56 protein-coding genes and 2 pseudogenes (2 of these 58 running past the window's edge) are annotated in these 55,952 nt (G+C 59.2%); 33 read left to right on the top strand and 25 right to left on the bottom strand.

Translation table 11 applies throughout. The annotated features are described in order from the left end of the window. Positions 1-179 carry the 3' portion of a DUF6602 domain-containing protein gene (locus tag ACZ89E_RS03555; RefSeq protein WP_476254842.1) on the top strand. The gene continues 526 nt to the left of window position 1, outside the view, so 179 of the gene's 705 nt are visible here — the last part of the coding sequence; its start codon lies beyond the left edge, outside the window; the stop codon is at positions 177-179. Positions 180-316: 137 nt separating this feature from the next. Here the strand turns inward: ACZ89E_RS03555 and ACZ89E_RS03550 are convergent, their stop codons facing one another. From ACZ89E_RS03550 to ACZ89E_RS03540, 3 genes are all read right to left on the bottom strand, one after another. Next, positions 317-535, bottom strand: coding sequence for a hypothetical protein (locus ACZ89E_RS03550; protein ID WP_476254841.1), 219 nt, complete (start codon positions 533-535; stop codon positions 317-319). A gap of 129 nt (positions 536-664) precedes the next feature. After that, a complete protein-coding gene (locus ACZ89E_RS03545; protein ID WP_476254840.1) occupies positions 665-1,060 on the bottom strand; it encodes a cupin domain-containing protein in 396 nt (131 codons plus the stop codon). Between the two features lie 74 nt (positions 1,061-1,134). Continuing rightward, positions 1,135-1,878: an SDR family oxidoreductase gene (locus tag ACZ89E_RS03540; RefSeq protein ID WP_476254839.1), complete on the bottom strand. Its 744-nt coding sequence runs from the start codon at positions 1,876-1,878 to the stop codon at positions 1,135-1,137. Between the two features lie 234 nt (positions 1,879-2,112). Between ACZ89E_RS03540 and ACZ89E_RS03535 the strand changes: the two genes are divergently transcribed. Beyond that, positions 2,113-2,754, top strand: a complete 642-nt coding sequence (locus ACZ89E_RS03535; RefSeq protein ID WP_476254838.1) for a TetR family transcriptional regulator C-terminal domain-containing protein — start codon at positions 2,113-2,115, stop codon at positions 2,752-2,754. A 591-nt stretch (positions 2,755-3,345) separates the two neighbouring features. Here ACZ89E_RS03535 and ACZ89E_RS03530 read toward each other — a convergent pair. The 4 genes from ACZ89E_RS03530 to ACZ89E_RS03515 all read right to left on the bottom strand — a co-directional run bounded on the left by ACZ89E_RS03530 (position 3,346) and on the right by ACZ89E_RS03515 (position 6,167). After that, positions 3,346-4,365 (bottom strand): lysozyme inhibitor LprI family protein, encoded by a 1,020-nt coding sequence (locus tag ACZ89E_RS03530; RefSeq protein ID WP_476254837.1) that lies wholly within the window; start codon positions 4,363-4,365, stop codon positions 3,346-3,348. An 82-nt stretch (positions 4,366-4,447) separates the two neighbouring features. Continuing rightward, positions 4,448-5,083: a flagellar biosynthesis protein gene (locus tag ACZ89E_RS03525; protein WP_149659885.1), complete on the bottom strand. Its 636-nt coding sequence runs from the start codon at positions 5,081-5,083 to the stop codon at positions 4,448-4,450. A gap of 129 nt (positions 5,084-5,212) precedes the next feature. Next, positions 5,213-5,746, bottom strand: a complete 534-nt coding sequence (locus ACZ89E_RS03520; protein WP_476254836.1) for a cysteine hydrolase family protein — start codon at positions 5,744-5,746, stop codon at positions 5,213-5,215. A gap of 274 nt (positions 5,747-6,020) precedes the next feature. After that, a complete protein-coding gene (locus ACZ89E_RS03515) occupies positions 6,021-6,167 on the bottom strand; it encodes a hypothetical protein (protein WP_476254835.1) in 147 nt (48 codons plus the stop codon). Positions 6,168-6,695: 528 nt separating this feature from the next. Between ACZ89E_RS03515 and ACZ89E_RS03510 the strand changes: the two are divergent. Continuing rightward, positions 6,696-9,224 (top strand): annotated as a pseudogene (locus ACZ89E_RS03510) (beta strand repeat-containing protein); the annotation flags it as partial. Positions 9,225-9,271: 47 nt separating this feature from the next. Here the strand turns inward: ACZ89E_RS03510 and ggt are convergent. Then, positions 9,272-10,999, bottom strand: a complete 1,728-nt coding sequence (ggt, locus tag ACZ89E_RS03505) for a gamma-glutamyltransferase (RefSeq protein ID WP_149659888.1) — start codon at positions 10,997-10,999, stop codon at positions 9,272-9,274. A 149-nt stretch (positions 11,000-11,148) separates the two neighbouring features. On the opposite strand from ggt, the gene ACZ89E_RS03500 reads away from it, so the two are divergent. Then, a complete protein-coding gene (locus ACZ89E_RS03500) occupies positions 11,149-11,664 on the top strand; it encodes a methylated-DNA--[protein]-cysteine S-methyltransferase (protein WP_149659889.1) in 516 nt (171 codons plus the stop codon). A gap of 166 nt (positions 11,665-11,830) precedes the next feature. Here the strand turns inward: ACZ89E_RS03500 and ACZ89E_RS03495 are convergent, their stop codons facing one another. The 6 genes and pseudogenes from ACZ89E_RS03495 to ACZ89E_RS03470 form a co-directional block, all read right to left on the bottom strand. After that, positions 11,831-12,424, bottom strand: coding sequence for an NUDIX domain-containing protein (locus tag ACZ89E_RS03495; protein ID WP_463257870.1), 594 nt, complete (start codon positions 12,422-12,424; stop codon positions 11,831-11,833). Between the two features lie 142 nt (positions 12,425-12,566). Next, positions 12,567-13,568: pseudogene (locus ACZ89E_RS03490) on the bottom strand (chitinase); the annotation flags it as partial. Between the two features lie 42 nt (positions 13,569-13,610). Continuing rightward, positions 13,611-14,246 carry a lytic polysaccharide monooxygenase auxiliary activity family 9 protein gene (locus ACZ89E_RS03485; protein WP_149659892.1) on the bottom strand — a complete coding sequence of 212 codons (636 nt, stop codon included), beginning with the start codon at positions 14,244-14,246 and terminating at the stop codon, positions 13,611-13,613. Between the two features lie 222 nt (positions 14,247-14,468). Then, complete coding sequence (locus ACZ89E_RS03480) at positions 14,469-14,906, bottom strand: hemerythrin domain-containing protein (RefSeq protein WP_149659893.1); 438 nt, start codon at positions 14,904-14,906, stop codon at positions 14,469-14,471. Positions 14,907-15,026: 120 nt separating this feature from the next. Next, positions 15,027-15,779 (bottom strand): matrixin family metalloprotease, encoded by a 753-nt coding sequence (locus tag ACZ89E_RS03475; protein ID WP_476254834.1) that lies wholly within the window; start codon positions 15,777-15,779, stop codon positions 15,027-15,029. 1 nt (position 15,780) lies between these two features. Next, positions 15,781-17,376: a hypothetical protein gene (locus ACZ89E_RS03470; protein ID WP_476254833.1), complete on the bottom strand. Its 1,596-nt coding sequence runs from the start codon at positions 17,374-17,376 to the stop codon at positions 15,781-15,783. A 244-nt stretch (positions 17,377-17,620) separates the two neighbouring features. Between ACZ89E_RS03470 and ACZ89E_RS03465 the strand changes: the two genes are divergently transcribed. Further along, positions 17,621-18,049 (top strand): GNAT family N-acetyltransferase, encoded by a 429-nt coding sequence (locus tag ACZ89E_RS03465; protein WP_476254832.1) that lies wholly within the window; start codon positions 17,621-17,623, stop codon positions 18,047-18,049. 105 nt (positions 18,050-18,154) lie between these two features. Here the strand turns inward: ACZ89E_RS03465 and ACZ89E_RS03460 are convergent, their stop codons facing one another. Beyond that, entirely contained in the window at positions 18,155-18,505 is a 351-nt protein-coding gene (locus ACZ89E_RS03460) for a hypothetical protein (protein WP_149659895.1), read from the bottom strand. A 149-nt stretch (positions 18,506-18,654) separates the two neighbouring features. Here ACZ89E_RS03460 and ACZ89E_RS03455 point away from each other — a divergent pair, with 149 nt between their 5' ends. The 9 genes from ACZ89E_RS03455 to ACZ89E_RS03415 all read left to right on the top strand — a co-directional run bounded on the left by ACZ89E_RS03455 (position 18,655) and on the right by ACZ89E_RS03415 (position 23,650). Then, a complete protein-coding gene (locus ACZ89E_RS03455) occupies positions 18,655-18,900 on the top strand; it encodes a hypothetical protein (protein ID WP_054053620.1) in 246 nt (81 codons plus the stop codon). 21 nt (positions 18,901-18,921) lie between these two features. Continuing rightward, entirely contained in the window at positions 18,922-19,251 is a 330-nt protein-coding gene (locus ACZ89E_RS03450; RefSeq protein ID WP_476254831.1) for a DUF6388 family protein, read from the top strand. 35 nt (positions 19,252-19,286) lie between these two features. Beyond that, positions 19,287-19,991, top strand: coding sequence for a YoaK family protein (locus tag ACZ89E_RS03445; protein WP_476254830.1), 705 nt, complete (start codon positions 19,287-19,289; stop codon positions 19,989-19,991). Between the two features lie 188 nt (positions 19,992-20,179). After that, on the top strand, positions 20,180-20,572 hold the full coding sequence (tusD, locus tag ACZ89E_RS03440; protein WP_149659899.1) for a sulfurtransferase complex subunit TusD: 393 nt from the start codon (positions 20,180-20,182) through the stop codon (positions 20,570-20,572). A gap of 1 nt (position 20,573) precedes the next feature. After that, positions 20,574-20,936, top strand: coding sequence for a sulfurtransferase complex subunit TusC (tusC, locus tag ACZ89E_RS03435; protein ID WP_149659900.1), 363 nt, complete (start codon positions 20,574-20,576; stop codon positions 20,934-20,936). After that, on the top strand, positions 20,936-21,229 hold the full coding sequence (tusB, locus tag ACZ89E_RS03430; RefSeq protein ID WP_476254829.1) for a sulfurtransferase complex subunit TusB: 294 nt from the start codon (positions 20,936-20,938) through the stop codon (positions 21,227-21,229). Before tusC ends, tusB begins: the two co-directional genes overlap by 1 nt. Continuing rightward, the gene (locus ACZ89E_RS03425) at positions 21,226-21,561 is read left to right on the top strand and encodes a TusE/DsrC/DsvC family sulfur relay protein (RefSeq protein WP_149659902.1); all 336 of its coding nucleotides are present in this window, start codon (positions 21,226-21,228) and stop codon (positions 21,559-21,561) included. Before tusB ends, ACZ89E_RS03425 begins: the two co-directional genes overlap by 4 nt. Further along, positions 21,558-22,559 carry a glycosyl transferase family protein gene (locus ACZ89E_RS03420; protein ID WP_476254828.1) on the top strand — a complete coding sequence of 334 codons (1,002 nt, stop codon included), beginning with the start codon at positions 21,558-21,560 and terminating at the stop codon, positions 22,557-22,559. Before ACZ89E_RS03425 ends, ACZ89E_RS03420 begins: the two co-directional genes overlap by 4 nt. A gap of 89 nt (positions 22,560-22,648) precedes the next feature. Then, positions 22,649-23,650, top strand: coding sequence for a glutathione S-transferase family protein (locus tag ACZ89E_RS03415; RefSeq protein ID WP_476254827.1), 1,002 nt, complete (start codon positions 22,649-22,651; stop codon positions 23,648-23,650). A 128-nt stretch (positions 23,651-23,778) separates the two neighbouring features. Here ACZ89E_RS03415 and cysG read toward each other — a convergent pair whose 3' ends face one another. From cysG to ACZ89E_RS03380, 7 genes are all read right to left on the bottom strand, one after another. After that, a complete protein-coding gene (gene cysG, locus ACZ89E_RS03410; protein WP_149659905.1) occupies positions 23,779-25,173 on the bottom strand; it encodes a siroheme synthase CysG in 1,395 nt (464 codons plus the stop codon). Next, on the bottom strand, positions 25,174-26,454 hold the full coding sequence (gene serS / locus ACZ89E_RS03405; RefSeq protein WP_476254826.1) for a serine--tRNA ligase: 1,281 nt from the start codon (positions 26,452-26,454) through the stop codon (positions 25,174-25,176). 16 nt (positions 26,455-26,470) lie between these two features. Next, complete coding sequence (gene crcB / locus ACZ89E_RS03400) at positions 26,471-26,845, bottom strand: fluoride efflux transporter CrcB (RefSeq protein WP_149659907.1); 375 nt, start codon at positions 26,843-26,845, stop codon at positions 26,471-26,473. Then, positions 26,845-28,167 carry a replication-associated recombination protein A gene (locus tag ACZ89E_RS03395; protein WP_463260634.1) on the bottom strand — a complete coding sequence of 441 codons (1,323 nt, stop codon included), beginning with the start codon at positions 28,165-28,167 and terminating at the stop codon, positions 26,845-26,847. The genes crcB and ACZ89E_RS03395 overlap by 1 nt, the downstream gene beginning before the upstream one ends. 215 nt (positions 28,168-28,382) lie before the next feature. Continuing rightward, positions 28,383-29,006 (bottom strand): outer membrane lipoprotein periplasmic chaperone LolA, encoded by a 624-nt coding sequence (gene lolA / locus ACZ89E_RS03390; protein ID WP_149659908.1) that lies wholly within the window; start codon positions 29,004-29,006, stop codon positions 28,383-28,385. 64 nt (positions 29,007-29,070) lie between these two features. Next, the gene (locus ACZ89E_RS03385; protein ID WP_133838662.1) at positions 29,071-31,479 is read right to left on the bottom strand and encodes a DNA translocase FtsK; all 2,409 of its coding nucleotides are present in this window, start codon (positions 31,477-31,479) and stop codon (positions 29,071-29,073) included. Next, complete coding sequence (locus ACZ89E_RS03380; protein ID WP_178129163.1) at positions 31,476-31,688, bottom strand: hypothetical protein; 213 nt, start codon at positions 31,686-31,688, stop codon at positions 31,476-31,478. Before ACZ89E_RS03380 ends, ACZ89E_RS03385 begins: the two co-directional genes overlap by 4 nt. A gap of 99 nt (positions 31,689-31,787) precedes the next feature. Here ACZ89E_RS03380 and trxB point away from each other — a divergent pair, with 99 nt between their 5' ends. The 4 genes from trxB (at position 31,788) to infA (ending at position 34,587) form a co-directional block, all read left to right on the top strand. Then, positions 31,788-32,747, top strand: coding sequence for a thioredoxin-disulfide reductase (trxB, locus tag ACZ89E_RS03375; RefSeq protein ID WP_476254825.1), 960 nt, complete (start codon positions 31,788-31,790; stop codon positions 32,745-32,747). Between the two features lie 64 nt (positions 32,748-32,811). Continuing rightward, a complete protein-coding gene (gene aat, locus ACZ89E_RS03370; RefSeq protein WP_149659911.1) occupies positions 32,812-33,492 on the top strand; it encodes a leucyl/phenylalanyl-tRNA--protein transferase in 681 nt (226 codons plus the stop codon). A gap of 57 nt (positions 33,493-33,549) precedes the next feature. Continuing rightward, positions 33,550-34,257: an arginyltransferase gene (locus tag ACZ89E_RS03365; RefSeq protein WP_463257902.1), complete on the top strand. Its 708-nt coding sequence runs from the start codon at positions 33,550-33,552 to the stop codon at positions 34,255-34,257. 111 nt (positions 34,258-34,368) lie between these two features. Beyond that, on the top strand, positions 34,369-34,587 hold the full coding sequence (gene infA, locus ACZ89E_RS03360; protein WP_002553999.1) for a translation initiation factor IF-1: 219 nt from the start codon (positions 34,369-34,371) through the stop codon (positions 34,585-34,587). A 246-nt stretch (positions 34,588-34,833) separates the two neighbouring features. Here the strand turns inward: infA and clpA are convergent, their stop codons facing one another. Together clpA and clpS are read right to left on the bottom strand one after the other, a co-directional pair. Next, the gene (gene clpA / locus ACZ89E_RS03355; RefSeq protein ID WP_123508924.1) at positions 34,834-37,104 is read right to left on the bottom strand and encodes an ATP-dependent Clp protease ATP-binding subunit ClpA; all 2,271 of its coding nucleotides are present in this window, start codon (positions 37,102-37,104) and stop codon (positions 34,834-34,836) included. Between the two features lie 30 nt (positions 37,105-37,134). Beyond that, the gene (gene clpS, locus ACZ89E_RS03350; protein WP_020799529.1) at positions 37,135-37,518 is read right to left on the bottom strand and encodes an ATP-dependent Clp protease adapter ClpS; all 384 of its coding nucleotides are present in this window, start codon (positions 37,516-37,518) and stop codon (positions 37,135-37,137) included. 225 nt (positions 37,519-37,743) lie between these two features. Between clpS and cspD the strand changes: the two genes are divergently transcribed. Next, the gene (gene cspD, locus ACZ89E_RS03345; protein ID WP_149659913.1) at positions 37,744-38,034 is read left to right on the top strand and encodes a cold shock domain-containing protein CspD; all 291 of its coding nucleotides are present in this window, start codon (positions 37,744-37,746) and stop codon (positions 38,032-38,034) included. Between the two features lie 81 nt (positions 38,035-38,115). Here cspD and icd read toward each other — a convergent pair whose 3' ends face one another. Next, complete coding sequence (gene icd / locus ACZ89E_RS03340) at positions 38,116-39,372, bottom strand: NADP-dependent isocitrate dehydrogenase (RefSeq protein WP_010458895.1); 1,257 nt, start codon at positions 39,370-39,372, stop codon at positions 38,116-38,118. A gap of 493 nt (positions 39,373-39,865) precedes the next feature. On the opposite strand from icd, the gene ACZ89E_RS03335 reads away from it, so the two are divergent. The 14 genes from ACZ89E_RS03335 to nuoF form a co-directional block, all read left to right on the top strand. Beyond that, positions 39,866-42,091: an NADP-dependent isocitrate dehydrogenase gene (locus ACZ89E_RS03335; protein ID WP_476254824.1), complete on the top strand. Its 2,226-nt coding sequence runs from the start codon at positions 39,866-39,868 to the stop codon at positions 42,089-42,091. Between the two features lie 176 nt (positions 42,092-42,267). After that, positions 42,268-42,714: an NUDIX hydrolase gene (locus tag ACZ89E_RS03330; RefSeq protein ID WP_476254823.1), complete on the top strand. Its 447-nt coding sequence runs from the start codon at positions 42,268-42,270 to the stop codon at positions 42,712-42,714. Between the two features lie 59 nt (positions 42,715-42,773). After that, the gene (mnmA, locus tag ACZ89E_RS03325; RefSeq protein ID WP_149659916.1) at positions 42,774-43,919 is read left to right on the top strand and encodes a tRNA 2-thiouridine(34) synthase MnmA; all 1,146 of its coding nucleotides are present in this window, start codon (positions 42,774-42,776) and stop codon (positions 43,917-43,919) included. Beyond that, positions 43,916-44,539 carry a high frequency lysogenization protein HflD gene (gene hflD, locus ACZ89E_RS03320; RefSeq protein WP_054053662.1) on the top strand — a complete coding sequence of 208 codons (624 nt, stop codon included), beginning with the start codon at positions 43,916-43,918 and terminating at the stop codon, positions 44,537-44,539. The genes mnmA and hflD overlap by 4 nt, the downstream gene beginning before the upstream one ends. Positions 44,540-44,665: 126 nt before the next feature. After that, positions 44,666-46,036 carry an adenylosuccinate lyase gene (purB, locus tag ACZ89E_RS03315; RefSeq protein ID WP_054614119.1) on the top strand — a complete coding sequence of 457 codons (1,371 nt, stop codon included), beginning with the start codon at positions 44,666-44,668 and terminating at the stop codon, positions 46,034-46,036. An 86-nt stretch (positions 46,037-46,122) separates the two neighbouring features. Further along, on the top strand, positions 46,123-47,292 hold the full coding sequence (locus tag ACZ89E_RS03310) for a ribosomal protein uL16 3-hydroxylase (protein WP_476254822.1): 1,170 nt from the start codon (positions 46,123-46,125) through the stop codon (positions 47,290-47,292). After that, positions 47,285-47,710: a GNAT family N-acetyltransferase gene (locus tag ACZ89E_RS03305; RefSeq protein ID WP_133838672.1), complete on the top strand. Its 426-nt coding sequence runs from the start codon at positions 47,285-47,287 to the stop codon at positions 47,708-47,710. The genes ACZ89E_RS03310 and ACZ89E_RS03305 overlap by 8 nt, the downstream gene beginning before the upstream one ends. 235 nt (positions 47,711-47,945) lie before the next feature. Next, entirely contained in the window at positions 47,946-48,707 is a 762-nt protein-coding gene (locus tag ACZ89E_RS03300; RefSeq protein WP_476254821.1) for a secretin N-terminal domain-containing protein, read from the top strand. A gap of 499 nt (positions 48,708-49,206) precedes the next feature. Continuing rightward, on the top strand, positions 49,207-50,532 hold the full coding sequence (gene aceA / locus ACZ89E_RS03295; RefSeq protein WP_123403070.1) for an isocitrate lyase: 1,326 nt from the start codon (positions 49,207-49,209) through the stop codon (positions 50,530-50,532). A 620-nt stretch (positions 50,533-51,152) separates the two neighbouring features. Continuing rightward, a complete protein-coding gene (locus ACZ89E_RS03290) occupies positions 51,153-51,566 on the top strand; it encodes an NADH-quinone oxidoreductase subunit A (RefSeq protein WP_003223812.1) in 414 nt (137 codons plus the stop codon). 10 nt (positions 51,567-51,576) lie between these two features. Next, the gene (locus ACZ89E_RS03285; protein ID WP_008146035.1) at positions 51,577-52,251 is read left to right on the top strand and encodes a NuoB/complex I 20 kDa subunit family protein; all 675 of its coding nucleotides are present in this window, start codon (positions 51,577-51,579) and stop codon (positions 52,249-52,251) included. Between the two features lie 72 nt (positions 52,252-52,323). Continuing rightward, positions 52,324-54,108: an NADH-quinone oxidoreductase subunit C/D gene (nuoC, locus tag ACZ89E_RS03280; protein WP_133838684.1), complete on the top strand. Its 1,785-nt coding sequence runs from the start codon at positions 52,324-52,326 to the stop codon at positions 54,106-54,108. A 2-nt stretch (positions 54,109-54,110) separates the two neighbouring features. Next, positions 54,111-54,608: an NADH-quinone oxidoreductase subunit NuoE gene (gene nuoE, locus ACZ89E_RS03275; RefSeq protein WP_463257904.1), complete on the top strand. Its 498-nt coding sequence runs from the start codon at positions 54,111-54,113 to the stop codon at positions 54,606-54,608. Further along, a protein-coding gene (nuoF, locus tag ACZ89E_RS03270; RefSeq protein ID WP_123403075.1) for an NADH-quinone oxidoreductase subunit NuoF crosses the window boundary here: on the top strand, positions 54,605-55,952 show its 5' portion. It continues 8 nt past the right edge of the window; 1,348 of the gene's 1,356 nt are visible here — the first part of the coding sequence; the start codon lies at positions 54,605-54,607; its stop codon lies off the right edge, out of view. Before nuoE ends, nuoF begins: the two co-directional genes overlap by 4 nt.

Raw genomic sequence — 55,952 nt, 5'->3', positions numbered from 1 at the left:
ACCTCACAAAGGGGATTCTTATTAAAAACGAGGGACTACTATTTCGCCAAGAGGGCTCCAATCCTTACCTTCGATTTGACGATCCTGCCGCAGGTCTTGCTCGCCTGCTTGCACTACTGTCAAAGGTAACCGGACGTTTAGTAATGCGCGGGGTGAAATGGGACGCCTATATTTCTTAACTACCTTTAAAATGCATAAAAACATAAGGCGACAGATTTATTTAAATAGATCTACACCCATTTATTTCATTACTACGAGCGGGGCGGAACCTATAAAAAAGGGAGCTTACGCTCCCTTTTTATTGTGTGCTTTGAGCCTACTGCCACATCCCCACAATGCTAATTATCTCTTTTTCCAAACCTGGATCTGCCTTGGCATTTTGAATAGAAATTGTCCCAGTATTGAAAATATTACATTTCAATTCTGTTTTAGAGACATATTGATTGCCATGGTCGATAGGATTTTGCTTTGCACCATGCTTATTTACTAAGAGAGAAACAATCGCGCTAATTCCATTTTGGTCAGTTACTTTCATTTTTACATCCTTGATAGATCAGATTAGATAAAGCGAAATGATTTTAAACGAAATCAAAGATCATCAACAGGTGACCGATCTATTTAAATAGGTCGGCACGCTGTTTTTTCTGACAGACAGTGATCCAAATCAATCAACCGGAATCACCGCTGGCTTCCCCTTCTCCTTCAACAAAAACACCAAAAACTTCGCCGGCTTGTCCTGACTCGCATTGCGCCCCACCGTGTGCACGTCTTCAGGCCCTTCATGAAAGCTCTGCCCCGGCATCAGCGTCACTTCCTTGCCGCCCTTTACGCCCATGACGATAGAGCCTTCGAGCACATAGATGAAGCCATGCGCGTCGTGCCGATGCACCGGATCGGCGCCGCCTGGCGGGTATTCCACGGTGATCATCAGTACTTCTTTTCCAGGGTAGTCGGCCAGTGCCTGTTCCATCACGGGTTTGACCACCGGTGGCGCTGGGGCGGCCATTGTCAGTCCGGTGCACAACAGTGGCAGTAAGGCGAAGAGAGGATGCAGGTTCATGAGGCGTTCCTCGTCGGAGTTAGCTAAAGAATGGGGGGCGATCCGTTGCCTGGAGTCACCACCCGCCCCGCCCGCTAGGTGTTCTTGAGCCAGGTGTCAAAGTGGGTCTTGCCGATGATCGAATCGACACTGGGGGTCAGTGACTCGTCGTCGATGGCTGCGCCGAAATAGGTGGCTTCGGCGTCCGCGATCACCTCGCGCGGATCGTTGTTGTGTTTCAGCCAGGTTTTGACGAATGAGGCGATTGGCTCCCGGTCAGGACCGGCCACTTCCTGTGTCTCCCGGGTGGGCGGTTGTTCGGCGATGTCGGCCAGTGCTTCCGCGACGTCGCCCGAGGCGATCGGTTGCAGGTCGGCGGCGGGCAAGCGGGTGGTGTCGCCCTCGTTGCCGGATTGGGCGATGGCGCCGATGAATTCGAAGAATTGTGTAGCCCGCAGGATCGAGTAGGGAATGCCCGAGGCCTTGATCAGTTCTTCCTGGGCCATCTTGGCGCGGAAGTAGCCGCTGTCGAGCATCATTTCAATGCCGACGACGGACAGGGCCACATGGTGCTTGACCCCGGCAGCCTTCTCGGCTGCAAACAGGTTGTGGCCCGAGGTCTTGAAGAACTCCAGCACGGCGGCGTCTTCGAATGAAGGCGAGTTGGCGACGTCGACGACCACCTCGGCGCCGGCCAGTGCCGTTTGGAAGCCTTCACCGGTCAGGGCGTTGAGGCCGGTGCTGGGTGAGCCGGCCAGCACGTCATGTCCGCGCTGGCGCAGGTTATGGCAGAGCTGGGTGCCAATCAGGCCAGTTCCGCCGATGACGACAATTTTCATGGGAATGCCTCCGGATAGGGGGTGGACCGTGGGGTGCACCTGTCGGCGGGTGATGATCGACTATCAAGCCAGAAGCCGAAGCCCCATTAAGTTTAGGCAACCGCTCACGGAACGCCCTTTTCAATTAGGCAGCCTCGGACGAACCGCCTCTAGCTCATTCGCTGTATAGTTTTGTATATTACGAAACCGATTTTCCAAGATGCCCCTCATGCCCTCTTCCTTCGTTCCGTCTTCATGACCAGCATTCGCCAACGCAATCAGCACCTGATCCTGGCCGCCGCCAGCGAAGAATTTGCCGCCAAGGGTTTCGACGCCACCCAGACCCGGGACATCGCCGCGCGCGCGGGGTTGCCGAAGGCGAATCTGTATTACTACTTCCAGACCAAGGAAAACCTCTACGCCAAGGTGTTGCTCGGGTTTGTCGAGCCTTTGCTGGAGGCGTCGGCGATGTTGCGCGAGAGCGATGATCCGGTGGAGGGCTTGCAGGCCTACATTGCGGCGCGGATTCGCATTGCGCGGGAGCATCCGCACATTGCCAAGGTGTTCAGTGGCGAGTTGTTGCTCGGGGGACGGCAGTTGCCCGGGGAGTGTCGGGATTTGCTGTATGCCGAGGCGCAGCGCAATGTCGAGTGCCTGCGCAGCTGGATTGAGCGCGGGCTGTTGGCGCCGGTGGATCCTGAACATCTGATGTTGTTTATCTGGTCGGCGACGCGCACCTACACCAATCTGGGTTGGCAGATGGCCCATATCACCGGGAGGCAGCTGCCGGAGGATGGGGATTACCGGAATGCGGCGGCGACGATTACCCGGTTGGTGCTGGGGGGTGTGGTGCCGGAGCGGGTTGGGGCGATTGGCGGGTTGATGTTTGCGACGTGATTTGGGGGGCGGCTGCGCAAGGCAGGCGCGAGGCTTGCCCGCGAAGAACGATAACGCCGTATGTCAGACACCACGCCTTAATCGTAGGAGCAAAGCTTGCTCGCGATGAACGAAAACGCGGTGTGTCAGGCTTGACGCCTTCGCGAGCAAGCTTTGCTCCTACAGGGATTGGTGTTGGCTGCCAATTGTGTGAACGACGCAAAACAAATGTAGGAGCGAGGCTTGCCCGCGAAGGCGGTGTGTCAACGACGAAGATGCCGACTGACACGCCGCCTTCGCGAGCAAGCTTCGCTCCTACAGGGATTGGTGTTGGCTGCCAATTGTGTGAACGACGCAAAACAAATGTAGGAGCGAGGCTTGCCCGCGAAGGCGGTGTGTCAACGACGAAGATGCCGACTGACACGCCGCCTTCGCGAGCAAGCTTCGCTCCTACAGGGATTGGTGTTGGCTGCCAATTGTGTGAACGACGCAAAACAAATGTAGGAGCGAGGCTTGCCCGCGAAGGCGGTGTGTCAACGACGAAGATGCCGACTGACACGCCGCCTTCGCGAGCAAGCTTCGCTCCTACAGGGTCCAGCAGTACGCCCCTCGCTAGGGCATCTGGTCCAGCGGCAAGGACCCGGCGGCCGCTCGTTTGTCATACCAACGCTGGAGTGTTTCGGGCAGTCGCCCTTTCCAGCCTGGTACGTTGGTGTAGTAACGGGCGCGAAGATTGCCCTTCGAATCGCTCACGATCAACACCAGCCAGAAGCGTGAGTCGGTGGCGCGCATGAAAATTGAAGCGTTGATACCGCCGAGCCCGCGTACCCACATTTCATCGACTTCGGCGCCCGGCACATCGCTGGATGCGTCACCCTTGGTCCGAGAACTGCTGCTCTCGACCAACCGCCGGTAGTCGTCCTTGAGCAATGTGCGCAGCGCGTCGTCTTCCTGCTGAGTGCGCACCAATCCGACGCTGAGCAAATCGTCTTCCAACGGCAGAGACTGTTCCGATGCCACGTATCGTCCGGCATAAAACACGCCCATCCCGGCACCGCATTCCGAGTCACTGCCCTGCTGATTGACATCCAGCACGCCATTCATGGCGATGAAGGTCAGCGCACAATCGCCCTCGGCGTAATGCGCCGTCGTGCCTTCGAGGGTAGCGACACCGTCCAGATTGCCCATATTGGCGCCGTTGGCAGCCAGGACATTGAACGTGATGTGGGTCGAATCTTTACGCCGGGTCTTCAACTCGCCATCGTTCGCTACGCCCCACGGAATCATCTGCCAAGTGGCATCCCACGAAAACGGCGTGGCCATGTAGCCCAGTTCGGTGATGCGCATTTGATACTTCTGCCGCAGGCAAGAGAGGTCATCCGCGCACAGATTGCGCTGCTTCAGCCACTGGCGCTGGTCGGTCTTCAGCGCTTTGGGATCAGCGACTTTCGGCAACGTGGCGCTCCACAGTTCGCCCAGTTTTTTATCCAGGTTGGAGGTGTAAGCGTCGGCGCAAATGGCTTTTTCGCTGGGGCTGGCGGCGCTGGTGCAGTCGAAGCTGCTGGCGTGGGATACGCCGGACACTGCTAACAGCAAGGCGATGACGATGACAGGAGAAAACGTGAGAGGCACGGGCAGATTCCATTCTTCAGATGAGCACTGACGTTAATGAAAACAGGCGCCCTTTGGGCGCCCGTTTCGTTTAGCCCATGGCTTACAGATTCTTGGCCATGGTGTCAGTGACGGTTTTCAGCGCTTGTTCGGTGCTTTGTTTCCAGTCGTTGTCGGTCACGGTCTGCACGCCTTCGCGGTTCTGACCAAAGATCTCGATCGGTTTCGCCGAGGTGCCGGTGTCGACTTTCAAGTGCACTTTATTGTTCACGCCGACGGTGAAGAAGCCCGGGGACATCCACGACCAGAATTCGATAACGTGCACGGTGACCGCTTGGGTATCGACGGTTTTTTCGCTGCTCGGCACGACCCGGTAACCCGCCTGGCCGTACGCCGCGGCGATGCTTTTGGCGACAAGGTCGCTGAGTCGGGTGCCTTCAGGCAGCAATACGTCGCCCAGTCCCTTACCGTAGCCGTTGCGTTTACGGGCAATGGCGCGCTCGGTGATGGATTTATCGTTGATCTCGCCTTCCTTGAGGGATGGGGTCTCCGGAAGCTCAGGCTTGAGTTCGAAGCGGCGCTCGTCCAGCACGCTGATGAACACTTTCTGGCCATTGCCATTGGCCGCTGGCGGCGTGGTGATGTCCACCACCGAACGGCTGGTTGCGCAGCCGAATAGCGCGGTGGTCGCCAGCAACAGACAGGCGAGTTTGAGGTGTTTCGTGACAGCTCCGGTCATTGTGATCAGTCCACTTTTCGATTCTGGAAGACAAACGTGTCTCGCGCTCTGGCGCGAGCACTAACCATCGGCCGCAAGTCGACAATCATGAGTCGCCACGGCTGATTTCTGGTTGAACGCGGACGCGGGCTAAACGCGGATTTCGGCGGTGGGCAGGACGTCGATCCGTGCCACGGGGCCGGTCAGGTGTGCGAGGTCGGCGTTGTGTTCGGCGATGATGTCTTCGGCGGCGAGGTTGCCGTTGTCGACGGTGGAATGCGCGTCGCTGGCGAGTACCACGTCATAGCTCAGGTTCAGGGCCTGGCGCACGGTGGCGTTGACGCAATAGTCGGTTTGCAGGCCGCAGATGATCAGCCGGTCAGTGCCCTGGTCTTGCAGCAAGGCTTGCAGGTGGGTCTTGTAAAACGAATCCCGGGTGGTCTTGCGCACGCGCAGGTCCTGCGGGGAAGTCTCCAGGCTGGCGGCCAACTGCCAACCTTCGGAGCCGTGTTGCAGCAAGTCGCCCTTTTCTTCGTGCTGGATCAGGACCACCGGGCCCCCGGTTTCCCTGGCCTTGGCGCTCAGGCTATTGATGTTCGCAATGACGCGTTGGATGTCGAAGCATTCGTACTCGCCAGTGCACAGGGCGTGTTGGACGTCGATGATCAGCAGTGCGGTGGTCATGGCAGGGAGCCTTAAAGTAATCCATCAGATTAAGGGGGGACGCTACCGGGTCCCTGAGGGCCGAGCGAGGATCGCGTGCCGTCGATAATGCCGTAAAACGCGTTCGTATAGAACAGCGCCGTTTCAGAGCCACGCAGGTTCCCCACCGCCGCTAATTTGAATTAAAAAAGCATTAAACCACATCCACCCTGACATTAATTTGTTGCGCTATTGTAACGAGCAATATCATTTCAATAACCACCACAATAAGTGTAGGCAATATTGATACTTTGCTTTAGGGTGAATCATCGATATCGAGAAGTTTCGCCAGGACTGTGACCTGTTTAATAACAGGGCTGCGGCTTTGCCGCTGGCTATCAATGGATTTCAGCCAGTGACTGTGAGTAATCAACTGATCGTTCTTTTTGAACGGGATGGACACTTACAATCCTGATTCCCGCTGATGCGGTTATATCCATTGAGTACACTTGATATGAATGACAACAAAGTCCTGGTCTTGCGCACGTGTGCCAATGACATGTCGGACCACGCTGGCCAAGTCTGGCCTGAATCCGGCCCCCTGGTGTGCAAGCACTGGCAGCCCAGCAGAAAGCTCGAGAACGGTCTGGTCGGGCTGTTGTGGGGCGAGGGTTCTTCTACTCAGCTAAGTCTGCGCGCCGATGCCCGATGGATTGTGTGCGAAGTTAATATCGATCACATTATCAAACTTGAAGAAGACGGCATGATCAAGTTTCCGGAAGCGGAAGTTGTTCACACCGGCACCCAAGAAAGCGCGATTAATTACATTCTGCAGAATATTGATAGTTATCAAACGGCCAATACACCTTCAATTGAAGCATCCGGTGAATTACCCAAGACACCCTTAAACCGCGAATTCGAAAGTCGCCGGGCGCAGGGTTACAGTCCTTCCGGTATCGGCGCAAAAGTTGATGCTTCGCAAAAGTTCGAAACGGCGGTTTATGGCAGCACCCTGACCGGCGGGCATCAAAGTTATTTGCTGGCGGGCTACGGCAGCACTGAAACGGCGGGCGGCCAGAGTTCGTTGATTGCCGGTTACGGCAGCACCTTGACCGCCGCCGACAGCAGTTCGTTGACCGCCGGCTATGGCAGCACGGAGATGGCCGGCAACGACAGCGCGCTCATCGCCGGCTATGGCAGCACCCAGATTGCCGGCCAGAAAAGCACCCTGACCGCCGATTACGGCAGCACGCAAACCGCCCAGGACGACAGCACCCTCATCGCCGGTTATGGCAGCACGGCAACGGCGGGACGCGACAGCTCGTTGACCGCAGGTTACGGCAGTACGCAGACCGCCAAGGATGGCAGCGCCCTCACGGCGGGCTATGGCAGCACTGAAACCGCCGGAGCGGAAAGCTCCTTGATCGCCGGTTATGGCAGCACGCAAACAGCAGGTCAGGACAGCACGCTGACGGCGGGCTACGGCACCACCCAAACCGCCCAGGACAGCAGCGCCCTCACCGCCGGCTACGGCAGTACGGGCACGGCCGGGCCGGAAAGTTCGTTGATCGCCGGTTACGGCAGCACCCAGACTGCCGGGCACGAAAGTACGCTGACCGCTGGATACGGCAGTACCCAGACGGCTCAGGAAAGCAGTTCACTCACAGCGGGATACGGCAGCACCGCCACCGCCGGAGCGGAAAGTTCGTTGATCGCCGGTTACGGCAGCACCCAGACCGCCGGCCACGAAAGTACGCTGACCGCAGGTTATGGCACCACGCAGACCGCTCAGGAAAGCAGTTCACTCACCGCCGGCTATGGCAGCACCGCCACCGCCGGGCACGACAGTTCGCTGATCGCCGGTTACGGCAGCACACAAACCGCCGGTTACGAAAGCACGCTGACGGCGGGCTACGGCAGCACCCAGACCGCGCAGGACAGCAGCTCTCTTACGGCAGGCTATGGCAGCACTGAAACCGCCGGGCACGGTAGCTCGTTGATCGCCGGTTACGGCACGACGCAGACTGCCGGCTATCAAAGCAGCCTCACCGCCGGCTATGGCAGCACGCTCACGGCCCAGGAAAGCAGCTCCCTCACCGCCGGTTATGGCAGCACCGAAACCGCTGGCAGTGACAGTTCGTTGATCGCCGGGTATGGCAGCACGCAAACCGCCGGGTACGACAGCACGTTGACGGCGGGCTATGGCAGCACCCAAACCGCTCAGGATGGCAGTTCCCTCACGGCGGGTTACGGCACCACGGAAACCGCCGGGCATGAAAGTTCGCTGATCGCCGGCTACGGCAGCACCCAAACCGCCGGTCACGACAGCACGCTGACAGCAGGCTACGGCAGCACCCTCACCGCCCGGGAACACAGCTCGCTCACCGCCGGGTATGGCAGCACGGAGACGGCCGGTTATAAAAGCACCCTGACCGCAGGCTATGGCAGCACGCTTACCGCTCGGGAAAGTAGCGAACTGACCGCCGGGTATGGCAGTACTGAAACCGCCGGCAGCGACAGTTCGCTGATCGCCGGGTACGGCAGCACGCAAACCGCTGGCTACGAAAGCACCCTCACGGCCGGATACGGCAGCACCCTCACGGCGCAGGACAACAGCTCCCTCACCGCCGGCTATGGCAGCACCGAAACCGCCGGCTACGAAAGTTCGCTGATCGCCGGGTACGGCAGCACGCAAACCGCCGGTTACAGCAGCACATTGACGGCGGGCTACGGCAGTACCCTCACCGCCCAGGACAACAGCTCCCTCACCGCCGGTTATGGCAGCACGGAAACCGCGGGCCAGGACAGTTCGTTGATCGCCGGCTACGGCAGCAGCTTGACCTCCGGCATCCGCAGCTTCCTCACGGCGGGCTACGGCAGCACGCTGATCAGCGGCTTGCGCAGCGTATTGACAGCCGGATACGGCAGCTCGCAAACCGCCGGTTACGAAAGCACGCTGACCGCCGGCTACGGCAGCAACCAGATCGCCAGTCATCAAAGCTCCCTGATCGCCGGCCCCGACAGCACGCAAATCGCCGGGCACAAAAGCATGCTGATTGCGGGCAAGGACAGTTCCCAGACCGCCGGTTATCGCAGCACGCTCATTGCCGGTGCCGGGAGCATCCAGACCGCAGGCGATCGCAGCAAATTGATCGCCGGCAAGGACAGCACGCAAATCGCCGGCGACCGCAGCAAGCTATTGGCGGGCAGCAACAGTCACCTCACGGCGGGTGATCGCAGCAAGCTCACGGCAGGTGATGACTGTACGTTGATGGGCGGCGATAAAAGCGTGTTGACGGCGGGCAGGAACAGCATTCTGGTGGGCGGCGCACGCAGCAAGCTGATTGGCAGCCTGGGTTCGACCCTGACCGGCGGCGAGAACGCGACGCTGATTTTCCGCTGCTGGAACGGCAAGCGTTACAAGAATGTCGTGGCGCATACCGGCAAGGATGGCGTGGAAGCGCATGTGCCTTATCAGGTGGATGAGGCGGATAACATCGTCACCAAGGCGGATGAATAAGGGACGGAAAATAAATCCGTCCCCTTTTTCAGTCCTTTTCAAGAGCCTCAGTAGCCCAGCGACAAACCGGTATTGCGGCGCGGATCATTCGCGCCATAGTAGCGGTTTTTGCCCACCGGTTTGCCGCCCAGTGAAGGCGCGCCTACCAGGATGGCCGCCACATGGTTGGCGTCCTGCGGCCCGGCGAATTTATGCCCCCAGCTTTCGAGCAGTTTCACCGTATCCGGGCTGGTGGTGAAGGTCTCCAGGTTGGTCTCTTCCGGCAACCACTGCTGGTGGAAACGCGGCGCGTCCACCGCTTCCTGGATGTTCATGCCGTAGTCGATCACGTTGAGGATGGTCAGCAGCGTTGCGGTAATGATGCGACTACCGCCCGGAGTACCCACGACCATCACCACTTTGCCGTCCTTGGTGACGATGGTCGGGCTCATGGACGACAGCGGCGCCTTGCCGGGGGCGATGGCGTTGGCTTCACCCTGGACCAGGCCATACATGTTCGGCACGCCGATTTTCGAGGTGAAATCGTCCATCTCGTCGTTGAGGATCACCCCGGTCTTGCTGGCCATGACGCCTGCGCCGAACCAGTCGTTGAGGGTGTAGGTCATCGACACCGCGTTGCCCCATTTGTCGACGATGGAGAAATGCGTGGTGTTGCTGCCCTCATGCGGTGCTACGCCGGGTTTGATCTCCTTGGACACACCGGCCTTTTGCGGCTGGATCGCAGCGCGCAGTTTGGTGGCGTAGTTTTTGTCCAGCAGGTGGTCGAGCGGATTTTTCACGAAATCCGGGTCACCGAGGTAGCTGTTGCGGTCCACATAGGCGTGGCGCATCGCTTCGATCTGGTAGTGCATGCCCTGGGCCGAGTGATAACCCAAGTCCTTCATCGGGTAACCGTCGAGGATGTTCATGATCTCGCAGATCACCACCCCACCGGAGCTTGGCGGTGGCGCCGAGACCACGTGGTAGCCGCGATAATCGCACTCCACCGGCGCCAGTTCGCGGGTCTTGTACTTGTCGAGGTCAGCCTGGGTGATGATGCCTTTGTTGGCCTGGCTGGAGGTGACGATGGCGTCGGCCACCCACCCTTTATAGAAACCGTCAGCGCCCTTTTCGGAGATTTCCCGCAGGGTTTTGCCCAAGTCTTTTTGCACCAATGTCTGCCCGACCTGCATCGGCTCGCCCTTATTCAGGAAAATCGAGCCCGAATCGCGCATGTCCTTTTTGAACACGTCGGTGGCGTACTCCAGCAGATCGACATCGCCCTGCTCCAGCTCGAAACCGTCTTCAGCCAGTTTGATCGCCGGGGCAATCACTTCCTTGCGCGGTTTGGTCCCGTATTTGCTCAGGGCCAGCTCCATCCCGGACACCGTGCCCGGCACGCCAACGGCCAGGTGGCCACGGGTGCTCAGGTCCGGGACGACGTTGCCGTCCTTGTCCAGATACATGTTCGCCGTAGCGGCCAACGGCGCTTTTTCGCGGAAATCGAGGAAGGTCTTGCGCCCGTCCGCCAGTTGAATGGTCATGAAACCGCCGCCGCCCAGGTTGCCCGCCGCGGGATAAACCACCGCCAGAGCATAGGCCACCGCAACCGCGGCATCCACGGCGTTGCCGCCGTTCTTCAATTCATCCACGCCCACATGCGTGGCCAGGTGCTGGGCCGTGACCACCATGCCGTTTTCGGCTGCAACCGGCGCCACGGAGGCCGCGTAGGCACTGAGGCAGCTGAGCGCCAACGAGGTCGCCACCAGCGTTTTGGCAAAAGGTTCGAACTTCATGATTCGGTCTCTTTTTTGTTTTTTGGCTCTGTACAGAACAGAGGGAACGCTTCAAGAGCAGTAGCCAGTATGGCTGGGATTGCGTATTGCGCCTCCCCGGCGAGGCAGTATGCTTGCCCTCTGTTCAACCGTTTTCGGAGTTCGCCAGCATGAGTTATACCTTCACCACCATGGCCTCCCCGGTCGGCGAGTTGAAGCTGGTTGCGAACGGTTCAAGACTGGCAGCCATCCTCTGGGAAAACGACAAACCGAACCGCGTACGCCTCGGGCCGATGACTGAGGCGGCGGACAACCCGATCCTGAAACGGGCCGTCCAACAGTTGCAGGAATATTTTGCCGGCACGCGAAACCGGTTCGACCTGGAGCTGGATTTTGCCGGGACGGACTTTCAGAAAAAGGTCTGGCAGGCACTGCTGACCATCCCGTTCGGCGAAACCCGCAGCTACAGCGAGATTGCCGAGCAGATCGGTAATCCAAGCGCGGTTCGCGCGGTGGGTGCGGCGAATGGCAAGAACCCGATCTCGATTGTGGCGCCGTGCCATCGAGTGATCGGTGCATCGGGGAAATTGACGGGGTTTGCCGGAGGGCTCGAGGCGAAGGAGCGGTTGCTGACGCTGGAAGGTTGCGAGTGGTCCGGGGCTAGCCGGACGGGCGAGCTGTTCTGACTGGATTCACCCGCAGCCTTTGTGGCGAGGGGGCTTGCCCCCGTTCGGCTGCGCAGCGGCCGTAAACCCGATTATGCGGAATATCTGAAGAGTCGCGGTGCCAGGTTTTGGGACCGCTTCGCAGCCCAACGGGGGCAAGCCCCCTCGCCACAAAAGCCCAGTCTGCTCAGGTAGCGGCGAAGATGTTTTTCATCGCCGCGTATTGCAGCAGCATGATGGTCTTCGCATCGCAGATCTCACCGCGATAAAACGCCTCAAGCGCCTCATCAAACTGCCACTCCAGCACTTCCAGCTCTTCGGTCTCTTCCTCCAGCCCACCGCCATCGCTGACTTTCGACGCTGCGTCATATTCGGCGATGAAGAAGTGCAGTTTTTCAGTGACCGAGCCGGGGCTCATGTAGGACTCGAATACCTTTTGCACATGGTGCACGCGATAGCCGGTTTCCTCTTCGGCTTCCGCCCGGATGCGTTCTTCGGGGTCGGCGCCCTCAAGTAATCCGGCCGCCACTTCGATCAGCAAGCCATCGTGACCGTTGACGAACACCGGCAAGCGAAACTGGCGCGTCAGCACCACGGTTCGCTTTTCGCGGTTGAACAACAGAATCGCCGCGCCATTGCCACGGTCATAGACCTCGCGAGTCTGGCGCTGCCACTCGCCGTTGTTTCGCAGATAGTCGAAGGTGAATTTCTTGAGCACATACCAGTTGTCGGACAGCATCTGAGTTTCGATGATGTTGACCCGATCGGCTGTATTCGCCATCACAACGCATCCTTTTCCGTAAGCGGACGCGCATGGTAGACCAAAATCAAAAAGCCCGGCATCTCTGCCGGGCTTCTTATTAGCGCTGGTTGGCGGCTTCAGGCGCCGCGAGTTCTTCCTCGTGGGAAGCGAGTCGCTTGCCGTTGATCAACGGCCCGTAACGACGACTGAACTCCCAGTTGTAGGGCACGTGGTCCTTGTTGACACCATTGTCCCAGTTCACCGACCAGGTCATCAGGCCCTTGATCGACAGCCCCTTGGCGTCGAGACGCTTGAAGGCGTTCACCACGGCTGCCGGGTTGATCACGTAACCGGTGGCTGCCGCGTCGACGTTGGCGGGCAGGCCGATCACGAATTTGTCCGCCGGGATCTTGGTGAACCCGCGAGTGCCGCTCACCAGACTTTCGGTCAGGTAAAACAGGAAGTCCTCTTTCATCGCGTCGTTGTTCTGGGCAATCCATGCGCCATTACCGTTATTGGCTTCCTGCACCCAGATCCCGTCACCGCCCTGGTTGTAATACTGCGGGGCGATGAAGTCGTAATAGCCTTCCAGGGCCTGAATGTAACCGACGTATTTGCCGGCGGTGGTCAGGTACGGGAATTCCGGCGCCATGCTGATGATGAAGTGTTTGCCCTCACCGGCGTAATGATCCTTGACCAGTTTCAGCGCGGCAGGCAGGACGGTCTTGTTGTCGGCGAAATCAATCGCGCTCTGTTCAAGATCGATGTCCAGCCCATCAAAGCCATAGGTTTCCACCAGGCGGATGATTTCATTGGCCAGTGGTTGTTCATTGCCTTTGTGCAGCTCGATATGCGCGTCGGCGCCACCGAGGGAAATCAGCACCGCCCGGCCCTGACTGTTGAGCACGCCGACCTGGCGGCGGAATTCGGCGTCGGACAGGTTGTAAGGCTTGAAGGTCGGGATGCCATTGCCCTTCATGAAGGCCACGGCCACCACGTTGTAATCCTTCGGTACATCTTGCAGTGCGATGTTGGCGAACTGGCCACGCTGGTAACCGTCACTCGGCCCCGCTGGCCAGTTGTGCCAGAAGCCCATGAGGATCTTTTTGCCGGCAATGGTCGGCATCAACGAAGCGGCATCGCTGACGGTGGATTTCAATAACGTAAAGTCGAATGTAGACATGTTCTATTCCTTCAGAACGTGTGGAGGGTAAACGCGTCGGGCTTACTTGAAGTCCACGTCGAACGCTTGGTAGAAGGCGTTGCCAGTGTTGGCCACGATCCACACCAGCACGATCACGTGATGGCCTTTTTTGTTGGCCGGCAGTTTCACTTCGTGGTTGACCTTGGCCACCATCTCAGCCGAGTGGCTGTAATACGGGACCTGGGTGTAGAAATCGTCGGCGAACGATTTCGGCTCCAGCTGTGCACGGCTGATGCGCTGTTTCGGATCCCAGCCATCCTTGGTGATGAACCAGCTGTAGCCACGGGTGACGTGGGGTGCTGTGTATTTCCAGGTGACTTTGAAAATCTGGCCCGGATCGACGTTCAGCAGCGGCCAGGCGACCGGGCGGTCCAGTTGCCGGCTCAGTTCTTCGTTGGTGAAGTTGACGCAATCACGCTGATCCACTTTGCCGCCGCTCAGGATATGACCGTCGGCAGGTGGCACGTCACTGGCGGTGTCGGTTTGATACGGCGCCGGGAACGGGCCGGCGGTCAACGACGGGAAGTTCTTGCCGCCTTCCATTTCGTTGACTTGCCAGTCCCCCAGCAGCCCCAGCTCCATGGCGACCGCACCGCGGCTTTTAGGGGACGTAATGCGACCATGGCGTAATACGGGTTGAGTCTGTGGTTGGTTCATTTTTTCCACTCCGTTGATTTAAGAACTCTCCTTCCTGAGGAGAGGCCTTCAACCTAACGGAGCTGCTTTTTTTGTCCACCGACCCCTTTATCGATTCTGCTGATGCGGAGAGCGCCAACGGCTCGCAAATACTGGATATAAAACCAGCTGTTTGAGCCAAGTCCTACGGCGCTTGTAGTAGAAGGCCTACACCGCGAGGCAGCAATCGGAACGATTCGCAGCTCAGGAAAGCTGTGCCTTGTATTCCTTTTCATATTGGCCGGCGAGGGCTTGTTTCTGCTTCTCGTCGAGCAGCTTGCCGGCCATCTGGAAGAACTTCTGCTCTTCTTCTTTCAAGTGGTGATGCACCTTCTCGGAGAGCTTTTTCGCCGTCACCAGCCAGGTCGGATCTGACATTTCGGTCTCGTCCAGGGTCTCCATCATTTCGTCCATCTCATGGTGTTCGGAAATGGCATGGCGACTCAGGTCGACACCGTTGTCGAACTCCATCAGCGGGATGTAGAAATGCCGTTCCTCGGCGGTTTCATGGGCCTGCAGCTCGGCCTTGAGCCGCTTGTAGGCTTCAACCCGCTCCGGGGTATCGCCGCTGGTCTGGATCAGCGCATCGGCGTAACCGCGCTGGCGATCGTGGCTTTCGCGCAAGGCTTCGAAAATATTCATGGGCGGTCCTCATGGCTGCGTTCGGGAAATGACGCTCTTGAGGCTAGACACCCCGAAACGCATGAGGGTTCCTACACGATAATAAATGCCCGATTACACAAGAACCTGTCACCCAGGGACCTAAGCCCGGCTGCCATAGAGGCGTTTGACGGCTTCGATGTCTTTTTCACTCATCAGGCCATCATTGTTCCAATGCTCATTGCAGTAATTCATGATCGACTGCGGGTCGTACAGCGTGATGTTTAAGTCCGGTATATCACCACTTTTGTTGCTGTCGCGGCACCAATCGGTGGCCTCATTGGGCGAGTACTCGCGATTCTGCTCATGAGCCAAACCGAGCGCATGTCCAAACTCATGTACCGCCACTGCTCGCACGCAGAAATCATTACGGTTTTTGCATTTGGCAAAACTTGAATAATCCATCCGCAACAGCATGCCGTTTTCAACATTCGCGAGACGGTTGCCAAGGAACACCGTTCCCGATTTTTCAGGGCTGATGCCTATGCGAATCCCCAATTCAAGATCCTGGCATTGCTCCCAACCCCGGAATGAAACCATGCCGTATCGCTGCCAGGATTTAGCGACAGCATCTCGAACCGCAGCGCGCAATACAGGGGAAGAATCGGCAAGGCTCTCCCAGCACACATCAATAGGTTTCTCACTTGTCACTGTCCAGCCAGGCTTATGCCACAGCGTCGCTTTTTGGACCGCTCCATAGGGGTAGACGACAAAATTGTTGCCCTTGAAATTGATGGTAAATGAGCTGAGGAAGTCCGCCGCCGCGTTCCGAGGCGCCAGGACAGCCCCCATCAATGCAATCAAAATCCCCAGTCCCCGGAATATATAAGGTGCAACAACCCAGGAAATTTGCATATCAATTCTCCCTACCAGTCGCCAACGCAAGCTCGCCGTCCCGCACTTGACGTTGTGCTTCCAGCAATGCGATCCGGGCATTCAGACGGGCGGTTTCGGATTTGACGTCATCCAACGCAGCGTCCTGGCTGGACTGCGTAGTCAATTCATTGATTTGACGGGTTTTCTGCAGAATCGCGATTTTCGAATCGAGATCACTGAGTACCGACTGCCGTGCTGCCACCTCTTTGGCCTTGGCTTCGGCGGCTTGTTTGACCTCATACGCCTGTCGCGCATCTCTGTAGACGACTGCCTGGTCTAGTCCCGCAGATACGGTTTCGGCTAGTTGCTGGCCACGAGCCGCTTTCTCATCGAAATTAATCGTAGCAATGCTGCCATTTTCACGGAATGCGACCTTGAGTTCATTGTTCTGGAAAACTCCATTGCGAAATTTCAGAAGTCGCAGAGGCCCCATTTGCGGCACCATTACCAAGCTGCTGACAACAACCCCCTTCGCCCCATCCACATTGCATTGGTTGACATCAGACACCTCACAAATCAACAGATGCGCAGCAACAGGATCCCGGTACAACAAGCCTTCGCCGTCATCAGCAGTCACTTGTTTACGATTGCACAATGGTGTGTTTTTTTCACACGTAGCGGAGGTAGATAAATCGACCACCGGGGCCAGTCTACCTTTGAGATTCAGAACGGCTGACAACTGCTCCTTGGAATAACCGTTGGCAACAGGCTTCTCTTGAAAAAGTCCAAACAATGCCGCCTTGCTGGACAAACTGGGAGGTTCGTTCAGCAGAGTTTCCTTTAGGTTCCTCGGCCAGAAAAGCTGTTCAGCGATGGACACCCTGTTAACCAGCCGCTCCAATGACTGATCGGCTTTAGCAACGGCCAAGGCCTGCGCCTCGACCTGCTTCTGAAGCTTTTCCAACTGGGCCTTGAGCGTATCGGATAGGCCGTCGAGCCCCGCCAGCCTCTTTATCCGAGCAATATCATCATTCTGAGTCACCAACTTTTCGGTTTGCACAGCAAGGTTCGTGGTTTCTGCCGCGATTTCCTGCAATGCAGACAGCGTCGAAGCGGTGCAGACATAACTTAATGGCGGCTGAGGCTTACCCTCGCGCGGCTCCTCGCTCGCATTGAACCGCGGCACTCCACTGACCAAGCTCAATAGACTGACGCCACTTTTTATAACGCTGCCTGCGATCGCTTTAGTTTGATCCTCGGCGGAGGCATTGAAGCTTTTGATTACCCCGTTGTCGTAGGTTTCCATTCCGAGCCTGGAGATTTTGCTCCATCCAGCCATTTTTTCGTGGTCGACAGAGATACGTTCTCCCACAACATAGGTCGGTTCGGCATCGACTTTGGTCAAGAAGCGAATATTAGGGGTGCCATCCTGATTCACGCATTGCAAGAGCGTACGACGAACCGATAATTTGAACTGGAGCATCGAAAGTCCGTAACTACTCCCCATTTCAACGTTGTGCTTATCAGGTGACTGGGTATAAGGACCGTAGCCTTCCTGGCGCGTTTCCAGTTGTGTGGTGCAGCCCGCGTGAAAAATCAATGTGAGCGATGCGAATACAAACGTGGTCTTGTTCATCATGGCGTCCCTGCGGTCATTCAAGGTTCTGGAAATCCCCGCGCTCTACCAAGCCCATGTATGAACTCGGAGGGAACACCGTTATTGCGCCAACAGACCACGTCCAGCAGCATGGGGTTTAGATTGACTAATAGCGCAATGGCATCAGTTGTCAAATAGCCACGCTCCGTCTGCGGCAAAAGAACAAACACGTCCACCGAGTTAGTTTCGTAAACTTCGCCTCCATCGCCAAAAGGATGTAGCCATGCCGCTGCGAATCGAACTGTCACAAAACCCCACCCCCGAAGAACGCGAGGCGATCCTTGCACCGTTGCGTCTCTACAACGCGGCGCAAGCGGGAGCGGCCAATCCGCAACCGGTGGCCTTGCTGGTGCGTGACGACAAGGGCGAGATTCTGGGCGGACTCTATGGCCGGGTGTTTTATCAGTGGCTGTTTATCGAGTTGCTGTCCGTGCCGGAGCAGGCTCGGGGACAGGGCCTGGGCTCGAAACTGATGCACATGGCCGAAGAACTGGCGCGGGAAAAAGCATGCGTGGGGATCTGGCTCGACACCTTCGATTTCCAGGCGCCGGATTTCTACAAAAAGCTTGGCTACAGCGAAGTAGGCCAAATCGCAGATTACCCGCCGGGGCACCAGCGCCTCTTTTTCCAGAAGCGCCTGTCACCCGCCTAATGCACTACCCCTTGTAGGAGCGAAACTTGCTCGCGAGGAACGATAACGCGGTGTGTCAACGCTGCCGCCTTCGCGAGCAAGCTTCGCTCCTACAGAGATCCACTGTTACAAACAGGTCGCCAACGCTGCCAACCGGCGCTTGGCCACGAAATCATCGTGCTGCGCGTAGTAATCCAACTGCGTCCCGGAGGCATCGCTGCTCAAGTCCACGAACGATTCCGCCGACCGCGTATAAACCGTCGAACCCCCCTTCTTGCCCGGTTGCAGATAAGCCCCGGCGTCCACCCCGAACACCGCTTCGTCCTGCCAGGCGAATTGCACGCACTGGGCGACGACTTTTTCCGGTTTGTCCGAGGTCATGGTTTTGGTCGGGGCCTTGGTGCGGGAGTCGTCCATCACCGAACCGGCGCATCCCGCCAGCAGGGTGGCGGCCAGCGCCACCATCAGAATTCGCATTGTGTTCGCTCATCAGGAAAAAGCGGACTGTATCACCGTGGCGCGGCGTATCGTTCTGCTTTACTTCATTTATACCGCGACACCGGGTGACGATTCGCGCACCCTGTCGCGCAATTAACAACGCATCGCCTCTTTTTCTGGAAAGCCACATGACACCCAACGCCGAATTCTACAAACCGACCGCCGAATACGCCGACAAGCTGATCAGCCAGATCGGCCAGACCCCGTCCTGGATCGCCAAGCGCATCGGCGTCACCGACAAGCGGATTCGCTACATCCTCGACGGCGAACGCACCGTCAAGGGCGAAACCACGCCAATCCAGATGACCTACCCCGAGCAGTTCGCCCTCGAATGCCTGGCCGCCGCAGCCAAGGCCAAGAAGCAGTCTTCGTAACCCGGCCATCAAGGAGCGACCATGGCAGCCACCGAACAGCAACACGAACAGGCGCTGAAGAAGTTTCTCGATGAGCGCCCGGAGTTGCGCTACGAGCTCGACAACCTCAATCCGCTGTTGGCCCAGGCCAAGGGCGAGACCGCCGCGCAGTATCGCGAGGAGCGCCTGCACGAAGCCTTCGAAGCCGAGGCCGAACGCCTGGGTCTGTTTGCCTGGGAGTTGACCCTGCAACTGACCGCCGCCACCGCCGAGGCCTATCAGGCCCAGCGCATGGAAGTGCACAAGGAAGTGGCGGAGATGGCCGGCATGGACTGGCTGGAGTATTGCGAGTTATATGGATTGAGCAAGTGACCACCACGGTTGCTGCCTGAGGACGACCTGCACAGATGCTGCCATCCGCCTCCTCCCACCGGGCCAGCCCGGGTCATCTGCATATCCAGAAATGGCGCGGACGCATCGGCCTGTCGCTGGTGGCCGCGCTGTCGGTGCTCGCCGGCATGACCGACGCCATCGGCTTCATGGCCAGCGGCGACTTCGTGTCCTTCATGAGCGGCAACACCACCCGGCTCGCCGTGGCGATCAGCGATGGTGACCTGGGGCTGACCTTGCGCCTGTTGATTCTTGTGGCCACGTTCATCCTCGGCAATGCGCTGGGTATTGTGGTCAGCCGACTCGGCGGACGACGGGCGTTGCCGTTATTGCTGTGCATCGCCACCCTGCTGTGCGGTGCAGCCGCATGGCCGTACGAAGAACAACTGCCGGCGCTGCTGGCCGCGATCATCGCCATGGGCATGCTCAACGCCGCCGTGGAAGATGTGAACGGGCTGCCGGTGGGCCTGACCTACGTCACCGGTGCCTTATCGCGCTTCGGTCGTGGCCTGGGCCGCTGGCTGCTGGGCGAGCGGCGCAACGGCTGGCGGGTCCAGCTGATTCCCTGGACCGGCATGTTCGCCGGCGCGGTGATCGGGGCGCTGCTGGAACAGCATCTGGGGCTCAAGGCGCTGTTTGTCAGCGGCTTGCTGGCCGGGGTGATCGGGTTCTTGTCGCTGAAAATCCCGCGGCGTTGGCAGTTGGGCTACATGCCACGCTGACACAGCGATCGTTCCCACGCTCTGCGTGGGAATGCAGCCCGGGACGCTCTGCGTCCCATTGGAGCGCGGAGCGTCCCTTGAGGCATTCCCACGCAGAGCGTGGGCACGATCAGCGAGAGCGTAATCGCCCTTCGCCGCCCCGGCGATAAAGCTTTATCATGGCCGCAGTTTTGCTGATCGAGTCCGTCATGAAGTTCGCCATTGCGCTGTTTTCCGCTGCCCATGCGCCCTCCTCGCGCCGTGCCTTGTTGTTCGCCCAGGCCGCGCTGGCCGGTGGGCATGAGATTGTCCGGCTGTTTTTCTATCAGGACGGCGTCTATAACGCGTCCGACAGCGTGGTCACGCCCCAGGATGAACAGGACCTGCCCAAGCAATGGCGCGGGTTTGTCGCCGAGCATCAATTGGACGGCGTCGTGTGCATCGCGGCGGCCCTGCGTCGTGGCGTGTTGAATGAAGAAGAAGCCCGGCGCTATCAGCGCGAAGCGGTCGCCGTCAGCGCGCCGTGGGAATTGTCCGGCCTCGGTCAGTTGCATGACGCCGTGCAAGACGCCGACCGTCTGATCTGTTTCGGAGGCGCTTGAGATGGCTAAATCCTTGCTGATTATCAGCCGCCAGGCGCCGTGGTCCGGCCCGAGTGCGCGGGAAGCGCTGGACATCGTCCTCGCCGGCGGCGCGTTCGACCTGCCGATCGGCCTGCTGTTTCTCGATGACGGCGTCTTGCAGCTAGCTGCCCGTCAGGACGCCAAGGCCCTGCAACAGAAAGACCTGAGCGCCAACCTGCAAGCCTTGCCGATGTTCGGTGTCGAAGACCTGTTTGTCTGCGCCGACAGCGCCGCTGAACGGGGCCTGGACCCGAGCGCTCTGGCGCTGGAAGAAGCCCAGGTCCTGGCCGCCGACGAAATCACCGCCCTTATCGACCGTTATGACCAGGTGATCACCCTCTGATGTCGACTTTGCATGTGTTGTCTCATTCCCCGTTCGGCGACGATCGCCTGAACAGTTGCCTGCGCGTGATCGGCGCCCATGATGCGCTGCTGCTGTCTGGCGACGCAGCGTACGCCTTGCAGCCTGGCACCGCGCCGTTCAACGCGCTGAACGCTCGCGGCCTCAAGCTGTTCGTGCTGGCCGAAGATGCCCAGGCCCGCGCACTGAATGTCCCTGACTGGGCCAGGGCCATCGATTACCCCGCCTTCGTCGAGCTGTCGATTCACTACGACAAGGTCAACAGTTGGCTATGAATTCCCTGACCGTCGGCGCTCGCGCCATCGAGCTGGACAAGGACGGCTTCCTGGTCGAACTGAGCGACTGGTCCTTTGAGGTGGCCAGTGCATTGGCCACTGCCGAAGACATCGAGTTGAGCCCCGAGCACTGGGAAATCCTCGAACTGCTGCGCAATTTCTACGACGAATTCCAGCTGTCCCCGGCCACCCGTCCGCTGATCAAGTACACCGCGTTGAAGCTCGGCCCGGAAAAAGGCAACAGCCTGCACCTGAACCGACTGTTCAAAGGCACCCCTGCCAAACTCGCCGCAAAACTGGCGGGCCTGCCCAAACCGACGAATTGCTTATGACCGACTACCCCGCATTGACCCTCGAAACGCCCGCCGAGCACCCGTTCGCCCAGTTCGTGCGGATCCTGGGCAAAGGCAAGCGTGGCGCCCGTGACCTGACTCGCGAAGAAGCCCGCCAAGCCATGGGCTTCGTGCTCGACGACCAGGTCGAGGACACCCAGCTCGGCGCGTTCCTGATGCTGTTGCGGCACAAGGAAGAAAGCGCCGAAGAGATGGCCGGTTTCACCGAAGCCTTGCGCGCACGGTTGAAGGCGCCGACCTTTAATGTCGACCTGGACTGGCCGACTTATGCCGGTAAGAAGCGTCATCTGCCCTGGTTCCTGTTGGCAGCCAAGTGCCTGGCCCAGAACGGCGTGCGGATTTTCATGCACGGCGGCGGCGCACATACGGCCGGTCGGCTGTACAGCGAGCAACTGCTGAATGAGTTGAACATCCCGCTGTGCCGCAACTGGCAACGGGTGGGCGATGCGCTGGATAACGGCGGTCTGGCGTTTATGCCGTTAGTCGATTGGGCGCCACAACTTCAGCGCATGATCGACCTGCGCAACACCCTGGGCCTGCGTTCACCGATTCACTCCCTCACGCGCATCCTCAATCCGTTGGGCGCGCGCTGTGGTCTGCAAAGTATTTTCCATCCGGGCTATCAAGCCGTGCATCGCGATGCCAGCGGCTTGCTCGGCGACACCGCGATTGTGGTCAAGGGCGATGGCGGCGAAATCGAGATCAACCCGGACGCCGACAGTCACCTGTACGGCACCACGGGTGGCGAAAGCTGGGACGAGGAATGGCCGCAGCTTTCCGCGCAGCGCCACGTCAAACCGGCAACCCTTGACCCTGAGCATTTGAAAGCGGTGTGGCGCGGTGAGGTGGTCGACAGCTACCCGCAAATGGCGTTGATCTCGACCATGGCCCTGGCCTTGCGCGGCCTCGGCCAGACCCGCGAGCAAGCGTTCGAAACCGCCCAGCAGTACTGGGATGCGCGAGACAGATCGATTTAACCGATCATAACTGCCCAACCTTTGCGCTATTTAATCGAACCTATGCGCATAGACTCCTCTCCAACGCTTATTGGTTGAGGAGTCTTGAAATGGGTTTGTTAGTTGAAGGCCAGTGGCACGACCAGTGGTACGAAAGCAGCAAGGACGGCGCATTTCAGCGCGAACAGGCGCAACGCCGCAATTGGCTGACCGCCGACGGTCAGCCCGGCCCGACCGGTGTCGGTGGCTTTGCGGCCGAGGCCGGGCGCTATCACCTCTACGTCTCCCTCGCCTGCCCCTGGGCTCATCGCACGCTGATCCTGCGCAAACTCAAAGGCCTCGAAAGCCTGATCGATGTGTCGGTGGTCAGTTGGTTGATGCTGGAAAACGGCTGGACCTTCGACCAGAGCCTGGGCTCGACCGGCGACAAGCTCGATCACTTCAATTTCATGCACCAGCGCTACACCGCCGATAGCGCCGACTACACCGGCCGCGTCACCGTGCCGGTGCTGTGGGACAAACAGCAAAAGCGCATCGTCAACAATGAATCGGCGGAGATCATCCGCATGTTCAACAGCGCTTTCGATGATTTGACCGGCAATGACCTGGATTTCTACCCGGCGCCGCTGCGTAGCGAAATCGATGGGCTGAACGAGCGGATTTACCCGGCGGTGAACAACGGCGTTTACCGCGCCGGGTTTGCCACGTCGCAGAAGGCCTATGAAGAGGCATTCGATGAGGTGTTTGCCGAGCTGGATCGACTGGAGTTGCTGTTAGGCGAGAACCGTTACCTGGTGGGTGAATACCTGACGGAAGCGGACATTCGGTTGTTCACCACGCTGATTCGCTTTGATGCGGTGTATTACGGGCACTTCAAGTGCAACCTGCGGCGCATTGCCGATTATCCGAATCTGTCGAACTGGCTGCGGGAGCTGTATCAGTGGCCAGGGATTGCCGAGACGGTGGATTTCGAGCACATCAAGAACCACTACTACGGCAGCCACAAGACCATTAACCCGACGGGGATTGTGCCGAAAGGGCCGGCGCAGGACTTTACCGCTGCGCATGATCGGGCGCGGTTGAGAGGGAAAGGGGTTTGGCGTAACGCCTAAGATGATCGTTCCCACGCTCCGCGTGGGAATGCCTCAAGGGACGCTCCGCGTTCCTGTTCTGGAGGGGACGCGGAGCGTCCCGGGCTGCATTCCCACGCAGAGCGTGGGAACGATCGGTTACCGGGTGTTCAGACCTGCGCCTGAGCCCCTTCAAACCACGCCAGTTTCTCGCGCAGTTGCACCACTTCCCCAACAATCACCAGCGTCGGCGCATGCACTTCATGCTCCGCCACCAGCCGTGGAAGGTCGGCCAACGTGCCGGTAAACACCCGCTGATTGACCGTGGTGCCCTGCTGGATCAACGCCGCCGGGGTGTCCGCACCACGACCATGCTTGATCAACTGCTCGCAGATGATCGGCAAGCCCACCAGCCCCATGTAAAACACCAGGGTTTGCGCCGGAGCGACCAGGTCGGCCCACGGCAAATCGGTGGAACCGTCCTTCAAGTGCCCGGTAACGAACCGCACGGACTGCGCATAATCGCGGTGAGTCAGCGGAATCCCGGCATACGCCGCGCAGCCACTGGCTGCGGTGATACCCGGCACGACCTGGAACGGGATGCCATGGGCCGCCAGCTCTTCGATCTCTTCACCGCCACGGCCGAAGATGAACGGATCGCCGCCCTTCAACCGCACCACACGCTTACCAGCCTTGGCCAGATCCACCAGTTGCTTGTTGATCTGATCCTGTGGCACCGCGTGATCGGCGCGGCGCTTGCCGACGTAGATCCGCTCGGCATCGCGACGGCACAAATCCAGAATCGCCGGCGCCACCAAGCGGTCGTAAAGCACCACATCGGCTTGCTGCATCAGACGCAAGGCGCGGAAGGTCAGCAGGTCCGGATCACCGGGGCCAGCGCCGACCAAATACACCTCACCCGTGGCTTTCGGAGCGTCACCGGCGATTTTCGCCAGCATCAGGCGTTCGGCTTCAGCGCCCTGCCCGGCCAGTTGCCGGTCGGCGATCGGGCCCTGGAACACATCTTCCCAGAACGCCCGACGCTGCTGCACATCCGGGAACAGGCCTTTGACCTGACTGCGAAAACGCGCGGCCAGACCGGCCAGTTGACCGTAGGTGGAAGGAATCCAGGTTTCGATTTTCGCCCGGATCAGCCGCGCCAGCACCGGCGCATCGCCGCCGCTGGAGATGGCAACGATCAGCGGGGAACGGTCGACAATCGCCGGAAAGATCACGCTGCACAGGGCCGGCGCATCCACCACGTTGACCGGCACGCAACGCCGATGGGCATCGGCGGAGACCTGCGCGTTCAGCGGTTCGTCGTCGGTGGCGGCAATGATCAGCCCGCAATCGTCCAGGTCCGCTTCGACGTAGCCACGCAACAGGCACTCGCCGCCGCTACCGACCACCAATTCACGCAGTTGCGCTTCGATTTCAGGTGCGACCACCCGCAGCAGCGCACCGGCTTCAGCCAGCAGGCGGGACTTGCGCAATGCAATCTCCCCGCCGCCGACGACCAACACACGACTGCCGCGCAGGTTATGAAACAGCGGCAGATAATCCATTTAGCCGATGACCTCGAGGCCACCCATGTACGGCTTCAGTACCTCAGGCACACGGATCGAACCGTCGGCCTGCTGGTAGTTTTCCAGCACGGCCACCAGGGTACGACCGACCGCCAGGCCGGAACCGTTCAGGGTGTGCACCAGTTCAGGCTTGCCGGTTTCCGGGTTACGGAAACGCGCTTGCATGCGCCGGGCCTGGAAATCGCCGCAGTTGGAGCACGACGAGATTTCGCGGTACTTGTCCTGGCTCGGAATCCACACTTCCAGGTCGTAAGTCTTCACGGCACTAAAGCCCATGTCGCCGGTACACAGCGCGAGGGTGCGGTAAGGCAGTTCCAACAGTTGCAGGACTTTCTCGGCGTTGGCGGTCAGGCCTTCCAGAGCCTCCATCGAGGTCGATGGTTCAACGATCTGGACCATTTCAACTTTGTCGAACTGGTGCTGGCGGATCATGCCGCGGGTATCGCGACCCGACGCGCCGGCTTCGCTGCGAAAGCACGGGGTGTGGGCGACGAACTTGATTGGCAGCAGTTTCGAATCGATGATTTCGCCAGCAACGATGTTGGTCAGCGACACTTCAGCGGTCGGGATCAAGTACAGATCGGCTTCGCCTTCGCGGGTGATCTTGAACAGGTCTTCTTCGAACTTCGGCAACTGGCCAGTGCCTTGCAGTGCCGGCGCCTGGACCAGATACGGCGTGTAGGCCTCTTCGTAACCGTGTTCGGTGGTGTGCAGGTTGATCATGAACTGCGCCAGGGCGCGGTGCAGACGGGCGATCGGGCCGCGCAACAGAGCGAAACGGGCGCCGGACAGTTTGGCGGCGGTTTCGAAGTCGAGCCAACCGAACTTCTCGCCCAGGGCCACGTGGTCCTGAACCGGGAAATCGAATGCAGTCGGGGTGCCCCAGCGGCGCACTTCGACGTTGCCGTCCTCATCGGCGCCGATTGGCACGGATTCGTGGGGCAGGTTCGGGATGCCGAGCAGGATCGAGTCCAGGTCGGTCTGGATCTGGTCCAGTTCAACCTTGCCGGCGCTCAATTCGTTCGCCATGCGCTCGACGTCAGCCATCAACGGTGCGATGTCTTCGCCGCGCTGCTTGGCCTGGCCGATGGATTTGGAGCGCGCATTACGTTCAGCCTGCAGTGCTTCGGTGCGGGTCTGGACGGTCTTGCGCTGTTCTTCCAGCGCTTCGATGCGCGCAACATCCAGTACAAAGCCACGGGATGCCAGGCGGTCCGCTACGTCCTGAAGGTTGCTACGTAACAGTTTGGAATCGAGCATGTCGGTCTCTCGTTTATCAAAGTTTGGTCAGGGACAGGCCAGCCCAGGTGGCGAGCAGCCCGCCGAATACGCTGATCGCAGCATAGCCCAGGGCCAGCGGCACTTGCCCGCTTTCGAGCAGGCGCACCGTATCCAGTGAAAAGGATGAAAAAGTCGTCAGCCCCCCGAGGAAGCCGACGATCAACCCGGCGCGCACCTCGATCGGCACCTCCGGGCGTATCAAAAACAGACCGTATAAAACGCCGATCAGCAAACAGCCGACGATATTAACGGCCAGCGTCGCGGTATAGAAGTGCCGCGGCCAATTAGCGTTGATCCAGTTACCGGTAGCAAAGCGCAACAGCGTGCCGGCGATCCCGCCGATGGAAACTGCAACGATCAAGGGAATCACTATTTTCTCCGCTGCCGGGGGCTCAGACGATCAAGTTGCGCGAGGTGGTTGAGCTTCTCGCCGATCTTCAGCTCCAGGCCACGGGGCACCGGCTGATAGAAGGGTTGTGGCTCCAACTCATCCGGGAAGTAGTCTTCACCGGCGGCATAGGCGTCCGGCTCATCGTGGGCATAGCGGTATTCGTCGCCGTAACCCAGTTGCTTCATCAGCTTGGTCGGTGCATTGCGCAAGTGCAGCGGCACTTCCAGCGAACCATGTTCGGTGGCGCTACGCATCGCCGCTTTGAAACCCATGTACACCGCGTTGCTTTTCGGTGCGCAAGCCAGATAGGTGATGGCCTGGGCCACCGCCAATTCGCCTTCGGGGCTGCCGAGACGCTCCTGCACTTCCCACGCCGCCAGGCACAGGCTCAGGGCGCGGGGGTCGGCGTTGCCGATGTCTTCGCTGGCCATGCGCACCACGCGCCGTGCCAGGTAAAGCGGATCGCAACCGCCGTCGATCATGCGCGCGAACCAGTACAGCGCGCCGTCGGGGTTGGAGCCGCGCACGGATTTGTGCAGCGCGGAAATCTGGTCGTAGAACGCTTCGCCGCCCTTATCGAAACGCCGACGGGTATCGCCGAGCAGACTTTGCAGCAGATCGATGCCGATCTCACTGTTGTCTTCGGCCAGGTCGGAGGCGTTTTCCAGCAGATTGAGCAGGCGCCGGCCATCGCCATCGGCGGCGGACAGCAACATCTGGAAGCCTTCGTCGCTGAGGGTCAATTGCCGCTTGCCCAGGCCCCGCTCTTCGGTTAGCGCTCGGTGCACCAGTTTGCGCAGGGCCGCTTCGTCGAGGCTTTTGAGCACGTAGACGCGTGCCCGGGAGAGCAAGGCGTTGTTGAGTTCAAAGGACGGGTTTTCGGTGGTCGCGCCGATGAAAATCAGCGTGCCGTCTTCAACGTAGGGCAGGAACGCATCCTGCTGGGATTTGTTGAAGCGGTGCACTTCATCGACAAACAGAATGGTCCGTCGGCCGTACTGCCCCGCCTGTTGCTTGGCAATTTCCACCGCCTGACGGATTTCCTTCACGCCGGCCAGCACCGCCGAGACCGTTTCGAAGTGCGCATCCGAGACTTCCGCCAGCAGCCGCGCCAGAGTGGTCTTACCCACGCCCGGCGGGCCCCAGAAAATCATCGAATGCAGGGCACCCTGCTCCAACGCTTCGCGCAAAGGCTTGCCGCGAGCGAGCAGGTGTTCCTGACCGACGTACTCATCCAGATTGGCGGCACGCAAGCGCGCGGCCAAGGGTTGAGCAATCGGGGCACTGCGAAACAGGTCCATCACGTACGGTTGAAACCTCGCTTTATTACCTAATTCTCAAATCTGCCGAATACTCTGTGGCGAGGGGGCTTGCCCCCGTTCGGCTGCGAAGCAGTCGTAAAAACCAGCAATCGCTGTATGACTGTTACACCGCGTTTGCAGGTTTGGAGTCGCTTCGCGACCCAACGGGGACAAGCCCCCTCGCCACAAAAGCCAGCGCCCACAAATTCCGCATTTTACTCCTGGATCACGTCCGCGCCCTTCGGGATGTCGAACTTGAACTTGGACGCCGGGATCGGCTCGTTGGCCTTCACGCCGGTGAACAGGAGGTTGGTGCGCTGGCCGACGCTGTCGATCATTTGCATGTCATTGACCAGGCCGTTGCGGAACGACAGGCGCAGGCTGTCGAACAGGGTGTCCTTGGTTTTCGGCTTCAGGGTGAAGTCGATCACGCCACCGGCTTCCTTGGCGCTGATGTCGAAGCTCTCCTTGATCTTGGACACGTCACCGGACAGCAGCAGGGCGGGGGTCTGGGTCAGGCGCTGGTCGAGGGTCTTGATGGTGACCTGTTCCAGATCCGGGTCCCACAGGGTGACCTTCTTGCCATCGGAGACCATGGTTTGTTCGGCAGGTGCATCGGTGTGCCAGTAGAACAGGCCCGGACGCTGCAGCGACATTTCACCAGCGGTTTCCTGCAACTGGGTGCCGCTGCCATCGAGAGTCAGCTGGGAGAAGCGCGCGGTCAGGGTCTTGGATGTTTCCAGCAGTTGGGTCAGGCGCGCCACGTCCTTGTCGTCGGCGTGGGCCGAGAGCGTGGTCAAAGCCAGAACCGGCAGCAACAGCATGCGGATAAGACGCATGGGAGTCCTCTTGAGATGCGTGGGGGTTGCGGAGGCGCGTCATTGCGCCCCCCTTCAATTCAAATCAGTCGCGCACCGGGCCAGGGGCCAGGACTTCACGCGAACCGTTGGTGTTCATGGACGTCACGACCCCGGCCATTTCCATGGCTTCGATCATGCGCGCGGCGCGGTTGTAGCCGATTTTTAGCTTGCGCTGCACCGCCGAGATGGACGCGCGACGGCTTTCCAGCACGAACTGCACGGCTTCGTCGTACAGCGCGTCGGATTCGCTGTCGTCATCGCCACCACCGCTGCCGCCGTCGAAACCGCTACCGGCTTCTTCGACACCAGCGAGGATTTCATCGTTGTATTCCGGTGCGCCGCGCAGTTTCCAGGCTTCAACCACCCGGTGTACCTCGTCATCGGACACGAACGCGCCGTGAACCCGGATCGGCAGGCTGGTGCCCGGCGGCATGTAGAGCATGTCACCGTGGCCCAGCAATTGCTCGGCGCCACCCTGGTCGATGATGGTCCGGGAGTCGATTTTGCTCGAGACCTGGAACGCCATGCGGGTCGGAATATTGGCCTTGATCAGACCGGTGATCACGTCAACCGACGGACGCTGGGTCGCGAGAATCAAGTGGATACCGGCCGCACGGGCCTTCTGGGCGATACGGGCGATCAGTTCTTCGACCTTCTTGCCGACGATCATCATCATGTCGGCGAATTCGTCGACGACCACGACGATGGTCGGCAGCTTGGTCAGCAGCGGCGCTTCGTCGTGAATGCTTTCGCGCTTGTACAAAGGATCGGTCAACGGCGTACCGGCGTCCTGGGCTTCCTTGACCTTGGCGTTGAAGCCCGACAGGTTACGCACGCCCATCTTCGCCATCAGTTTGTAGCGACGCTCCATCTCCGCCACGCTCCAGCGCAGGGCGTTGGCCGCGTCCTTCATGTCGGTGACCACTGGGCAGAGCAGATGCGGAATGCCTTCGTAGATCGACAGCTCAAGCATTTTCGGGTCGATCATGATCAGCTTGGCGTCTTCCGGGCCAGACTTGAACAGGATCGACAGGATCATCGCGTTCACACCCACCGACTTACCGGAACCGGTGGTACCGGCCACCAGCAAGTGCGGCATTTTCGCCAGGTCGGTGATGACCGGCTTGCCGCCGATGTCGTGGCCCAGGGCCAGGGTCACCGGGGATTTGAAGTTGTCGTATTCCGGGGTCGACAGCACTTCGGAGAAGCGCACGATCTGGCGGTCTTCGTTAGGGATCTCGATACCGACGGTGGTCTTGCCCGGAATCACTTCCACCACCCGCACGCTGGTCACGGCCAGGGAACGCGCCAGGTCTTTGGCCAGATTGGAGATGCGGCTGACCTTGACGCCGGCGGCCGGCTGGATTTCGTAACGGGTAATGACCGGGCCTGGGTGAATCGAATCCACCGAGACTTCGACGCCGAATTCCTTGAGCTTGATTTCCAGCAAGTGGCCGACGGCTGCCAGCGACTCCGGGGAATAGTTGAGCTGTTTCTTTTCCGCCGGGTCGAGGATCGAGATCGGTGGCAAGGTGCCTTCGACGGCGCTGTCGACGAACAACGGCGCCTGCTTCTCTTTTTCCACACGCTTGCTCGGCGCGGCCGGTTTCGGCGGTGCCGGGGCAATCACGGGCGGCACCTGCTTCTCGCGATCCGACATGTGCTTGCTCAGGGCCTGCTCGCGCTCGATCAGGCGTTCCTTGACCTTGGCCTGCTCACGTTTATCGGTGACTGTCGGGGCAACCACGTCATGCACGCGGTCATCGACCTCACGCAATTGCGCGACCAGTTGTTTGCGCTCGACCCGTGCCGCCCACCAGCGATTGGCGGCGCCCTGGAACAGTTCGAGCAGGTCGAGGGTGATCTTGCCGGTGACGTCCATCACCTTGAACCATGACAGGTCGGTGAACACCGTCAGGCCGAACAGGAACAGGGCGATGAACAGCAGCGTGCTGCCCTGGATGTTCAGGGCATTGCGGGCCAGGTCGCCCAGGCTTTCGCCCAATGCGCCGCCGGCACCGGCCGGCAGGCCGGTCGCCGCATGGAAATGGATGTGGGCCAGCGCCGCGCCTGACAGCACCAGGAACACCAGGCCGATCAGCCGCCAGGAGAACAACCAGCCGCTCCACTGCCACGGTTCATGGCGTTGACGAAAAATCTGGTAGATCTTGACCGCCAGCAACAGCGGGAAGATGTAGGCGAAGTAACCCAACACCATGAACAGGATATCGGCGCTGTAGGAGCCCACCGGGCCGCCGAAGTTCTGGACGTCCTCGATCTTGCTGTTATGACTCCAGCCCGGATCGTCCTTGCCATAGGTTAACAAGGCCATCATCAGGAACAGGCACAGGGCGCCGATGGCGATCAATGCACCTTCCTTGAGTCGGTAGTGCAGATGCTGGCGCCAAAGCGGTACAACGGCTGGTTTAGGTGCTGCGGTGGATTTCTTCAAAACGCTTCTTTTCCTGCGCCTATGGCGCGTCCATCTGTTGAATGACTATAAAAAACTGCCCAATCCAGGCAGGTAAAAAAGTTAACCGATGCAACTGGGACTACTTTTAACACTGCACCCCGATGTTTCAAAACAGGGCAGGCAGTGCTTTTTTTAATACAAGCGCTGTAACAAGCAGGCATTGTACGGGTTTGTTCGCCCGATGCCATGCTGGCAGTCCTTGGGTGTAGCATAGCCAAACGCACATGACACACGGTTCAATTTGAGCACGCATTCTCTTTTGTGACAAAGGCTTATGAGGTGTTTTTATGAGCGAGTCCAAGCATTCACGCCTGATCATTCTGGGTTCCGGCCCTGCCGGTTACAGCGCCGCCGTTTATGCCGCCCGGGCCAACCTCAAACCGGTGGTCATTACCGGCATACAGGCAGGTGGCCAGCTCACCACCACCGTCGAAGTCGATAACTGGCCCGGTGACGTCGAAGGCCTCACCGGCCCGGTGCTGATGGAACGCATGCAAAAACACGCCGAACGCTTTGACACAGAGATCGTTTACGACCACATCCACACCGCCAAGTTGCAGCAGCGCCCGTTCGAACTCATCGGCGACAGCGGCACATACACCTGCGACGCGCTGATTATCGCCACCGGCGCTTCGGCGCAATACCTGGGGCTGCCCTCGGAAGAAGCCTTTGCCGGCAAAGGGGTTTCGGCCTGTGCAACGTGCGACGGCTTCTTCTACCGCAATCAGGTGGTCGCGGTGGTCGGCGGCGGCAACACGGCGGTTGAAGAAGCGCTGTACCTGTCGAACATCGCCAAGGAAGTCCATCTGGTGCACCGGCGCGACAAACTGCGCTCGGAGAAGATTCTTCAGGACAAGCTGTTCGAGAAAGCCGCCAACGGCAATATCCGCCTGCACTGGAACCAGAACCTCGATGAAGTGCTGGGCGACGCCAGCGGCGTGACCGGCGCCCGTCTGAGCGACAGCCATACCGGTGAGATGAGCGAATTACCGCTGGCCGGCGTGTTCATCGCCATCGGCCACAAGCCCAATACCGATCTGTTCCAGGGCCAGCTGCCGATGCGTGACGGCTATCTGCTGATCAAGGGTGGCAACGAAGGCGATGCCACCGCTACCGAGATCCCTGGCGTATTCGCCGCGGGCGACGTGGCCGATCACGTTTACCGTCAGGCCGTGACGTCTGCCGGTGCCGGTTGCATGGCCGCACTGGACGCCGAGAAATACCTCGACGATATTCCAACCGTGTGACGCTCCAATTCACGGCGGACCGACAAGCCCGCCACTGCCCTCCCCTTCTGCAAGCCCGGATGCCATGCTGACTTGGTTACAACGCAACACCCTGACTTTCCCGCCCCTGGAAAAAGCCATGCGCGATCCCAACGGATTGTTGGCGGCGGGCGGCGATCTGTCCGCCGACCGCCTGATCCAGGCCTATCGCCACGGTTGCTTTCCGTGGTTTTCCGAAGGCCAGCCGATTCTCTGGTGGTCGCCGGACCCGCGCACGGTTCTGTTTCCCGACGAACTGCACGTTTCCCGCAGCCTCGGCAAACTGCTGCGCCAACAACGCTATCAAGTGACCTTCGATCAGGATTTCGCCGCGGTCATCAGCGCCTGCGCCGCACCACGGGATTACGCCGACGGCACCTGGATCACCGAAGCCATGCAGGACGCCTACCTGGAGCTGCACCGGCGCGGATATGCGCACTCGGTCGAGGTCTGGGACCAGGGCGAGCTGGTCGGCGGGCTGTACGGCCTGGCCATGGGACAGCTGTTTTTTGGCGAATCGATGTTCAGCCGCGCCGATAACGCGTCCAAATTTGGCTTTGCCACCTTGGTGCGACATCTGAAAGACTCGGGTTTCGTGCTGATCGATTGCCAGATGCCGACTGATCACCTGCACAGTCTCGGTGCCCGGGCGATTCCCCGAAGGGAATTTGCCGACTATCTGGCGCGACACCTGGATCAGCCCAATAGCGCCACCTGGGTTTACTGAGCGACTTTTGCGTGTGTGGCTTACACTTAATTCAAAGCTTTTTCCCGAGGGTTGATCATGACCGAGTTGGCGCGCCTGAAGTTTTATGCCACTCAGCCCCACTCTTGCAGTTATCTGCCCGAGGAGCAGGCCACTACCCTGTTTCTCGATCCTAGCCAGCCCATGGATGTGCATGTCTACGCAGACCTGTCGGAAATGGGTTTTCGTCGCAGCGGCGATCATCTCTACCGGCCTCATTGCCAGAATTGCAATGCGTGTGTGCCGGCGCGCATCCCCGTGGCGCAGTTTTCGCCCAACCGTCAGCAAAAGCGCATTTTCAAACGCAACGCCGATGTGCAGGTGCGCCCGGCCAGGCCGAAGTTCAGCGAAGAGTATTTCGATCTCTATCAGCGCTACATCGAACAGCGTCATGCCGACGGCGACATGTACCCGCCGAGCCGCGATCAGTTTTCGACGTTCCTGGTACGCGACCTGCCGTTTTCCCGATTCTACGAATTTCGTCTCGACGGTCGGTTGGTGGCCGTGGCCGTGACCGACTTGCTGCCCAATGGCCTGTCGGCGGTCTACACCTTCTACGAGCCCGCCGAAGACCATCGCAGCCTCGGGCGCTACGCCATCCTCTGGCAAATCGCCGAAGCCCAGCGACTGGGACTGGAAGCGGTTTACCTCGGCTACTGGATCAAAAACTGCAAAAAGATGAACTACAAGACCCAGTATCGCCCCATCGAACTGCTGATTAATCAGCGCTGGGTCATCCTGAACTAAGGCAATCTGTAAACCGCTTGGCGTAAACCCCATTTTTCGGGCACAATGCACGCCGCTTTTGCCTGGCGCAGTTGCACCGGGCCATTCATTGGATACCGAGGGCTTTACTGCATGTCGAAAGAAGACAGCTTCGAAATGGAAGGCACTGTCGTCGACACCCTGCCCAACACCATGTTTCGTGTGGAGTTGGAAAATGGGCACGTCGTAACCGCGCATATTTCCGGCAAGATGCGCAAGAACTACATTCGTATTCTTACCGGTGACAAAGTGCGCGTCGAGCTGACGCCCTATGACTTGAGCAAAGGGCGCATCACTTACCGCGCTCGTTAATCAAGTCAATACAAAACGCCCGGTTATGCCGGGCGTTTTTGTGTGCGCGGGATTTACCATCCGCCACGATTGATCGTTCCAACGCTCTGCGTGGGAAACCCTCAACGGACGCTCCGCATTCGTCCTTTGGGACGCGAAGCGTCCCGGGCTGCATTCCCACGCGGAGCGTGGGAACGATCAACGGCGCACATACTGCAGACAGCAAAAAGGCGCCTTTCGGCGCCTTTTGCTTTGTTGCAGTTAACGTCAGGCCATTTCAGCCGTGGTCTCGAACTCGAAGGTCAGCTCGCCGTCCTTGAGGTCGATGTGAACCACACCACCATGGTCGGCCAGTTCGCCAAAGAGGATCTCTTCGGCCAGCGGACGCTTGATCTTGTCCTGGATCAAACGTGCCATTGGTCGAGCACCCATGGCCGAGTCGTAGCCACCCGCTGCCAGCCAGCTGCGTGCCGCGTCGGTCACTTCCAGCTGCACGCGCTTGTCTTCCAGCTGCGCCTGAAGCTCGGTAAGGAACTTGTCCACCACGCTTTTGATGACCTCATGACTGAGGCGACCAAACTGGATAATGGTGTCCAGACGGTTGCGGAACTCTGGCGTGAAGCTCTTCTTGATCACTTCCATTGCATCGGACGAGTGGTCCTGATGGGTGAAACCGATCGAAGCGCGCGCTGCGGTTTCGGCGCCGGCGTTGGTCGTCATGATGACGATTACGTTACGGAAATCCGCCTTGCGCCCGTTGTTGTCGGTGAGCGTACCGTGGTCCATGACCTGCAACAGCAGGTTGAAGACTTCCGGATGCGCCTTCTCGATTTCATCGAGCAACAGCACGCAATGAGGCTGCTTGGTGATGGCTTCGGTCAGCAGACCGCCCTGATCGAACCCGACATAGCCTGGCGGTGCACCGATCAGACGCGATACGGTGTGGCGCTCCATGTACTCGGACATGTCGAAACGAACCAGCTCGATGCCCAGCGCCTTGGCCAACTGACGCGCCGCTTCGGTTTTACCGACACCGGTAGGACCTGCGAACAGGAACGAACCGACTGGCTTGTCTGGTGACTTGAGGCCGGCACGGGACAGTTTGATCGCAGTCGACAACGAGTCGATCGCGGCATCCTGGCCAAATACCGTCAGCTTCAGGTCACGCTCAAGGTTACGCAGCAACTCTCTATCAGAACTGTTGACGTGCTTAGGCGGAATCCGCGCGATTTTCGCCACGATGTCCTCGACCTGAGGCACTTCGATGCGTTTCACGCGTTTTTCGATCGGTTGCAGGCGCTGGTAGGCCCCCGCCTCGTCGATGACGTCGATGGCCTTGTCCGGCATGTGCCGATCATTGATGTAGCGTGAAGCCAGTTCAGCCGCCGCACGCAACGCTTCATCGCTGTACTCGATACCGTGGTGCGTTTCGAAACGCCCTTTCAGGCCGCGCAGGATGCTGATGGTGTCTTCGACCGAAGGCTCGGACACATCGACCTTCTGGAAGCGCCGTGCCAAGGCACGATCCTTCTCGAAGATCCCGCGGAATTCCTGGAACGTGGTCGAACCGATGCAACGGATATCGCCGGACGACAGCAACGGTTTGAGCAGGTTAGAAGCATCCATGACGCCACCGGACGCGGCACCCGCACCAATGATGGTGTGGATCTCGTCGATGAACAGAATCGCCTGCGGACGTTTTTTCAGTTCGTTGAGCAACGCCTTGAAGCGCTTCTCGAAATCGCCGCGGTATTTGGTCCCGGCCAGCAAGGCGCCGAGATCAAGGGAGTACACCACGCTATTGGCCAGCAAATCCGGCACCTGGTTGTCGACAATGCGCTTGGCCAGGCCTTCGGCAATCGCGGTTTTACCCACGCCCGCCTCACCCACCAGCAGCGGATTGTTTTTGCGGCGCCGCGCCAGGATCTGCGCGACACGCTCGACTTCCATCTCACGGCCTACCAGCGGATCGATTCGACCCTGGCGCGCAAGTTCGTTGAGGTTGCTGGCATAAGCATCCAGAGGATTGCCTGAAGAAGAAGACTCACCGCCCTCGTCGTCCTGCATATCTTGCTCACCTTCAGAGTGATCGCCGTGCCCCGGCACTTTGGAAATGCCATGGGCGATGTAGTTGACGACATCAATGCGTGCAACGCTCTGCTGTTTCAGCAGGAACACTGCCTGGCTTTCTTGCTCACTGAAAATGGCGACCAGCACGTTGGCGCCAGTCACTTCGCGTTTGCCCGAGCTCTGTACGTGAAAGACAGCACGCTGCAGAACACGCTGGAAGCCCAGGGTGGGTTGGGTCTCGCGATCCTCGTCATGGACGGGGATCAACGGCGTGGTGGAGTCGATGAACTCCTGCAGGTCATGCTTGAGTTTGTCGAGGTTTGCGCCGCAGGCACGCAAAACGGTGGCGGCAGCCTCATTGTCCAATAGGGCCAACAGGAGATGTTCGACGGTCATGAATTCATGACGTTTCGAACGGGCCTCCTTGAAGGCTAAATTGAGGGTGACTTCGAGCTCGCGGTTTAACATAGCTTCACCTCATACCCAAGTGGTCGGCGATTAACCGTCCTTCTCGATTTCACAGAGTAGCGGATGCTGGCTTTCCCTGGCGTACTGGTTGACCTGCATGGCCTTCGTCTCGGCGATGTCGCGGGTAAACACTCCACATACTGCCCGTCCTTCTGTGTGGACGGCCAGCATGACCTTGGTCGCCAGCTCGCGATTCAGGTTAAAAAACACCTCGAGCACTTCGACGACGAAATCCATCGGTGTGTAGTCATCATTAAACAAAACCACCTTGTACATCGGCGGCGCCTGTAAAGCAGGCTTGGCCTCCTGAACAGCAATGCCTGCGGAATCGTCGTCGTGTTCCTCCGGGCGATCCTTTTGGAGAGTCGGGCGATCCTGATTGAATGTTAGTCGAATCTGGCTGATTGCATGCATGGAAAGAAAGGTTCGTCAGTTGTGCAAATACAGTGGTGGGGGCGGCTATCAACGATTTCAACTCCGACTGCCCGGTCACCTTGACTATCGGGAAAACGGTGTTACAACCAATAGAGCCCACAGTGGGTAAAAAAGGTCCGCGGAGTCAATCTTATTTGTGAGATTAGACTGCGGATGTACTGGATGATACTCCAGTGATGGAGTCTGTTGCAGAGGGATATGGGTATGTCAGGTGTCAAGGACAACGAGAAGATCAAAGGCACTGCGAAAGGTAAGGTTAAGTGGTTTAACAATGCCAAAGGTTATGGCTTTATCATCGAGGATGGCCACAGCGAAGATCTATTCGCCCATTACTCGGCTATCCAGATGGATGGTTATAAAACCCTGAAAGCCGGTCAAGCTGTCACCTTCAACATCATTCAGGGACCAAAAGGGCTGCACGCGATCAATATTGGCGCGCCTGAAGACGCTACCCCGGTCGCCGCGCCCGCCACGCAGCAGACCGTTACAGCGTAAATCTGCACACCTCATCCAGTCATAAAAAAACCGCCCGACTCAATCACTGAATCGGGCGGTTTTTGTCGTGCGTGAACTCGCTTACATATGCGAAATCAGCGCATCACCAAACGCCGAAGAAGACAGCAGCTTCGCGCCTTCCATCAAGCGGTGGAAGTCATAGGTCACGGTCTTGGCGGAAATTGCGCCGTTGGTGCCCTTGATGATCAGGTCAGCCGCTTCGGTCCAGCCCATGTGACGCAGCATCATCTCCGCAGACAGGATCAAGGAACCCGGGTTGACCTGGTCCTTGCCGGCGTATTTCGGCGCAGTCCCGTGGGTCGCTTCGAACATGGCAATGGTGTCGGACAGGTTGGCACCCGGCGCGATACCGATACCGCCCACTTCGGCCGCCAGGGCGTCGGAGAGGTAGTCGCCGTTCAGGTTCAGGGTCGCGATGACATCGTACTCGGCCGGGCGCAGCAGGATCTGCTGGAGCATGGCGTCGGCGATGGCATCCTTGACGATGACGTTCTTGCCGGTTTTCGGGTTCTTGAACTGCATCCACGGACCGCCGTCGAGCAGGGTCGCGCCGAACTCTTCAGCCGCCACTTCGTAGGCCCATTCCTTGAAGGCACCTTCGGTGAACTTCATGATGTTGCCTTTGTGCACGATGGTCAGCGAATCGCGGTCGTTGTCGACCACATATTGCAGCGCCTTGCGCGCCAGACGCTTGGTGCCTTGCAGTGAAACCGGCTTGATGCCGATGCCGCAGTTTTCGTCGAAACGGATCTTGGTGACGCCCATTTCATCTTTCAGGAACTTGATGACCTTGGTCGCTTCCGGCGAACCGGCCTTCCACTCGATGCCGGCGTAGATGTCTTCCGAGTTCTCGCGGAAGATCGTCATGTCGACGTCGCCTGGCTTCTTGACCGGGCTTGGCACACCTTCGAACCAGCGCACCGGGCGCAGGCAGACGTAAAGGTCGAGCTGTTGACGCAGGGCCACGTTCAGCGAACGGATGCCGCCACCGACCGGGGTGGTCAGAGGGCCCTTGATGGAAACCACGTAATCCTTGACTGCGTCCAGGGTTTCCTGAGGTAGCCAGGTGTCCTGATCGTAAACCTGAGTCGCTTTTTCCCCGGCGTAGACTTCCATCCAGGAAATTTTGCGCTCGCCGCCGTAAGCCTTCTTAACAGCAGCATCGACAACCTTGATCATGACCGGGCTGATATCAACGCCAATACCATCACCTTCGATGAAGGGGATGATCGGGTTGTTAGGAACATTGAGAGAATGGTCCGCGTTGACGGTGATTTTGTCGCCGACTGCTGGAACCTGAATCTTCTTGTATCCCATGCTGAACTCCATTGTTTGGATTGAACATCTGGCTTCGTTCGAGCGTACCCCAGTTAAATCGGCGCGCAAACCCTATGTTCCACCCATCTGCCGCAAAGCTGTGCAGTTCGCGATCTACAAGCCTGAAAGCAAAGGGAAAAGCGCCAAACTCAAGCACGGTGCAAGACTCTACGCCGCCCCCTCGCCTGCGACCTTTAGACCAATGGACGAGAATCGTTGCATATGAACCATCGGCAGATTGCCAGCTACCTATGTATAATGCCGCCGCTGACCGAAGGGTCACAAAGGCCAAGCTCTCTATTACGAGACTTTCAGCCAGATTGAAGCCGGGTTGTTACCGCAGCCCACCCGCTTGACGCTCGACTGATGCACCCAACATCACCGCGAAGAAACCTCGACATTCGGCTCATGGATGACTTTGAACGAACGCGCTTACCCGGCGCCCCTCGAGTTTTCTGCGCACGCTTTAGCAAAGAAGAGAGTTAATCCGAATATGCCCACCCGCTCGAAGATCATCTATACCTTCACCGACGAAGCCCCAGCCCTCGCCACCTATTCACTGTTGCCTATCGTAGAGGCTTTCACCGCCTCCGCTGATATCGCCGTGGAAACCCGCGATATCTCTCTTGCAGGGCGCATCCTGGCCAGCTTCCCCGAGCAATTGGGTGACAAAGCCGTAGCCGACCACCTCGCCGAACTGGGCGACCTGGCCGTTACGCCTGAAGCCAACATCATCAAGCTGCCAAACATCAGCGCCTCGGTTCCGCAGCTGCAATCAGCCATCAAAGAACTGCAAGCCCAGGGCTTCGCCCTGCCGGACTACCCGGAAACCGTAACCACCGAGGCCGACAAAGAAGCCAAGTCGCGTTACGACAAGATCAAGGGCAGCGCCGTGAACCCGGTCCTGCGCGAAGGCAACTCCGATCGTCGCGCGCCGCTGTCGGTTAAAAACTATGCGCGCAAGCACCCGCACAAAATGGGCGCCTGGGCTGCGGACTCCAAGTCCCACGTTGCGCACATGAGCACCGGCGATTTCTACGGCAGCGAAAAAGCTGCCCTGATCGACGCCGCTGACGCCGTCAAAATCGAACTGATCGCTCAAGACGGCACCACCACCGTCCTGAAAGCAAAGACCACCGTGCAAGCCGGTGAGATCCTCGATTGCGCCGTGCTGAGCAAAAACGCCCTGCGCAGCTTCATCGCCGCCGAAATCGAAGACGCCAAAGCCAAAGGCGTGCTGCTGTCGGTTCACCTCAAAGCCACCATGATGAAGGTCTCCGACCCGATCATGTTCGGCCAGATCGTTGCTGAGTTCTATAAAGACGCACTGGCCAAGCACGCTGACGTGCTGGCGCAGATCGGCTTCAACCTGAACAACGGCATCGGCGACCTGTACGCTCGCATCAAGGCTTTGCCGGCCGAGCAGCAAGCGCAGATCGAAGCGGACATCCAGGCGGTCTACGCCGTTCGTCCGTCGTTGGCCATGGTCAACTCCGACAAAGGCATCACCAACCTGCACGTGCCGAGCGACGTGATCGTCGACGCCTCGATGCCGGCCATGATCCGTGACTCCGGCAAGATGTGGGGCACTGACGGTCAGTTGCACGACACCAAGGCTGTGATCCCGGATCGCTGCTACGCCACCATCTACCAGGCCGTCATCGAAGACTGCAAAGTCAACGGTGCTTTCGACCCAACCACCATGGGCAGCGTGCCAAACGTTGGCCTGATGGCGAAAAAAGCCGAAGAGTACGGCTCCCACGACAAGACTTTCCAGATCAAGAGCAACGGCGTAGTCCGGGTTTCCGACGGCGCTGGTCGCACTCTGCTGGAGCAGTCGGTTGAAGCCGGCGACATCTTCCGCATGTGCCAGACCAAAGACGCGCCGATCCAGGACTGGGTCAAACTGGCCGTCAACCGCGCTCGCGCCAGCGCAACTCCGGCTATTTTCTGGCTGGACCCAATGCGCGCCCACGACGGCGTGGTGATCGAGAAAGTTCAGGCTTACCTGAAGGATCACGACACCGCCGGCCTGGATATCCAGATCATGGCGCCAGTCGACGCGATGAAGTTCACCCTGCAGCGCACCCGCGAAGGCAAGGACACCATCTCGGTGACCGGCAACGTACTGCGCGACTACCTGACTGACCTGTTCCCGATCATGGAACTTGGCACCAGCGCCAAGATGCTGTCGATCGTCCCGCTGATGAATGGCGGTGGTCTGTTCGAAACCGGCGCCGGCGGTTCGGCACCGAAGCACGTTCAGCAGTTGCTGGAAGAAAACTTCCTGCGCTGGGATTCCCTGGGCGAGTTCCTGGCCCTGGCCGCGTCCCTTGAGCATCTGGGTGTTACTTACAACAACCCTAAAGCGCTGGTGTTGGCCAAGACCCTGGACCAGGCCACCGGCCAGTTCCTGGACAACAACAAGTCGCCATCGCGCAAAGTCGGCAACATCGACAACCGCGGCAGCCACTTCTATCTGGCGCTGTACTGGGCTCAAGCCCTGGCCGCCCAGTCCGAAGACACTGCACTGCAAGCGCAGTTTGGTCAGCTGGCAAAAACCCTGACCGAGAACGAAGCGACCATCGTTGCCGAGCTCAACGCCGTTCAGGGCAAGCCAGTGGACATCGGCGGTTACTACCACGCCAATGCCGAGCTGATCAGCAAGGCCATGCGCCCGAGCAACACCTTCAACGCCGCGATCTCCGCGTTGGTTTAAGGTTGTAAGGATGCAAAGAAGCCCCGGCCCAGTGCCGGGGTTTCTGTTTCCACCCCTATTCCTGTAGGAGCGAGGCTTGCCCGCGAAGGCGGTGTGTCAATAACGATGATGTCGACTGACACACCGCCTTCGCGGGCAAGCCTCGCTCCTACAGATTTTCGACCGGAGGATATTTCATGAGCTGGCTACCCCACATCACCGTCGCCACCATTGTCGAAGACAATGGCCGCTTCCTGATGGTCGAAGAATCCAAGGGCGGACGAGCGGTGCTCAATCAGCCCGCCGGCCACCTTGACCCGGATGAAACCCTGATCGAAGCCGCCGTGCGCGAAACCCTCGAGGAAACCGGCTGGGACGTCGAGCCGACCGGCGTGGTGGGCATTTACCTCTACACCGCCCCGAGCAACGGCGTGACCTATCAACGGGTCTGCTTCACCGCCAAGGCCATCAAACACCACCCCGACTATCAACTGGACGACGGTATCCTCGGCGCCAAATGGCTGACCCGTGGCGAACTCATGGAACAGCGCGCAAACTGGCGCAGTGAGCTGATCATCCGCTGCATCGATGATTATCTGGACGGTAAACACTTCAGTCTCGAACTGATCCGCCCTTCTCTTTAGCCTTGCGGGCTTCGGCCTGTTAGAATCGCGTCCTTTTTCAAGACACTCATTGAATCCCTATGCGTGATCCAGCCCCTTCTGACATACAAAAGAAGCGCGTCATTGTCGGCATGTCCGGCGGCGTGGACTCTTCCGTTTCCGCTCTCCTGCTGATCGAGCAGGGTTATGAGGTGGAAGGCCTGTTCATGAAGAACTGGGAAGAAGACGATGGAACGGAATACTGCACCGCCATGGACGACCTGGCGGATGCGCAGGCCGTGTGCGACAAAATTGGCATCAAGCTGCACACCGCCAACTTCGCCGCCGAGTACTGGGACAACGTGTTCGAGCACTTCCTGGCCGAATACAAGGCCGGTCGCACGCCGAACCCGGACATCCTGTGCAACCGCGAGATCAAGTTCAAGGCGTTCCTCGACTACGCCATGATCCTCGGCGCCGACCTGATCGCCACCGGCCACTACGTACGCCGCCGCGACATCGACGGCCGCACCGAACTGCTCAAGGGCCTGGACCCGAACAAGGACCAGAGCTACTTCCTGCACGCCGTGGGCGGTGAACAGATCGCCAAGACCCTGTTCCCGGTCGGCGAGCTGGAAAAGCCCGAAGTGCGCGCGATTGCCGAGAAACACGAACTCGCCACCGCGAAGAAAAAGGATTCCACCGGGATCTGCTTTATCGGCGAACGCCGCTTCAGCGACTTTCTCAAGCAATACCTGCCGGCCCAGCCAGGCGAGATCAAGACCACCGAAGGCGAAGTCATCGGCCGTCACCACGGCTTGATGTACCACACCATCGGTCAGCGCCAGGGCCTGGGTATTGGCGGTTTGAAAGACGCCAGTGACGAGCCGTGGTATGTGCTGATCAAGGACCTGGTCAACAACGAACTGATCGTTGGCCAGGGCAATGACCACCCGTACCTGTTCTCCCGCGCCCTGCTCGCCTCGGACATCTATTGGGTCAACCCAATCGATCTGAGCGAACCGCGCCGACTGACCGCCAAAGTGCGTTATCGCCAGAGCGACCAGCCGTGCACGCTGGAGAAAACCGCCAGCGGCTACCGCGCGACCTTCGATGACCCGCAACGCGCGGTCACTCCAGGCCAATCCGTGGTGTTCTACGACGGTGAAATCTGCCTCGGCGGCGGCGTGATCGAAATCGCCGAGCCATGGACCAGCAAAGACACTGCGCAAGGCGCACAGCAATGAGCCCCACTCAGGAGCAACTGACGGCACTCGGTGGCGTGTTCCTCGCCGCAGTGCTGGTGGACAAGATCGCCAAGAGCGGCCAGACCAGCGAAGCCGGCCTGACCTGCATGCTCGGTAGCCTGCTGATCCGCGACCCCAAGGACACCCTGGAAGTCTACGGCGGCGACGACATCAATCTGCGCGAAGGCTATCGCGCCTTGATCGGCGCCCTGGAACGCGACCCGAGCACCTTGCAGCGTGAGCCGCTGCGTTATGCCCTGGCGATGCTGGGTCTTGAGCGTCAACTGGCCAAGCGCGACGACATGCTCGGCGTGATCGGCAAGCGTCTGCCGCAGATCCAGTCCCAGGTCGAACACTTCGGCCCGGCCCACGAAAACGTGATCGCCGCTTGCGGCGCGCTGTACCAGGACACCCTGAGCACCCTGCGCCAACGGATCCAGGTCCACGGCGACATGCGCAACCTGCAGCAACCGAGCAACGCCTCGAAGATCCGCGCCCTGTTGCTGGCCGGGATTCGTTCGGCGCGCCTGTGGCGACAGTTGGGCGGTCATCGCTGGCAGTTGGTGATCAGCCGTCGCAAGTTGCTCAAAGAGCTTTACCCGCTGATGCGCAGCAGCTGAACCGCGCCCGCAACACTGCTTTAGATCTGTAACGCGTAATACGCCGGTCAGTTGGCAACGGACCGGCGGATTTTTTCATGTATGATACGCGCCCCATTTCGTTGCCCGACTGTCCGAGAACACCCCATGCAGCTTTCTTCGCTCACTGCGGTTTCCCCTGTTGACGGCCGCTACGCCGGCAAAACCCAGGCCCTGCGCCCAATTTTCAGCGAATACGGCCTGATCCGTGCTCGCGTTCTGGTTGAAGTGCGCTGGCTCCAGCGCCTGGCCGCTCACCCAGGCATCAGCGAAGTGCCGGCGTTCTCCGCCGAAGCCAACGCGGTGCTGAACACCTTGGCGGACAACTTCGCTCTGGAGCACGCCGAGCGTGTCAAAGAGATCGAGCGCACCACCAACCACGACGTAAAAGCCATCGAATACCTGCTCAAAGAGCAAGCGGCCAAGCTGCCGGAACTGGCCAAAGTCAGCGAGTTCATCCACTTTGCCTGCACCAGCGAGGACATCAACAACCTGTCCCACGCCCTGATGCTGCGCGAAGGCCGTGATGACGTGATGCTGCCGCTGATGCGCCAGACCGCCGAAGCCATCCGTGAACTGGCGATCCGTTTCGCCGACGTGCCGATGCTGTCGCGCACCCACGGTCAACCGGCCTCCCCGACCACTTTGGGCAAAGAGCTGGCGAACGTGGTTTACCGTCTGGAGCGTCAAATCGCCCAGGTCGCTGCCGTGCCGCTGCTGGGCAAGATCAATGGCGCTGTCGGCAACTACAACGCACACATCTCCGCCTACCCGGAAATCGACTGGGAAGAAAACGCCCGCGCCTTCATCGAAGACGAGCTGGGTCTGGGCTTCAACCCGTACACCACGCAGATCGAACCGCACGACTACATTGCCGAGCTGTTCGACGCGATTGCGCGCTTCAACACCATCCTGATCGACTTCGACCGCGACATCTGGGGCTACATCTCCTTGGGTTATTTCAAACAGCGCACCATCGCTGGCGAAATCGGTTCCTCGACCATGCCGCACAAGGTCAACCCGATCGACTTCGAAAACTCCGAAGGCAACCTGGGTATCGCCAACGCATTGTTCCAGCACCTGGCGAGCAAGCTGCCGATCTCCCGCTGGCAGCGCGACCTGACCGACTCCACCGTACTGCGTAACCTCGGTGTCGGCTTCGCCCACAGCGTGATCGCGTACGAAGCCAGCCTCAAAGGCATCAGCAAGCTTGAGCTCAATGCTCAGAAAATCGCTGCTGACCTGGACGCATGCTGGGAAGTCCTGGCCGAGCCAATCCAGACCGTGATGCGCCGCTACAACATCGAAAACCCGTACGAGAAGCTGAAAGAGTTGACGCGCGGCAAGGGCATCAGCCCTGAAGCACTGCAAACTTTCATCGACGGCCTGGACATGCCAGCCGCGGCCAAGGCCGAGCTGAAATTGCTCACCCCGGCGAACTACATCGGCAACGCTGTAGAGCAAGCCAAACGCATCTGATCGACCGCTTGACCCTTTTGAGACGCCCGGCAGCGCCGGGCGTTTTTATTCCCGTCTGAAAAGTGCATTTTTTCAATAGGTTACACATGAATCCTGATATTCCTCTTCAACTTCTGGGCGGCATCACGGCGCGCGAATTCCTGCGTGACTACTGGCAGAAAAAACCGCTGCTGATCCGCCAGGCGATCCCTGATTTCGAAAGCCCGATCGATCCAGACGAACTGGCCGGCCTGGCGCTGGAAGAAGAAGTTGAATCGCGCCTGGTGATCGAGCACGGCGAGCGTCCCTGGGAAATGCGTCGCGGCCCGTTTGCCGAAGACGAATTCAGCAAGTTGCCGGAAACCGAGTGGACCCTGCTGGTGCAAGCGGTCGACCAGTTCGTGCCCGAAGTCAGCGAACTGCTGGAGAACTTCCGCTTCCTGCCGAGCTGGCGCGTCGACGACGTGATGATCAGCTTCGCAGCCCCGGGTGGCAGCGTCGGCCCGCATTTCGATAACTACGATGTGTTCCTGCTGCAAGGTCACGGCAAGCGCAACTGGAAGATCGGCCAGATGTGCGACTCCGAGAGCAAGCTGCTGCCACACGCGGACCTGCGCATCCTCGCCGACTTCGACGCTACCGACGAGTGGGTCCTGGAGCCGGGCGACATGCTCTACCTGCCACCGCGCCTGGCCCATTGCGGCGTTGCGGTGGATGACTGCATGACCTACTCGGTCGGCTTCCGCGCCCCGAGCGCCTCTGAAGTGCTGACCCACTTCACCGACTTCCTCAGCCAGTTCCTGACCGATGAAGAGCGCTACACCGATGCTGACGCCCTGCCGGCGGTCGATCCGCACCAGATTCAGCACGACGCCCTTGATCGCTTGAAAGCGTTGCTGGCCGAGCACATGAGCGACGAACGCCTGCTGCTGACCTGGTTCGGCCAGTACATGACCGAGCCGCGCTACCCGGAACTGGTGGTCGGTCCGGAAGAAATCGAGGAAGAAGACTTCCTCGCGAGCCTGGAACAAGGCGCCGTGCTGATTCGCAACCCGAGCGCGCGCATGGCCTGGTCCGAAGTCGATGACGACCTGCTGCTGTTCGCCAGCGGCCAGAGCCGTTACCTGCCGGGCAAACTGCGCGAGCTGCTGAAATTGATCTGCGCCGCCGACGCACTGCACACCGATAACCTCGGCGACTGGCTGAAGGACGAAGACGGCCGCGGCCTGCTGTGCGAGCTGGTCAAGCAAGGCAGCCTGGGGTTTGCTGATGAATAAAATCCACGTTCGTGTCGCAGACTGGCAGAAGGACATCGCCGAGATCCGGCGCATTCGTGAGACGGTGTTCATCGCCGAGCAATCCGTTCCACCTGAACTGGAATGGGATGCCGATGACGCGACAGCTGTGCATTTCCTCGCTTTCGAAGGCGACTTTCCGATTGGCACCGCCCGCCTGCTGCCCGATGGGCATATTGGCCGGGTCTCGGTGCTGAAGGATTGGCGCGGCTTGAAGGTTGGCGATGCGCTGATGCAAGCGGTGATCGGTGAAGCCGAAAAGCGCGGGCTGAAGCAGCAGAAGCTGAGCGCGCAGGTGCAGGCCACGGCGTTCTATGAGCGTTTGGGCTTCAGCCTGGTCAGTGAGGAGTTCCTGGAAGCCGGGATTCCGCATGTGGACATGGTTCGGCATTCGGCCTGAGACACTGCACTGATCGTTCCCACGCTCCGCGTGGGAATGCCTCTCGGGACGCTCCGCGTCCCATCGCGGCAGGTGACGCAGAGCGTCACGGGCTGCATTCCCACGCGGAGCGTGGGAACGATCACGCCCCGCCATCTTCGGATGTCGGGGCGTTTTACTGTCCAGAATTCAACTTGCCCCACCCCGGGCCGACAAACTGGCAATATCAAGCCTTTCGAAAGCGGAGATAACGGACATGTCCCTACGCACCCTGCTCACCACGTTGCTGCTGACCTGCAGTTTTTCGGTCATGGCCGCCACCGAGATCGTGCCCCTGAATTACCGCACCAGCACCGATATGCTGCCGGTAGCGCAGAATTTTATCGGCAAGGATGGCCAGGTCAGCGCCTATGGCAACCAACTGATTGTCAATGCCGATCAACGCAAGATCGACGAACTTAAGGCCTTGATCAGCCAACTCGACGTGGCCGCCAAACGCCTGTTGATCACAGTCGACACCAACGAAAACAACTTCCAGGGTGACCAGGGCTACTCGGTGAACGGTGCCAAACCGAACCAGACTCGGATCATCAACCGCAGCACCGACAGCCGTGACGGCGGCATTCAGCAGGTGCAGGCCAGTGAAGGCACGCCGGCGCTGATCCAGGTCGGCCAGAGCGTCCCGCTGACCAGCACGCAGACCGATACCTACGGTCGCCTGCAAAGCCAGACCGAATACCGCAGCGTCACCCAAGGCTTCTACGTCACCGCCAGCGTCACCGGCGACATCGTTCATCTGGCGATCAGCACCAATCGTGACCGCATGAGCCAGGAACGTCCCGATGTAGTGAATGTGCAAAGTACCGACACAACTGTCACGGGGCGTCTGGGCGAGTGGATCACCCTGGCCGGCGTGAATCGCCAGACTCAGGCCGACAAACAGGGCCAGACCCGCAGCTACTCTACTCAGGGCCGGGATGACATGACCTTGCGGGTGAAAGTCGACACCCTGGACTAAAGCACCAAAAACTGACTGATAAGTCTTATTAGACTAAAGATGTAGTGCTTGAAGAAAAGCACTACAAAATGTTTGACGATCCAAAAAAGCAAAGGCATGATGGCCTCGCTCCCGCTAATCAGGGGCCCTGGCAAGGGCCTTCGAGGCGCCGCTCGCATCTACCCCGCGAGACGCTTCGTGTCTGTACCGCCCACAAGGTGTGTTTGACGAGGTTGCCGACTGGAACGAAGTTGTCCCGAGGGACGGAAGCGTAATTAGGTAACCCGGCACCACTCTGATGTTCGCACCAAGGCCCACGATGCCCGAATGCGCCCGCCAGTTCGCCCTTACCTGCTCACTTCCCCTCGAGCCCATCGTTCATCCCGTCGCCATCCCCGCCAAATCCGACTTGACCGCCTAAGCTTCTGGTCAGCGAGCAGCCTTTTACGCTTCCTTGATAGGCGTAACCGGCAGGAGCAGGAATTTTCCACCCAAGACCTATGCGACGAGGTTTATCTCCATGGCACTGACACGCGAACAGCAAATTGCAGCCCTCGAAAAAGATTGGGCTGAAAACCCACGCTGGAAAGGCGTGACACGCGCTTACTCCGCTGCTGACGTCGTCCGCCTGCGCGGCTCGGTTCAACCTGAGCACACCTTTGCAAAACTGGGCGCCGAGAAGCTGTGGAACCTGGTCACCCAGGGTGCCCACCCGTCCTTCCGCCCTGAGAAAGATTTCGTCAACTGCATGGGCGCCCTGACCGGCGGCCAGGCTGTACAACAGGTCAAAGCCGGTATCCAGGCGATTTACCTGTCGGGCTGGCAGGTTGCTGCGGACAACAACTCCGCCGAATCGATGTACCCGGACCAGTCCCTGTACCCAGTGGATTCGGTTCCAACCGTGGTCAAGCGCATCAACAACTCGTTCCGTCGTGCCGACCAGATCCAGTGGAAAGCCGGTAAAGGTCCGGGCGACGAAGGCTACATCGACTACTTCGCACCGATCGTGGCTGACGCTGAAGCCGGTTTCGGCGGCGTACTGAACGCTTACGAGCTGATGAAAAGCATGATCGAAGCAGGCGCCGCCGGCGTTCACTTCGAAGACCAACTGGCTTCCGTGAAAAAATGCGGCCACATGGGCGGCAAAGTACTGGTTCCTACCCAGGAAGCTGTACAGAAGCTGACCGCTGCTCGTCTGGCGGCTGACGTTGCCGGTACACCGACCATCATCCTGGCTCGTACCGACGCTAACGCGGCTGACCTGCTGACTTCCGATTGCGACCCGTACGACCAGCCATTCGTGACTGGCGAACGCACCCAGGAAGGCTTCTACAAAGTACGCGCCGGCCTCGACCAGGCCATCGCTCGCGGCCTGGCCTACGCGCCTTACGCCGACCTGATCTGGTGCGAAACCGCCAAGCCGGATCTGGACGAAGCCCGTCGCTTCGCTGAAGCGATCAAAAAGGAATACCCGGACCAACTGCTGTCGTACAACTGCTCGCCTTCCTTCAACTGGAAGAAAAACCTGGACGACGCGACCATCGCCAAGTTCCAGCGCGAACTGTCCGCCATGGGCTACAAGCACCAGTTCATCACCCTGGCCGGCATTCACAACATGTGGCACAGCATGTTCAACCTGGCGCACGACTACGCCCGCAACGACATGACTGCCTACGTGAAGCTGCAGGAACAAGAGTTCGCTGACGCGGCCAAGGGTTACACCTTCGTGGCTCACCAGCAGGAAGTGGGCACCGGCTACTTCGATGACATGACCACCGTGATTCAAGGTGGCTCGTCCTCGGTAACCGCGCTGACCGGTTCGACTGAAGAAGAACAGTTCCACTGATACCTGAGCAAACGGCCGTTGCGGACCCGATAGAAAGCTAACCGCAACGTCGCACAACTAACGCCCCGACTGGTTCGGGGCGTTTTTTTGCCTGGAATTTGGCAACGACCCGCCCTGTAGGAGCAAGGCTTGCCCGCGATGGGTGCACTGCGGTGCTTCCAGGAGACCGCGTCATCGTTCATCGCGGGCAAGCCTTGCTCCTACAAGAGCGGTGGCAAAAACATTGATTTAGAGCGGTATTGCGATCAGAAAAGTGCGGTAAAACGACCCTGGCCGCTACTTGTAGTAACGGCTATATAAGACAACTTCCCAACCCCTCACCCGTTAAACAGTTTAAAAACCGATCCAAACAGTATTGATTATCATTTAGACGCAACTATGTTCGTTACATTTCCTACAAAACAATATTGATGAAAAACCGGCTAATGCCCGCATGGCATGGGCTACAGGGCTGTGGAGGTGTGCTATGTCCTTATTCCTATAAATAATTTCGCTATAGGAATTTTACTTGCACGGTGTTGTGCCATAAAATCACCGCGATTGATTGCTGCGACATATCGTCACTGCTTTGTTTCTTTATCAAGCTCAGAGACCTTTGCTCTCTGTTAAGGATTACCAGCATGCCCGAAGCGACAGGACTCATGGCCCACAACTGGGGCTTTGCCATTTTCCTTCTGGGCGTTGTCGGCCTTTGCGCCTTCATGCTCGGCGTCTCCAGCCTCCTCGGGTCAAAAGCCTGGGGCCGCAGCAAAAACGAACCGTTCGAGTCCGGCATGCTACCTACAGGTGGCGCCCGCTTGCGGCTCTCAGCCAAATTCTATCTGGTCGCGATGCTCTTCGTGATCTTCGATATCGAAGCCCTCTTTCTCTTTGCCTGGTCTGTGTCCGTCCGCGAAAGCGGCTGGACCGGATTCGTCGAAGCTCTCGTTTTCATAGCAATTCTGTTGGCAGGTCTTGTCTACCTGTTCCGAGTGGGCGCCCTTGACTGGGCTCCGGAAGCTCGTCGCAAGCGGCAGGCGAAGCTGAAACAATGAGGCTTTGGCAATGCAATACAATCTCACCAGGATCGACCCCGATGCTCCTAACGAGCAGTATCCGATTGGCGAGCGGGAAACCGTTTCCGATCCGTTAGAAGATCAAGTCCACAAAAACATCTTCATGGGCAAGCTCGAAGACGTGCTTAACGGCACGATCAACTGGGGGCGCAAGAACTCCCTGTGGCCGTATAACTTCGGTCTTTCGTGCTGCTACGTGGAAATGACCACCGCCTTCACGGCGCCCCACGACATCGCGCGCTTTGGCGCCGAAGTTATCCGGGCATCGCCGCGTCAGGCGGATTTCATGGTTATCGCCGGTACCTGCTTCATCAAGATGGCGCCGATCATTCAGCGTCTCTACGAGCAAATGCTCGAACCGAAATGGGTTATCTCCATGGGTTCGTGCGCCAACTCCGGTGGCATGTACGACATCTACTCCGTCGTTCAAGGGGTGGACAAGTTCCTGCCCGTGGACGTCTACGTGCCTGGCTGCCCGCCCCGTCCCGAAGCTTTTCTGCAAGGCTTGATGCTCTTGCAAGAGTCGATTGGACAGGAGCGTCGTCCGCTTTCCTGGGTCGTCGGTGATCAAGGCGTTTATCGCGCCGAGATGCCTTCGCAAAAGGAACAGCGCCGCGAACAGCGAATCGCAGTCACCAACCTGCGCAGCCCCGACGAAGTCTGATCCAGCTCTGCTTCTTTTACAGAACGAGACACTGGCTTCATTCTTTACGTTGACCGAAAGCGATAAATAACCATGACTACAGGCAGTGCTCTGTACATCCCGCCTTATAAGGCAGACGACCAGGATGTGGTCGTCGAACTGAACAACCGTTTTGGCCCCGAGGCGTTCACCGCCCAGCCTACCCGCACCGGCATGCCGGTGCTTTGGGTTGCCCGCGCCAAACTCGTCGAAGTCCTGACCTTCCTGCGCAACCTGCCCAAGCCGTATGTCATGCTCTATGACTTGCACGGCGTGGACGAGCGTCTGCGCACCAAGCGTCAAGGGCTGCCAAGCGGCGCCGACTTCACTGTGTTCTATCACTTGATGTCGATCGAACGTAATAGTGACGTGATGATCAAGGTCGCCTTGTCCGAGAGCGACCTCAGCGTGCCGACCGTGACCGGCCTCTGGCCGAACGCCAACTGGTACGAGCGCGAAGTGTGGGACATGTACGGGATCGACTTCAAAGGTCACCCGCACCTGACCCGCATCATGATGCCGCCGACCTGGGAAGGTCACCCGCTGCGCAAGGACTTCCCGGCCCGTGCCACCGAATTCGACCCGTTCACCCTGAACCTGGCCAAGCAACAGCTTGAGGAAGAAGCCGCACGCTTCAAGCCTGAAGACTGGGGCATGAAGCGTTCCGGGGCGAACGAGGACTACATGTTCCTCAACCTCGGTCCCAACCACCCTTCCGCGCACGGTGCGTTCCGCATCATCCTGCAGCTGGACGGTGAAGAAATCGTCGATTGCGTGCCGGACGTTGGCTACCACCACCGTGGTGCCGAGAAGATGGCCGAGCGCCAGTCCTGGCACAGTTTCATCCCGTACACCGACCGTATCGACTACCTCGGCGGCGTGATGAACAACCTGCCGTACGTACTCTCGGTCGAGAAGCTGGCCGGCATCAAGGTGCCTGAGAAGGTCGACGTCATCCGCATCATGATGGCCGAGTTCTTCCGGATCACCAGCCACCTGCTGTTCCTGGGGACGTACATCCAGGACGTTGGCGCCATGACCCCGGTGTTCTTCACCTTCACCGACCGCCAGAAGGCGTACACGGTGATCGAAGCCATCACCGGTTTCCGTCTGCACCCGGCCTGGTACCGCATCGGCGGCGTCGCCCACGACCTGCCACGCGGTTGGGAAAAACTGGTGAAAGACTTCGTCGAGTGGATGCCAAAGCGTCTGGACGAATACCAGAAAGCCGCCCTCGACAACAGCATCCTCAAGGGCCGGACCATCGGCGTCGCGGCCTACAACACCAAAGAAGCCCTGGAATGGGGCGTCACCGGTGCCGGCCTGCGTTCGACCGGTTGCGACTTCGACCTGCGTAAAGCACGTCCGTACTCCGGCTACGAGAACTTCGAATTCGAAGTCCCGCTGGCGGCCAATGGCGATGCCTACGACCGTTGCATCGTGCGCGTCGAAGAAATGCGCCAGAGCCTGAAGATCATCGAGCAGTGCATGCGCAACATGCCGGAAGGCCCGTACAAGGCGGATCACCCGCTGACCACGCCGCCGCCCAAAGAACGCACGCTGCAGCACATCGAGACCTTGATCACGCACTTCCTGCAAGTTTCGTGGGGCCCGGTCATGCCGGCCAACGAATCCTTCCAGATGATCGAAGCGACCAAGGGCATCAACAGTTATTACCTGACGAGCGATGGCGGCACCATGAGCTACCGCACCCGGATTCGTACCCCAAGCTTCCCGCACTTGCAGCAGATCCCTTCGGTGATCAAAGGCAGCATGGTCGCGGACTTGATCGCGTACCTGGGTAGTATCGATTTCGTTATGGCCGACGTGGACCGCTAAGCATGAACAGCACGCTTATCCAGACAGACCGTTTCACCTTGAGTGAAACCGAGCGCTCGGCCATCGAGCACGAGCTGCATCACTACGAAGACCCGCGCGCGGCGTCGATCGAAGCCTTGAAGATCGTCCAGAAGGAACGTGGCTGGGTGCCCGACGGCGCGCTCTACGCCATTGGCGAAATCCTCGGCATCCCGGCGAGCGACGTTGAAGGGGTGGCGACGTTCTATAGCCAGATCTTCCGTCAGCCGGTCGGCCGCCACATCATTCGCGTCTGCGACAGCATGGTCTGCTTCATCGGCGGCCACGAGTCGGTGGTCAGCGAAATCCAGAGCAAGCTCGGCATCGGCCTGGGTGAAACCACCGCCGACGGTCGTTTCACCCTGCTGCCGGTCTGCTGCCTCGGCAACTGCGACAAGGCGCCGGCGTTGATGATCGACGACGACACATTCGGTGATGTGCAGCCTGCTGGCGTCGCCAACTTGCTCGAGGGCTACGTATGACCCTGACTTCCTTCGGTCCTGCCAACCGCATCAAGCGTTCGGCCGAGACTCACCCGCTGACCTGGCGCCTGCGTGACGACGGCGAGGCCGTGTGGCTCGACGAGTACCAGGCCAAGAACGGTTACGCGGCGGCGCGCAAGGCTTTCGCCGACATGGCCCAGGACGACATTGTCCAGACCGTGAAAGACGCCGGCCTGAAAGGTCGCGGCGGTGCAGGCTTCCCCACGGGCGTGAAGTGGGGCCTGATGCCCAAAGACGAATCCATCAACATCCGCTACCTGCTGTGCAACGCGGACGAGATGGAACCGAACACCTGGAAAGACCGCATGCTGATGGAGCAACTGCCCCATCTGCTGATCGAAGGCATGCTGATCAGTGCCCGCGCGCTGAAAACCTACCGTGGCTACATCTTCCTGCGTGGCGAATACACCACCGCCGCCAAGCACCTGAACCGTGCCGTGGAAGAAGCCAAGGCAGCCGGTCTGCTGGGCAAGAACATCCTGGGCAGCGGCTTCGATTTCGAGCTGTTCGTCCACACTGGCGCCGGGCGTTACATCTGCGGTGAAGAAACCGCACTGATCAACTCCCTCGAAGGCCGCCGCGCCAACCCGCGCTCCAAGCCGCCCTTCCCTGCCGCCGTTGGCGTGTGGGGCAAGCCGACTTGCGTGAACAACGTTGAAACCCTGTGCAACGTCCCGGCGATCATTGCCGACGGCGTGGACTGGTACAAATCGTTGGCCCGCGAAGGCAGCGAAGACATGGGCACCAAGCTCATGGGCTTCTCCGGCAAGGTCAAGAACCCGGGCCTGTGGGAATTGCCGTTCGGCATCACCGGTCGCGAGCTGTTCGAAGACTACGCCGGCGGCATGCGCGACGGCTTCACGCTCAAGGCCTGGCAACCAGGCGGCGCCGGTACCGGTTTCCTGTTGCCGGAACACCTCGACGCACAAATGTACGCCGGCGGCATCGCCAAAGTGGGCACCCGCATGGGTACCGGCCTGGCCATGGCGGTGGACGACAGCGTCAACATGGTGTCCCTGCTGCGCAACATGGAAGAGTTCTTCTCCCGCGAGTCGTGCGGCTTCTGCACCCCGTGCCGTGACGGTCTGCCATGGAGCGTCAAGCTCCTGCGCGCCATCGAGAACGGTGAAGGGCAAGCCGGCGATATCGAGACCCTGCTGGGTCTGGTCGGTTTCCTCGGCCCTGGCAAGACCTTCTGTGCTCACGCACCGGGCGCCGTGGAGCCATTGGGCAGCGCAATCAAATACTTCCGCCATGAGTTCGAAGCCGGCATCGCGCCAACCAGCGCCGTCGTCCCGCCTCTGGCAAGGCCGATCGTAGTCG

The sequence above is a fragment of the Pseudomonas sp. TE3899 genome (genome assembly GCF_056279105.1).
This window is presented reverse-complemented; position numbering and strand designations above follow the sequence as displayed.

What these genes read in the sequence shown, in the direction of transcription:
- ACZ89E_RS03480 (WP_149659893.1), bottom strand. Translation starts at nt 14,906, where the DNA reads ATGAATATTTTCGAAGCCTTGCGCGAAAGCCACGATCGCCAGCGCGGT.
- aat (WP_149659911.1), top strand. Translation starts at nt 32,812, where the DNA reads ATGCTGACTTGGTTACAACGCAACACCCTGACTTTCCCGCCCCTGGAA.
- ACZ89E_RS03535 (WP_476254838.1), top strand. Translation starts at nt 2,113, where the DNA reads ATGACCAGCATTCGCCAACGCAATCAGCACCTGATCCTGGCCGCCGCC.
- tusD (WP_149659899.1), top strand. Translation starts at nt 20,180, where the DNA reads ATGAAGTTCGCCATTGCGCTGTTTTCCGCTGCCCATGCGCCCTCCTCG.
- ACZ89E_RS03310 (WP_476254822.1), top strand. Translation starts at nt 46,123, where the DNA reads ATGAATCCTGATATTCCTCTTCAACTTCTGGGCGGCATCACGGCGCGC.
- ACZ89E_RS03285 (WP_008146035.1), top strand. Translation starts at nt 51,577, where the DNA reads ATGCAATACAATCTCACCAGGATCGACCCCGATGCTCCTAACGAGCAG.
- ACZ89E_RS03290 (WP_003223812.1), top strand. Translation starts at nt 51,153, where the DNA reads ATGCCCGAAGCGACAGGACTCATGGCCCACAACTGGGGCTTTGCCATT.
- ACZ89E_RS03525 (WP_149659885.1), bottom strand. Translation starts at nt 5,083, where the DNA reads ATGACCGGAGCTGTCACGAAACACCTCAAACTCGCCTGTCTGTTGCTG.
- ACZ89E_RS03420 (WP_476254828.1), top strand. Translation starts at nt 21,558, where the DNA reads ATGACCGACTACCCCGCATTGACCCTCGAAACGCCCGCCGAGCACCCG.
- clpA (WP_123508924.1), bottom strand. Translation starts at nt 37,104, where the DNA reads ATGTTAAACCGCGAGCTCGAAGTCACCCTCAATTTAGCCTTCAAGGAG.
- ACZ89E_RS03300 (WP_476254821.1), top strand. Translation starts at nt 47,946, where the DNA reads ATGTCCCTACGCACCCTGCTCACCACGTTGCTGCTGACCTGCAGTTTT.
- tusB (WP_476254829.1), top strand. Translation starts at nt 20,936, where the DNA reads ATGTCGACTTTGCATGTGTTGTCTCATTCCCCGTTCGGCGACGATCGC.
- ACZ89E_RS03465 (WP_476254832.1), top strand. Translation starts at nt 17,621, where the DNA reads ATGCCGCTGCGAATCGAACTGTCACAAAACCCCACCCCCGAAGAACGC.
- ACZ89E_RS03545 (WP_476254840.1), bottom strand. Translation starts at nt 1,060, where the DNA reads ATGAACCTGCATCCTCTCTTCGCCTTACTGCCACTGTTGTGCACCGGA.
- ACZ89E_RS03395 (WP_463260634.1), bottom strand. Translation starts at nt 28,167, where the DNA reads ATGGACCTGTTTCGCAGTGCCCCGATTGCTCAACCCTTGGCCGCGCGC.
- ACZ89E_RS03380 (WP_178129163.1), bottom strand. Translation starts at nt 31,688, where the DNA reads ATGGCATCGGGCGAACAAACCCGTACAATGCCTGCTTGTTACAGCGCT.
- ACZ89E_RS03495 (WP_463257870.1), bottom strand. Translation starts at nt 12,424, where the DNA reads ATGGCGAATACAGCCGATCGGGTCAACATCATCGAAACTCAGATGCTG.
- ACZ89E_RS03415 (WP_476254827.1), top strand. Translation starts at nt 22,649, where the DNA reads ATGGGTTTGTTAGTTGAAGGCCAGTGGCACGACCAGTGGTACGAAAGC.
- ACZ89E_RS03470 (WP_476254833.1), bottom strand. Translation starts at nt 17,376, where the DNA reads ATGAACAAGACCACGTTTGTATTCGCATCGCTCACATTGATTTTTCAC.
- hflD (WP_054053662.1), top strand. Translation starts at nt 43,916, where the DNA reads ATGAGCCCCACTCAGGAGCAACTGACGGCACTCGGTGGCGTGTTCCTC.
- ACZ89E_RS03305 (WP_133838672.1), top strand. Translation starts at nt 47,285, where the DNA reads ATGAATAAAATCCACGTTCGTGTCGCAGACTGGCAGAAGGACATCGCC.
- infA (WP_002553999.1), top strand. Translation starts at nt 34,369, where the DNA reads ATGTCGAAAGAAGACAGCTTCGAAATGGAAGGCACTGTCGTCGACACC.
- mnmA (WP_149659916.1), top strand. Translation starts at nt 42,774, where the DNA reads ATGCGTGATCCAGCCCCTTCTGACATACAAAAGAAGCGCGTCATTGTC.
- cysG (WP_149659905.1), bottom strand. Translation starts at nt 25,173, where the DNA reads ATGGATTATCTGCCGCTGTTTCATAACCTGCGCGGCAGTCGTGTGTTG.
- ACZ89E_RS03520 (WP_476254836.1), bottom strand. Translation starts at nt 5,746, where the DNA reads ATGACCACCGCACTGCTGATCATCGACGTCCAACACGCCCTGTGCACT.
- ggt (WP_149659888.1), bottom strand. Translation starts at nt 10,999, where the DNA reads ATGAAGTTCGAACCTTTTGCCAAAACGCTGGTGGCGACCTCGTTGGCG.
- cspD (WP_149659913.1), top strand. Translation starts at nt 37,744, where the DNA reads ATGTCAGGTGTCAAGGACAACGAGAAGATCAAAGGCACTGCGAAAGGT.
- ACZ89E_RS03540 (WP_476254839.1), bottom strand. Translation starts at nt 1,878, where the DNA reads ATGAAAATTGTCGTCATCGGCGGAACTGGCCTGATTGGCACCCAGCTC.
- ACZ89E_RS03455 (WP_054053620.1), top strand. Translation starts at nt 18,655, where the DNA reads ATGACACCCAACGCCGAATTCTACAAACCGACCGCCGAATACGCCGAC.
- purB (WP_054614119.1), top strand. Translation starts at nt 44,666, where the DNA reads ATGCAGCTTTCTTCGCTCACTGCGGTTTCCCCTGTTGACGGCCGCTAC.
- ACZ89E_RS03500 (WP_149659889.1), top strand. Translation starts at nt 11,149, where the DNA reads ATGAGTTATACCTTCACCACCATGGCCTCCCCGGTCGGCGAGTTGAAG.
- trxB (WP_476254825.1), top strand. Translation starts at nt 31,788, where the DNA reads ATGAGCGAGTCCAAGCATTCACGCCTGATCATTCTGGGTTCCGGCCCT.
- ACZ89E_RS03330 (WP_476254823.1), top strand. Translation starts at nt 42,268, where the DNA reads ATGAGCTGGCTACCCCACATCACCGTCGCCACCATTGTCGAAGACAAT.
- serS (WP_476254826.1), bottom strand. Translation starts at nt 26,454, where the DNA reads ATGCTCGATTCCAAACTGTTACGTAGCAACCTTCAGGACGTAGCGGAC.
- icd (WP_010458895.1), bottom strand. Translation starts at nt 39,372, where the DNA reads ATGGGATACAAGAAGATTCAGGTTCCAGCAGTCGGCGACAAAATCACC.
- nuoE (WP_463257904.1), top strand. Translation starts at nt 54,111, where the DNA reads ATGAACAGCACGCTTATCCAGACAGACCGTTTCACCTTGAGTGAAACC.
- lolA (WP_149659908.1), bottom strand. Translation starts at nt 29,006, where the DNA reads ATGCGTCTTATCCGCATGCTGTTGCTGCCGGTTCTGGCTTTGACCACG.
- ACZ89E_RS03445 (WP_476254830.1), top strand. Translation starts at nt 19,287, where the DNA reads ATGCTGCCATCCGCCTCCTCCCACCGGGCCAGCCCGGGTCATCTGCAT.
- nuoC (WP_133838684.1), top strand. Translation starts at nt 52,324, where the DNA reads ATGACTACAGGCAGTGCTCTGTACATCCCGCCTTATAAGGCAGACGAC.
- ACZ89E_RS03365 (WP_463257902.1), top strand. Translation starts at nt 33,550, where the DNA reads ATGACCGAGTTGGCGCGCCTGAAGTTTTATGCCACTCAGCCCCACTCT.
- ACZ89E_RS03450 (WP_476254831.1), top strand. Translation starts at nt 18,922, where the DNA reads ATGGCAGCCACCGAACAGCAACACGAACAGGCGCTGAAGAAGTTTCTC.
- ACZ89E_RS03475 (WP_476254834.1), bottom strand. Translation starts at nt 15,779, where the DNA reads ATGCAAATTTCCTGGGTTGTTGCACCTTATATATTCCGGGGACTGGGG.
- ACZ89E_RS03485 (WP_149659892.1), bottom strand. Translation starts at nt 14,246, where the DNA reads ATGAACCAACCACAGACTCAACCCGTATTACGCCATGGTCGCATTACG.
- aceA (WP_123403070.1), top strand. Translation starts at nt 49,207, where the DNA reads ATGGCACTGACACGCGAACAGCAAATTGCAGCCCTCGAAAAAGATTGG.
- tusC (WP_149659900.1), top strand. Translation starts at nt 20,574, where the DNA reads ATGGCTAAATCCTTGCTGATTATCAGCCGCCAGGCGCCGTGGTCCGGC.
- ACZ89E_RS03425 (WP_149659902.1), top strand. Translation starts at nt 21,226, where the DNA reads ATGAATTCCCTGACCGTCGGCGCTCGCGCCATCGAGCTGGACAAGGAC.
- clpS (WP_020799529.1), bottom strand. Translation starts at nt 37,518, where the DNA reads ATGCATGCAATCAGCCAGATTCGACTAACATTCAATCAGGATCGCCCG.
- ACZ89E_RS03335 (WP_476254824.1), top strand. Translation starts at nt 39,866, where the DNA reads ATGCCCACCCGCTCGAAGATCATCTATACCTTCACCGACGAAGCCCCA.
- ACZ89E_RS03460 (WP_149659895.1), bottom strand. Translation starts at nt 18,505, where the DNA reads ATGCGAATTCTGATGGTGGCGCTGGCCGCCACCCTGCTGGCGGGATGC.
- ACZ89E_RS03550 (WP_476254841.1), bottom strand. Translation starts at nt 535, where the DNA reads ATGAAAGTAACTGACCAAAATGGAATTAGCGCGATTGTTTCTCTCTTA.